The organism is Brevibacterium metallidurans (assembly GCF_037101285.1).
GTDB lineage: Bacteria > Actinomycetota > Actinomycetes > Actinomycetales > Brevibacteriaceae > Brevibacterium > Brevibacterium metallidurans.
Map to the genome: position 1 here is coordinate 1 of NZ_BAAAAF010000008.1, position 57,020 is coordinate 57,020.

The following is a 57,020-nucleotide window of genomic DNA, read 5'->3' on the forward strand; positions in this document are numbered from 1 at the left end:
TCTGCGGTCACGGCCTGGTAGCCGCGGGTCTTCGTCGAGTTCCGGTGAAGCTCCCGCGAGATCACCGACGGGCAACGCCCCAGGTGACGGGCGATCCTCCGCACCGACCAGCCCGCTTTCGAGGCCGACGAGATCTCCGACCTGTCGCTGAACGACAACCCCACCCGCGCCATCTGCACACTCCACCGATCAGACCCCCGCCGACCGGGAGTGTTGCTTCGACGCTATGACACCACCCACTGCCTTCAACACAAGAGCAGCACCGATGCCGAGCATAACGCCCATGAGTTTCCCTTCGATGATTCGGTCGGCGACTCACTGAACCTTACTGTGCGCACTGGCGTAGTTGAATACGTCACCGTGCAATCACTCGACATCAGTACGAACAACTACGACGACGCAACTGAGGATCCGAATTCGGTACCTTGAGTGTTTTGGTTGCAGGAAACTCTGAAATGCTTCTCTACTCCCCGCTCGCAGGACGTCTCCATAGTTGCTCATCTGTACGCAGAGTGTGGACTTCTTGACCGCGACGGGGCCGTGGGCCCGCTGGTGAGGCAATGGGAACCGCCGCGATGCTGCCGCTCGGTTTTCATCCGCTTGGTATGGATGTGTCCAGAGCGTGTGCACGAAAACCGCGCGGTGGCGAGCCGCAACTGCGAGTGCTGCGCCGCACTCCGCCCCGCGTACGCCGAAGCCCCTCGCTCGAACTGATCGAGCGAGGGGCTTCGTGTGGCGGAGGATAGGGGATTCGAACCCCTGAGGGCGTTAACCCAACCCGCGTTCCAGGCGAGCGCCATAGGCCACTAGGCGAATCCTCCGCGGATCAGCTTATCCGAGTCGTGACCGCAATGCGAAATCGCTGCGGCGAAGTGTGAACCATCACACGACCCGCAGGTGAACGGCGCGTTCCGCCCCCGCCTCGGCGCGCTCAGCCGCCCGCGCGACGGCCCGCTCGGCGACCACGGCCTCCCGCCGCTTCTCGATGCTGCCGTCCTCGATCCACCCGTGCAGGGTCTCCAGCCGGGAGCGGGTGACCTTGTCGACGGGCTGGTAGACGGACAGGGTCAGCCGCTGGTTCTCCTGCGCGATGAGCGTGGTCATCTTGAGGTTGAGGGTGCCGACGTAGGGGTTCTCGATCGTCTTCGTCCGCCCGGGCGTCCGGCCCACATTGCCCGAATCCCACAGTGTGCGGAACTCCTCGAACCGCCCGAGCCGCTCGAGCAGCGGCCCCCACTCGGGATCCTCGAGGGTCTCGGCATACGCGGCCCGCAGCTTCGCGACGAGGATCCGCTTGTGCTCGGACAGCGGGTGGAAGATCGACGCCCACTCGGGGTTCTCGAACGCCTGGATCACGCAGTTGCGGTCAGCGGGGACCACCTCGGCGAGGTCGGTGACGAGGTAGCGTTCGACGGGATTGAAGGCACGGATCGTGTACCGGGGATCGGTGACCATCGCCGGCAGCGGCAGCACCTCGTCGAGCAGAGTCCGCAGCTGCTCCCCCACCGCCGAGTTCCCCGGATTCGTCACCCGATCCGGATACCCGCCGAGGAGGAAGAGGTGCGCCCGTTCCTCGGGGTCGAGCAGGAGCGCCTCGGCGATGGATTCGAGCACGGACTCCGAAGGGTGGACCTCACGCCCCTGCTCGAGCCACGTGTACCAGCTCGTGCCGATGTTCGCGAGCACCGCGACCTCCTCCCGTCGCAGCCCCGGAACCCGGCGGCGGGCGCCCTTGGCGAGCCCGACGTCACACGGGCGGACCCGATCCCGACGTGACTTGAGGAAGCGACCGAGTTCGGAGGTTCTCACGTGTGCCATATTCCCATTGTCCGCCCGGGCCGACGGCGCGATCCAGGTGGCCCGACCACCACCATGTCCACGCCCTCCCACCGGCAGGCATTCCGTCCGAGACTGGTCCCATGAGACGCAACCCTGCCGCCGACACCGCCGAGGTGACCGCCCGCACCATGCCCCCGACCGAGACAGCGGCGACCGAGCCCCACCCCGCGCCGGGTGGCGCGGTCCTCTGGCCGCTCTACGTCGGGGCGTTCCTCGCCACCTATATGTTCTCCGTGTCGAACATCGCGATCCCCGCAGTGAAGACGGCGCTCGGGGCCGGGGACTCCGCCTCGGCGCTCGTCGTCGGCCTCTTCTCCGCGGCCTTCGCCTCGGGACTCATCCTCTGCGGGCGCATCGGCGACCGGTTCGGACGCCGCCGCCTCTTCACGCTCGGCACCGCGGCCCTCGTCGTCGTCTCCGTCGCCGTCGGCCTCGCCCCGGGACCGGCCGAACTCCTCATCGCCCGCACCGTGCAGGGATTCGCGGCGGCCGTGATGATGCCGCAGATCCTCGCGAGCATCCAGCACGCACTCACCGGCGCCGAGCGGCTCAAGGCGATCAGCCTCTTCGGGGCGTTCTCCGGGGTCGGCACCGTCGGCGGGCAGGTCATCGGCGGCGGTCTCATCTCTGCCTTCGGAGACGAGTGGGGGTGGCGGGCGGCGTTCCTCAGCTGCGGGGTCGTGGCGCTCGCCGCATTCCTCGGCTCGCTCCGGCTCACCGAATCCCGCACCCCCGACCCGGCCCCGCTCGACCTCATCGGCGCAGCACTGCTCGGCATCGGCATGGTCGGCCTCGTCATCGGCCTCGCCCTCGGACCCGTCACCGGCTGGGTGCCCCTGCCGGCCGGTCTCCTCGTCCTCTCCGCGCTCGCGCTCGGTGCGTTCGCCGTCTGGCAGTCCGTCGCCGAGGCGCGCGGCCGCGACCCGCTCATCCCACCTCAGGTCGTCCGGGCCCCCGCTGCGTGGGTGGGGATGATCATGTCCTTCGTCTTCTTCGGCGGGTTCGGCACGTTCCTGTTCAACTTCGCCCTGACCAGCCAGACCGGGCACAGCGATCCCGCGTACGTCTCGGGGCTGACCCTCGGCCTCTTCGCCGCCTCGTTCCTCATCGTCTCCCTCCTCGTCCCCCGCGTCGTCAGACGTCTGAGCGGACCGGGCACGATGTTGCTCGGCACGGGCATGCAGACCCTCGGCCTCCTCGGCGTCGCCTGGGTCGCCGATGCCGCAGGCCGGGACTTCAACCTGTGGATCCAGCTGCCCGGGTTCGTCCTCGGGGCCGGTCAGGCCCTCCAGTTCGGTCCCCTCGTCGGCACCGTCGTCAGTGCTGTGCCCGACCGGGTGGCGGGACTCAGCGGTGGACTCATCGCGACGATGCAGCAGGCGGGCATCGCCGTCGGCGTCGCCCTCCTCGGCGCCCTGTTCCACGTCTTCACCGCCCGGTTCGGCTACGACGACGCGTTCGCGCTCGCCAGCCTCACCCAGATCGCGCTCAGCCTGATCTTCGGAGCCGGCGCCCTCGTCCTGCTGCGCGTGCACCGGGCGGGTGCCGCCTGACCTCGCCGAGGCGGCGGTGCCCACCCTTGCCGAGGCGGATCGGCGGGACCGTGCCCTCCTTCGCCGAGGCGGGACGGCGGGACCGTGCCCACCGGGGTCCGCCTCGGCGAGGGTCGGACGACTACGCCCGGATCGCGTCGATGATGCGCACCCGCATCGCCACGAGCGCGGGGACGAGGCCGGCGAGCGCGCCGATGCCGATCGAGACGAGCATGCCGACGATGACCGCGGTCACCGGCACCTGCGGGGTCGCCGAGCCCTCGAAGAGGACTTCGCCGATGACCGGGGCCTTGAGGACGAGGACGGCGATGAGCACGCCGACGGCACCGGCCAGGGTCGTCGCGACGACGCTCTCCATCATCACGGAGAAGAAGATCCGCCGGCTCGTCGCCCCGAAGGACCTGCGGATGCCGATCTCGCGGATCCGCTGCTGGATCGTCACCATCGAGATGTTGACGAGGCCGAGCATGCCCATGAAGAGGATGAGCACGCTGATGACGAGGAGGACGTTCTGGACCGGTCCGAGCGGATCCTCGCCCATCGCCCCCATATCGGTGCGCATGGCATCGACGCTGAAGCCGGGAAGCTGACGCTTGAGTTCGGTCGTCACCTGCTTGCTCAGTTCCGTCGCGGTCTCCGGCGGCAGCCACATCTCGAACTCCGTCGGAGCCGTCGCATCCGCTATGAACTTCTGCTCCTGGCCGTTGAGGACGTAGACGCTGCCGGACTCCGCGGCGAGGTCACCGCCGGGGACCATACCGATGACGGTCGCCGTCCCGGCCTGATGGCCGGGCAGTTCGACCGTGGCCGGCAGGGACCCGGGGTCGATCCCGTAGAGGTCGAGGAAGACCTCGTCGGCGACGATCGGCGGCGACATGTTCTCAGCGTCGGCGTCGGAGAACCAGCGCCCGCGATCGACCGTGACGCGGTGCATGACGTTGTAGTCGGGGTCGACGACGCTCACCGAGGTCGCCACCGCACCGGACGGTCCCTGCAGCTTCGTCTCATACGTCGCCAGCGCCGAGACGTAGTCGATGCCGAAGCGCTTCTGCGTCTCAGTCAACGCAAGCTCGACCCGTTCGGCGTCCTTCGCACTCGGCTCACCGGAGGCCGGGACGAGGTAGTAGGTGTACGTCGAGTCCCGGCCCCCGGACTTCTCGAAGCTGTCGGCGATGCCCTTCTGCATCATGTCGCCGAAGCCGACGACGAGGGTGAGGCCGCACACGGCGACGCCGACGCCGATGAGGGACATGAGCACACGGACCTTGTGGACGCGCAGCTCCTGCCAGGCCTCGACGATCGAGGCGAGGAAACCTGAGATCATCGCACACCTCCGACCAGCGACTCCGCGGTCGCGCCGTCGGCGATGGGGTGGAGCGCCCCACGGAAGAGCGAGTACCGCCGCGTGGCCATGTTCGCGATGCTGAGATCGTGGGTGATCGTCACGAGCGCGGCCCCCGATTCGCGGGTGATCCCGTCGAGCAGGGACATCACGTGCTGACCGGTCTCGACGTCGAGGGCGCCGGTGGGTTCGTCGGCGAGGACGATCTTCGGCTGGCGCACGAGCGCCCGGGCGATCGCGACCCGCTGCTGCTCACCGCCGGAGAGTCGGTTGGGCTTCGACTCGAGCCGGTCGCCGAGGCCGAGGCGATCGAGCATCTCCGAGGCGATGCGCCGCCGATTCCGGAACTCCTTCCCGGTGCCGTACATGAGCGGGGCTTCGACGTTCTCGACCGCGGAGCGCCCGGGCAGGAGGTTGAACTGCTGGAAGACGAAGCCGACGTCGCGACCCCGGATCTTCGCCGCCCGGTTCCGGGAGATCGCATGGACGGGTTCGCCGGCGAACTCCATCTCTCCCCCGGTCGGGGCGTCGAGGAGGCCCAGGATGTTGAGCAGCGTCGACTTGCCGGTGCCGGAGCGGCCGACGATGCCCATGTGCTCCCCGGCGCTTGCGGTGAAGTTGATGTCGGCGAGGATCGTCAGCAGCTTCCCCTCCCCGATGGGCACGGTTCTGGCGACGTGTCGCAGACTGAGCAGCGGCACCGACGCCTCGGGTGCCGGCGGGAGTGGTGCGTCCGCCATCAGAAGTCGAACTCCCCACCGGACATGTCATCGGACATGTCGCCCTCGTCCTGGGGTTCGGTGCCGGGGACGAACTCGGAGACCTCCTCGCCCTCCTCGAGTCCGGACTTCACCTCGACCATCGCCCCGTCGTTGAGGCCGAGCGTGACCGCCCGCTCCGTCGCCTCACCGTTGTCGTCGAGCACCCACACGGTGCCCTTGTCGGTGAGTCCGCGCACCGCGGTGACGGGGACGACGATGACGTCGTCGGCCGCTCCCGCGTCGACGGTCATCGTCGCCTCGAGGCCGTTGAAGACGGTCTGCTTCTCCGGGATCGTGCAGATGAGCTTGGGTCCGTCCCCCGTCGCCGAGGTGTCCGCACCGGTGTCCGCCGGCGCGTCGCCGTCCTCGGTGCTGGGATCGGTGTTCGGCGGGTTCTTCACGGATCCGCCCTGGTCGAGGCGCAGGGCCGTGCAGTCGAACGGGGCGGGACCGTCGGTGATGGCGATCGTTGCGGTCTTCGGCAGCTTCGGCACCCGGTAGAGGTCGACGGCGGGGATCGGGGCCTGCGCGGTGAAGGAGTCCTTGAGCAGCTGGGTCACCTCGGTCTCAGCGGTCACCGTGGCGTCCTTGTCGACGGAGAAGTCCCCGACCGTGCCGTCGGCGGGGGCGACGACGGTGTAGTACTTCGGCTTCGCAGGAGCCGGTGCAGCCTCGGCGGCACCGCCGGCATCGCCTGTGTCAGAGCCGCCCGCGGGAGCGGGGGCCTCACCCGTGGACCTCACCTGGAACAGCTGTGCCCCTTCGAGCACATCGTCGCCGGGTTCGACGAAGAAGTGGTTGACCGTGCCCTCATGGTCGGCCTTGACCGCGGTGGGCGGGTCGACGGCGATCGACCCCTTGAGTTCGAGGGAGTTCGCGATCGACCCGCGTTCGGCGAACACCGACGATCCCTGCGGCTGCCCCGTCGCCGAGGTGGAGTCGAAACCGTCCTCGGGCGCCGGTTTGAACGCGATCCACGCGAGCAGACCTGCGATGAGCAGGAGCACGAAGAGGAAGGCCGAGGGGAGGATGACGCGGCGGAAGATATGCATGATTCCTTGAGGACAGGGAAAGGGCACACTCCACCCTAAGCAGAGGAGCCCCGAAGTCGTGTCGCGGTGGAGTCACGAGGTGGTAACACTGTGGTCTCGACCTGGTTGGGAGAAGTTCAGGGAACAATCTTCGGCACTGTGTCGATCCGCACGTAGGCTTGTTCGACGCAGTGCATGAGAGGGTCCCGTCCGGGGTCCTCGCACCTTCCGACACAGGAGTCATCATGAAGTACATGCTCATCATGCGCACCGTCGACCAGGCGGCCGTGGACACCTTCGAGAACACCGACTTCAACGAGATCATCGCGGCCATGGGCAAGTACAACGAGTCGATGATCGAAGCCGGGGTGATGGTCGACGGCGCGGGTCTCTCCGATGCCTCAGAAGGCGCCGTCGTCGAGTTCGGCGAGGACGATCCCGTCGTCACCGACGGTCCCTACGGGGAGCTGCGGGAGCTGTTCAACGGGTTCTGGATGCTCGAGGTGTCCTCGAAGGAGGAGGCGATCGAATGGGCCAAGCGCGCACCCCTGGGTGCAGGTTCCCAGATGGAGATCCGCCGCGTCACCGGACCCGAGGACTTCCCGCAGGACAACGAATGGATCCAGAAGGAGCAGCAGTGGATCGAGGAGGGTCGGGTCGGCCGCGGCTGATGACCGACGCACCTGCCGGGCGCCCGGGACCGTTCGATGCCGAACCGCCTGCCGTGGAGTCGTCCTTCACCGAGGTGTCCCGGGTGCTCGCGGCGACGTGGCGGATCGAGGCGGCGAAGATCGTCGCCGCCCTGACCCGCCACGTCGGCGACTTCGGGTTCGCCGAGGACCTCGCGCAGGAGGCGCTCACCGAGGCCCTGACCTCGTGGTCCGCCACCGGGATCCCCGCGAACCCCGCCGGCTGGCTGATGACCGTGGCCAAACGCCGAGCCATCGACTCGTGGCGGCGCCGGGAGCGGTTCGAGACCCGGGTGACCGAGATCGGCCACCGACTCGAAGACGAGCAGGCATCGGACGCCGGGGCGCTGCCGTGGGATCCGGACACGATCGACGACGACGTGCTCCGGCTCATCTTCATCTCCTGCCACCCGGTGCTCGGCAGGGAAGCCCAGCTCGCGCTCACCCTGCGGGTCGTCGGCGGCCTGACCACGCAGGAGATCGCGAGGGCGTTCCTCGTCCCGGTCGCCACCGTCCAGCAGCGCATCGTGCGGGCGAAGAAGACCCTGGCTCTGGCCGAGGTTCCCTTCGAGCTGCCGCCGGCGAACGAATGGCCCGGTCGGCTCACCTCGGTGCTCTCCGTCCTCTACCTCATGTTCTCCGAAGGTCATGTCGCGACCGCAGGCGCCGACTGGATGAAACCGGAGCTGTCCATGGACGCCCTCCGGCTCACCCGCATCACCGCGGGACTGGTGCCCGAGGAGCCCGAGGTCCACGGGCTCATCGCCCTCATGGCCTTCACCGCCGCACGCTTCCCGGCACGCCTGCGCCCCGACGAGACGCCGATCCTCCTGGCCGACCAGGATCGCAGCCGCTGGGATCGGTCGCTCATCCGCCTCGGTGAGAGGTCCCTGCACAGGGCGGAGAGGCTGCACGCGGCCAGGGCAGTGCCAACGGCGCAGGCTCTGCACACGGCGCAGACCCCGGGAACGGGAAGCGGACCGTATACGCTGCAGGCGGCGATCGCGGCCGTCCACGCCTCAGCCCGAAGGTTCCCGGACACGGATTGGGAGCGCATCGCGCAGCTCTACGGTGAGCTCGAAACCGTCGCCCCGTCTCCCATGACGACGCTCAACCGGGCGATCGCGATCGCCGAGGCCGAGTCTCCCGAGGCGGGTCTGCGCGTCATCGAGGACAGCGGGATCGCTCGTGCGCTGGCCCGGTTCCATCATGTGCCCAGCGTCCGCGGGGAGCTGCTCGCCCGAGCAGGACGGACCGCCGAGGCGCTCACCGAGTTCGACCGCGCCGCCGAGCTCGCCGTCAATGACCGTGAGGCCGCCGTCCTCCGCGACAAGGCGGATCGCCTGCGGGAAGCGTGAGACGCCGTGCGTGACCGAGTTCGCACACGCTCATTTTGTCCCCCGCGCACCCTCTCCCCTAGACTGGTCCACGGCTCCCCGTGCGGCGTCATCTTGTGAACTCCCCCAGGGCCGGAAGGCAGCAAGGGTAAGCGAGCTCTGGCGGGTGCACGGGGAGTCCTCTCTACCCAAGATCACGATTCGGCAACTCCCCAATTGACTGATTCCCCAGGTCAGAGCCGTTATCAGGAGCCTTTTCCGCCGGTCAGCGATACCATCCGACATCGTTTCGAGATGTGGCTTTCCTAGCATGGATCCGGTTCTCCACTCCGTCTCCGAACGAGGTCCCCAGTTTGTCACGCACGAAATTCTCCGGGGCAGTCGCTGCCGTCACAGCACTGACGCTGCTGGCCGCCTGCACCCCTTCGAGCTCCGACTCCTCCGCCACCCGCGACGGCGACTCCGCCGACGTCACGACCTCCCCCGCCCCGGTCTTCCGCGTCGGGGCCGTCGACGACACCGGGACACCCGAGAAGGACGCCGAGGCGACCGGGAGTCCCAGCGCTTCCGCCGCCCCCACCGCGGCGTTGTCCGGTGAAACCGTCGACTCGGGTTCGTCGATCGACGTCGAGGCGGGCAAGCGGATCAGCCTGAGCGTCGAAGGAGCTGTGCTCAAGGATGTGACGATCACCGACGCCGACCACCCGCGCATCACCACGGACCCCGGTACGTTCTTCGATTCCAAGGGGACGGCACTGACGGCGGAGGACGCGAACGCCGGCGGCCTGACCTCCCCCGACGCGACCGCCACTTCCGACGCGACCGACCCTGCGGCGCCGACCGAAAGCCCGACCGCCTCGGCGACGGATGCCCCGGTCAGCGCCCCGGACGACGCCGCCTCGTGGACCTCGCGATTCGATCTCGTCGCCTCGAGCACCTATGACCTCACGGCCACGGCGACGACCCCGGACGGCAAGGACCACGAGTTCACCACCTCGGCGAAGGTCGACGACGCGGGCGGGGATCCGATGGCGGTGCGCACCGTCCTCGCCGACGACCAGACGGTCGGGGTGGCGGCCCCGATCATCCTCACCTTCGGCTCGAAGGTGGCCAAGAAGTACCGGGACGACGTCGAGCACCGGCTCACGGTCGACGTCACGGACATGGACGGGAAGAAGCGCGAGGTCGAAGGGTCGTGGGCATGGCTGCCGGACGATCCGGAGTCGCGCCTGCACTTCCGCCCGAAGGACTACTGGCCGGCGAATTCGAAGGTCTCCGTCGATGCGCCGCTGAAGAACGTGCCGATGGCCGAGGACCGGACGGGCAAGAACGACCTGTCGATCGACTTCGAGGTCGGCCGGGAGCAGATCGTCGAGGCGAGCGCGAAGACCCACCGCATGGTCGTCACCCGCGACGGCAGAAAGGTCATGGACTTCCCGACCTCGCTCGGATCGGCGAAGGCACCGTCGTACAACGGCGTGCACGTCGTCATGTCGAAGCATTCGGACTACACGATGACCTCAGCCCGGTGGGGGTACACGACCCCGGTGAAGTGGGCGGTGCGCATCCACAACAACGGCGAGTTCGTCCACGCGGCCCCGTGGTCGGTCGGGCAGCAGGGATCGGCGAACGTCTCCCACGGCTGCATCAACCTGAGCACCGCGCGGGCCAAGGAGTACTACGACTCCGCGCTCTACGGTGACCCCGTCATCGTCAAGGACTCCTCGGTGAACCTGTCCACCGACGACAGCGACATCTCCGACTGGGTCTATGACTGGGATGACTGGAAGAAGATGAGCGCGCTGAGCTGATGGTCGCCGATCCTCCCAGCGCCTTCCGCCGCGAGTTCAGCACCCGTTTCGGCACGATGTGGACGATGTCGGGCGGGTCCGAGCTCGAGGGCCGCATCGCCGGCTACCTGCTGCTCGACTCCGCGGGCGGGGTCACCGCGGCCGAGCTCGTCGAGGTGCTCGGCATCAGCGCGGGCACCGTGTCGACGGCGACGAGGCGGCTCATCGAGGCAGGCTTCGTCCGCCGGGTCCGCCCGGTGGGCACGCGTGCCGACCGGTTCATCATGGACGCCGATGTGTGGGCCGGGTTCCTCGACCGGGAGTACGCGTACCTGCGGGCCCAGCGCGAGCTCGCCGCCTCAGCGCTCGACCACGTCGACCCGGGCACGGACGCCCATGCCCGGGTGACGAACATGAACGACTACATGTCGTGGCTCATCGACGACGTCGACCTCGCGAGCGCCTGGGCGAAGCACAAGGCCGCACTGCGCCGCGAACGGGAGGGCCCGCGCGACCGCTGATCGGGTTCCCGCCGCGGCTCACTGCACGGCGATGCCCTCGAGTTCGACGAGCTGACCGGGCACGGCGAGGCGGGCGACCTCGAGCATCGTCGTCGTCGGCGCCACCCCGACCGCCGCGAACCTGGCCGCGAGCTGCCCGTAGTGCGGGACGAGGTCGTCGATCCCCGTCGTATAGACGTTGAGCCGCACGAGGTCGGCCAAGCCCATTCCCGCCTCGGCGAGGACGGCTTCGACATTGTCGAGGCTGAGCCTCAGCTGCGCGGCGACGTCACCGTCGTGCTGCGGGCGCCCGCCCGAATCCATCGCCGTCTGCCCCGAGATAAAGAGGGTGCGCACGGCACCCGTGACGAGCTCTCCCTGGTTGAAGCCGAGCTCCTGTGACCATGTGACCGGGTTGACTGCGCTGCGTTCCATCTGTCCTCCTCTGCCTGGCCGGCGTGATCTGCCGGCTGTGCCGTGGCCGCCGTCGGTCGACGACCTGCGGATGAGACTTCCGGATAATCACGACATCTCCTGTCGTGTATGGGAATACAGTGTCGGTATGCGCGCTGACCGCCTCGTCTCCCTCGTGCTCCTGCTCCGGCAGCGCGGGAGGATGACAGCGGATGCCCTCGCCGCCGAACTCGAGGTCTCGACGCGCACGATCCTCCGCGACATCGACGCGCTCTCGCTCGCCGGCGTCCCCGTCTTCGCCGAACGCGGCCGACACGGCGGCTTCGCTCTGCTGCCCGGCTTCCGCACCGAGCTCACGGGACTCAGCCACGACGAGACGCTCGCGCTCGTCGCCTCCGGCCTCCCCAACGGCCACGACCGCTTCGGACTCGCTCCCGCCCTCGGCTCGGGCATGCTCAAACTCCTCGACGCCCTGCCCGCCAGCCACCGCGGCGGCGCCGCTGCGATCGCCCGGCGCATCCTCGTCGAGCCCGAAGCCGACCTGCTCGCCCGACCCCGGCCGGCCGAGGAGATCGACGCCGAGGTGATGACGCCGATCCGCCTCGGCGTGGTTCAGGGCTGTCGCCTCCGCCTCGACTACGGATCGGCCGACAGCTCGCCGAGGTGGCGCACCGTCGATCCGATCGGTCTCGTCACCTCGCGCGGCCGTGGCTACCTGCTTGCGCTCAGTGCCGGTGAGGATCGGACGTATCGGCTCTCCCGTGTCCGTGCGGCGCAACTCCTCGCCGAGGAGGCGCAGCGCACCGAGGATGTCGACCTCGCCGCCCTGTGGGCCGAGCGCAGTGACCGTTTCCGCAGGTCAGGGGCTGGGCTCACGGTCACCGTGCGCACAGACGAAGCCGGTGCGGCAGCCCTGTACGAGACTGCCGTCGACCGCAGTGCGCTCACTGCGGTCGACGGCGGGGTGGAGGTCGTCGTGCGATTCCAGGATGCCGAGCACGCCGAATGGGCGCTCTGGCTGCTCGGAGACCGCGCCGAGGTCATCGCCCCGGACTCACTGCGCCACCGCCTCGGCGAGAGGGCCCAGGCGATGGCGCAGCGGTATTGCTGAGTCCTACTTGTCGAGCTTCTTCACGGCCTCGTCGATCATCGGCACGTAGCGCTCGAGCGCCCAGGGCAGGGTGAGCGGGTTGATGATCGAGGATCCGGTGACGAAGGGCTGGTCCTCGGGCGCGACGACGGCGCCGGCCTTGATCGCCGGGATGTTCGCGTACACGCTCTGGGACTCGATCTCCTTCCTGTTCTTCGGATCCGAGTAGAAGGTGAAGATGAGGTCGGAGTTGTTCAGTTTGTCGGCGTTCTCGAGCCCGATGAGCGCGGAGTCCGTGCCGGGGGCGTCGTACTCCTTGCGCAGGTCCTCGATGACCGGGTCGGGAGTGAGCCCGAGCGCGGAGACCATCGCCACGCGCTGTTCCTGCGGGTAGAAGACCCCGAGCGTGCCGGGTCCCGAGTTGTAGATGAATGAGAAGGTCAGACCCTTGTACTCGGGACGCTTCGCATCGTTGAGCTGCTTCTTGACGTCCTCGACGAGCTTCTTCGACTCGTCCTCCTGACCGAGCGCCTTGCCGATCGTCGTGATCTGCTCATCCCACTTGATCGTCCACGGTTCCTTCGGATACGCGACGGTCGGCGCGATCTGGTCGAGCTGCTTGTACTGATCGGCCGTGATCCCCGACCACGGCGCGAGGATGACGTCGGGGTTGAGCGAGGCGATCTTCTCGACGTCGAGTTCGGTGGCGCCCTGGAACTGTTCGGGCAGCTTGTCCCCGCGTTCCTTGACCGCGTCGTAGATCCACGGCATGTAGCCGGTGTCGTCGCTGCCCCACGCGTACTCCTCCATGCCCACCGGCGTCTTTCCGAGCGCGATCGCCGTCTCGGTCGACCCCTGGCCGAGGGTGACGACGCGCTGCGGTTCGGACTCGATGACCGCCTCACCGAGGGCGTGCTTGATCGTCACCGGGGTGAAGTCCCCGGAGGCGGACCCGGCGTCGGCCGAGGAGTTCTGCCCGCACGCGCTCGCGGTGAAGGCGAGAACGATGAGGGTGCCTGCGGCGAGAGCCCGGCGCACTAATGGAAGCGACATCTCTGCCCTTTCGACAGTGGGGCCGGCAACCGGCCCAGCGATTTTGACTAGGCCAGCCTAACTTAACTTTCAAGGTTCTTGAAACCTTGTCTCGCGGCCCGACACCGCCTGTCCGCGTGGAGCGGCAACGTCCATCCGCTCACAGCAGAAAGCCTCGCCCTCCTCCTCTGCCCGCCCTAGGCTCAGGACATGGAGACCCAGCGCGATCCCGCAGCCCGCACCGTCCCACCCCGCCTGTGGCGCGAGGCCCTCGGTCGCGTCCTGCGACTGCGGCGCACAGAGCTCGGACTCACCCTCGCCGAGGTCTCGGCCCGTTCGGGGGTCTCGACCCAGTACCTCTCAGAGGTCGAACGCGGCCTCAAGGATCCGTCGTCCGAGGTCATCGAGGCCATCGCCGCGGTCCTCGGACTCGCCCTCCCTCAGGTCCTCGTCCTCGCCGCCGCCGATGCCGAGCACGGCAGCCTCCAGCTCGCGGGGCTCGAACTCGCGGGCCTGCAGCCCGCAGGCCTCCCGCATGCTCGGGCGCGGCTGAGCGACGTGGGCCGGGCGCAGCTTTCCCTCGCCGCGTGAACCGCGGCCCAGCTACCGCGGCCCGGCCACTGCGGCCCGGACCCCTCACACGATCGCGTCGATGATCCCGAACGCCTTCGCCGCCTCGGCGTCGAGGACGAGATCCCGGTCGAGGTCGGCATGGATCTGCTCGAGACTGCGCCCCGTGTCGGCGGCGAGCATCGCCTCGACCTCGCGACGCTGACGCACGATCTCATCGGCGGCGACGATGAGATCCGGGATCGTCCCCCGCGCCCCCTCGGCATGCGGCTGGCGCAGGACGACGCGGGCATGGGCGAGCATCGACCGCCTGCCCGGCTCACCGCCGGCGAGCAGCACCGCGGCATCGGCGACGGCCTGGCCCACGCACGTCGTCGCCACGGGAGCACCGACATGGGACATCGCATCGTAGACGGCGGTCATCGCGGTCAGCGACCCACCCGGGGAGTTGATGTACATGTGGATCGGCAGCTCCTGACTCACGGATTCGAGGTGGAGGAGCTGGGCGATGACGGTGTTCGCGACCCCGTCGTCGATGGGCACGCCCAGGTAGATGATCCGATTGCCCAGCAGATGCGAATAGACGTCGACGATCTTCTCCGAATTCCCCGACCGGTCGACGACGTGCGGGATCGTGTACTGGCTCATGACCGCGCTCCCGCCGTGACGCCGAGTCTCCGCCTCGGCGCGATCGGGGCGTAGAGCTCGGCCGGGGAGGAGACGATTCCGTCGATGAGCCCGTACTCGAGTGCCGCCTCGGCGGTGAACCACCGATCCCGCAGCGAATCGGCGAAGACCTTCTCGAAGGCCTGACCGCTGGCTTCGCTGATGCGGGTGAGCACGGAGTCGCGGACGGCCCGCAGGTCCCCGCCCTGGAGTTCGATGTCGGCGGCCGCTCCCCCGATCCCCGCCGACCCCTGGTGGAGGAGGATGCGGGCATGGGGCAGGGCGAAGCGCCTGCCCGGGGTGCCCATGGTGAGGACGAACTGCCCCGCCGAGGCGGCCCACCCGAACGCGATCGTCACGACATCGCCCGGCAGGGTCGCAATGGTGTCGGCGATCGCGTGCATCATCGGCACCGACCCGCCGGGAGAGTTGATCCAGAGGAAGATGTCGGCCTCGGGATCCTCGGCGGAGAGGAGGACGAGCCGGGAGACGATCTCCATCCCGTTCTCGTCGCGGAGTTCGCCGTTGAAGACGACGGTGCGGTAGGCGGCGAGCATGCGCTGGGTCTCGGGGACAGGGGACACGGTCGGCGATTCGTCATCGGCCCAGACCGGCGGGGCGGTGTGTGCGTTCATGACCTCAGGCTCGCACCCGGCGTCGCGGTCGGGAACGGCTTTCCGCCGGGAGCGGGACGGTTCTGCCCGGAGCGGATTGTGCGCCGGGACACCCGAGTCGGTGCTAGCATCGTGTACCGACAGCAAAGAGGAAAGGCGGGTGCGATGCTGAGTCTGTGGATGGCAGTCCAACTCATCGTCGTCGTACTCAGCGCTGACCTCGACGCGGTCCTCCCCCAATCCCCCGCGCATCTGCTCGTCCTCGTCATCCTCGGTGCGGCGATCCTGTCGCCCGTGGGGGCGAGGGCGGGCAGAGCGCTCGTGAGAGTCCTCTCCCTGGCCCCGCACGGCCCGTGGATGCGTCGCGAACCCTCAGAGGTCCGCGACGTCCCGCTCCCCGAGGCACCGGGCACTCCCGGAACCACGCTCGCCAGAGCACCCTCCTTCGTCGTTCGCGCTCACGCCTGAACGACGACCTCCCCGAGGTCTCGCCTGGGGTCTCCTGCTTCCGCGGTCCCACCTCGGCGAACCCACCTCGGTGATCCCATCTCCGCGATGACCTCTCGTCGATGATCCTTCGTCGCTCTCAGGCGGCTCGAGCGCACCGCTGCGCTCCCACACGAACCTGCGAACCACGCGAAGGACATCACCATGAACATCTACGAATTCCCGCCCATCCGCCTCCTCCTCGACGGCGCCTACTGGCTCGTCACCACCCTGAGCGATCTCCTCGAACCCCTTGCCGGAGCCGACGGTGCGGCCCTGGCGGTCATCGTGCTCACGATCGCCGTGCGCGGCCTGCTCATCCCCGTCGGCCTCTCCCAGGTGCGGGCGGGGATCACGCGCCGACGGCTGGCCCCGAAGATCACCGAACTCCAGGCCAAGCACAAGTCCGATCCGCAGCGGATGCAGGAGAAGCTCATGGAGCTCTACCGGGAGGAGAAGGCCTCCCCGTTCGCCGGCTGCCTGCCGGTGCTCGCGCAGACGCCCGTGCTCATGGCCGTCTACGGGCTCTTCGTCCAGGCGACGATCGGCGGGGCGCCCAATGAGCTGCTCGGCCACACCCTCTTCGGCATCCCGCTGAGTTCGAGCTTCGTCGGCCTCATCGGTTCGGGCGGACTGACCTGGGTCTCAGGCCTGCTCTTCGCCGTCCTCATCGTCCTCATCGGCACGGTCGCCGCCCTCTCCCGCCACCTGCTCACTCCGCCTCTGCCGGAGGCGGCACCGACCGCATCGGCGAAGGGGACCCAGGCCGGCGCGGGAACACATAGCAGCCAGGGGGCGGCGCCGGGTATGCCCGACCTCAGCGGGATGACGAAGGTCCTCAGTTTCATGCCGTTCATCACCGCCGTCATCGCGGCCTTCGTCCCGCTCGCCGCGACCCTCTACCTCATGACGACGACCACGTGGACGCTGTGCGAGAGGCTCGTCATCAACCGTGCCCTCGGCGTCGATCACACGGGGGCGCCGCGGGTGAACGAGAGCTGAACGCGCCGATTCAGCCGCGGTCCATCCGGCGGCCATCTGCCGCGCGTTCGGCTCCCCTAGCCTCGCTCCCATGGTCAACAGACGCGCACTCATCACCACTGCAGGCATCGGAGCGCTCGGCGCCACCCTCGCGGCCGGCCCGGCGGCCGCGAAGCCCGGAAACGGGAAGGCGAAGGGCAAGGACAAAGGGAACGGGTCGGTGACGCGCTTCAACGTCATCTCCGACATCCAGGGCGATCTCAACGACCTCGGCGTCGCCCTCGAGGACATGCGCACGACCAACCGGGCCAGCGCCGGTCTCGCGATCGCCGGCGACATCACCCCGCGCGGCTACGACTTCGAATACGCCGAGGTGACGAAGCGGATGGACAAGCACGCCCACCCCTCGACGGTGGCGTGGGCGATCGGCAACCACGAGTTCTACGTCCCGAAGTACAAGGACCCGAACACCCTGGCCCAGGACACGTGGCCCAACGGGGTCGTCGAGGACTCGCTGTTCAAGTCCTTCTACAACTTCGCCGGCCGGAACACGATCTACGAGGAGTTCAGCTTCGGCGGCGTCCCCGTGCTCACGATCGGCACCGAACGCTATATGCGCTACTACGACGAGAAGCGCTGGGACGAAGTGTGGATGAGCGAGAAGCAGTTCACATGGCTGGCCGACCGGATCGCCTACTGGGACCGGCGGAACAAGCCGATCATGGTCATCACCCACCACCCGCTGCCGAACACGGTCTCCGGGACGAGGAACAAGCTCTACCTCTCCGACTACATGCAGGCCGATCGACTGCTCGAGGTGCTCGCGCCGTACCGAAACGTGTTCCTCTTCTGCGGTCACACGCACTGGGACCTCGAGCTCTCCGACTGGTACACGCGCCGGGTCGTGCCCGCCTCGGGCAACCTCGTCGGCTTCAACGTCTTCAACACCGGCGCCATCGAGACCGGCTACACGGACAATGGTCAGGGCGGCGAGAAGACGGTGCCCGGCGGGTTCAACCAGGGCCTGCAGGTCGATGTCACCTCCGATTCGGTGACCGTGCGCGCCCGCGACTTCGGCCGGAAGGCGTGGATGAAGGAGATCACCGTCCCGCTCGTGTGAGGCGACGGGGTGCCGCGGGGTGCCGCGGTGGGGCGTGCCGCGGGGTGCCGCGGTGGGGTGCCGCGGTGGGCAGCGCCGGCAACAGCACGGTGTTCCGACGCCAGCACGGTCCATGCGCCGTGCTGGTGTCGGTTCGCCGCGCTGGTGTCGGAACACCGTGCTCGTATTTCGCGGGGTGTCGGTTCACCGAGCTGGTGTCGGATCGCCGAGCTGGTCCGCGTCCCTGAGCAGCCGCTCGCGCCCGCAGGCAGCCACACTCGTCCCCGGACAGCACAGTGCCCGGGTCGGAGATGATCTCCCACCCGGGCACTGGCCCGTGCAGTCACACACGTTCAGCAGCCGCGCTCAGGCGGCCGAGTTCGCGTAGGCGGCACCCACACAGGCGCCGCCCACACGGCCGCACTCACGCGGCCAGCGGCGCGCTCTCTCGCGCGGTGACGGCGAGCTGACCGTCGACGACGGTGACGTCGACGACTCCGCCCTCGCCGACCGCCTCGGTGACGAGGATGTCGGCGATCCGGTCGTCGAGCTCGCGCTGGATGACCCGGCGCAGCGGACGGGCACCGAACTCGGGTTCGTAGCCCGCCTCGGCGAGCCAGTCCATGGCCTCCTCGGTGACGTCGAGGGCGATGCCCTGACGGCCCAGGCGCTCGATCGAGAGTTCGAGCTGGAGTCCGACGATCTCCCGCAGCTGGACGCGGTCGAGGCGGGTGAACATCACGGTCTCGTCGATCCGGTTGAGGAACTCGGGACGCATGACCTCCTTGAGCCTGCCCATCACCTTCGCCCGCAGGTCACGGTCGGTGACCGCGGCATCCGCCGAGGTGAAGCCCAGCGGGGTGCTCTGGCCGATGAACTCGGACCCGAGGTTCGAGGTCATGATGATGACCGTGTTGCGGAAGTCGACCGTCCGGCCCTGACCGTCGGTGAGCCGACCGTCGTCGAGGACCTGGAGGAGCAGGTTGAACGCATCCGGGTGCGCCTTCTCGACCTCGTCGAGGAGGATGACCGAATACGGCCGCCTGCGGACCTGCTCGGTGAGCTGGCCGGCCTCGTCGTAGCCGACGTACCCGGGAGGGGCGCCCACGAGACGGGACACGGTGTGCCGTTCCCCGAACTCGCTCATGTCGAACCGGATCATCGCCGACTCGTCGTCGAAGAGGGTCGCAGCGAGCGCCTTCGCCAGCTCCGTCTTGCCCACGCCCGTGGGGCCGAGGAAGAGGAAGCTGCCGATGGGCCTGGCCGGGTCGCCCATTCCGGTCTGCGACCGGCGGATGGCCTTCGACACCGCGGTCACGGCGTCGTCCTGGCCGACGACGCGCCCGTGGAGCATGTCCTCGAGCCCGGCGAGGCGGATCTTCGTCTCCTGCGTCATGCTCGAAGCCGGGATCCCGGTGGCCCGGGAGACGACCTGAGCGATCTGCTCGGCATCGACGACGCCGTCACCGTCCTCCGCCGAGGCGGTCGCTGAGTTCAGTACCTCCTCGAGTCGGTCGGTGAGGCGGGAGATCTCGTCGCGGATCTCGCCTGCCCGTTCGAAGTTCTCCGCGGCGATCGCCGAGTTCTTCTCCGCTTCGAGCTCGCCGAGTTCGGCGCGCATCGCCGCCGTGTCGACGACGGGTCCGCGGCGCAGGGAGAGCCGCGCACCGGCCTGGTCGATGAGGTCGATCGCCTTGTCCGGCAGGAACCGGTCGGTGATGTAGCGGTGCGAGAGTTCGACGGCGGCGCGGATCGCCTCGGCGTCGTAGGTGACGCCGTGGTGGTCGGCATAGCGACCGGAGAGGCCGTCGAGGATCGTCACGGCGTCCTCGATGGTCGGCTCCCCGACCATGACCGGCTGGAAGCGCCTGGCCAGAGCCGAGTCCTTTTCGATCGTGCGGAACTCGCGCAGAGTCGTCGCGCCGAGGAGGTGGAGATCTCCGCGGGCGAGCCTCGGCTTGAGGATGTTGCCGGCATCCATCGAGTTCGATTCGCCGTTGCCGCCGGCACCCACGAGGGTGTGGAGCTCGTCGACGAAGACGATGATGTCCCCGTCCTCGGCGATCTCGTCGAGGGTCGACGTCAGCCTCTCCTCGAAGTCACCGCGGTAGCGGGTGCCGGCGAGCATGCCGGGCATGTCGAGGGAGACGACGCGCTTGCCGCGCAGCTGCGCGGGGATCTCACCGGACTCGATGGCCTGGGCGAGGCCCTCGGCGACGGCGGTCTTGCCGACGCCGGCCTCACCGATGAGCACGGGGTTGTTCTTCGTCCGGCGGGCGAGGATCTCGATGGTCTCCTCGATCTCGTCGCCGCGGCCGATGACCGGGTCGAGTCGGCCTTCCGCGGCGAGTGCGGTGAGGTCGGTGCCGAACTTCTCGAGCATCGTCTCCTCGCCTCCCGTCTCGGTCTCGGCACCCTGGTTCTGCTTGGCCTCGGCCTGTGCGCCGGCCTGCAGGGTCGCCTGCGTGACGCCGGCCTGAGCGAGGATCCGCCCGGCGGGCATCTCCTGGTTGAGGACGAAGGCGAAGAAGACGTGTTCGGGGTCGATGTAGGTCGATCCGAAGGCGCGCGCCACCTGGTAGGCGTCGAGCAGGGCCTTCTGGGCGGCGCCGGTGAGCGTAGGCGCACCGTCGCCGCTGCGCGCAGGGGCGGCCTGCGGCAGCCGTTCGTCGATCGCGTGGACGATCGCCTCGGGGTCGGCGCCCATCTGGCGCAGCGAGGCCGCGCCGTGTTCGGATTCGACCATGACGCGCAGCAGGTGGAGCGCGTCGACCTCTTCCTGGCCGCGTCCGCGCGAATAGTCGGCAGCGCCGTCGACGAGGTCCCGCGTGCGCTTGGTGAGCAGACGGTTGATGTCGACGGAACGGCCCTGCCGTGGAGTGTTCTGACCCTGCAGGTAGCGGGCGAGGAACTCGTCGAACGAGCCCTCGCCGCCGCCGGAAGGTCCGAAGAAGTTAGCCAAAGTGACCTCCTCTTGAAAGTTGAGTCAGGGTGACTCAGTTAAGTCCTTTGACCCAATCAACGAGAATCACTTCAGGGTTATTCCCCGCTCGAGTCCGAGCGTGAGCGAGGTCTCCGCAGGCTCCTCCGCGACGCCGTCTCACCGGTCTCGGCGGGCCTGCCGGTCGCGGGCGCGGGCGCTGCGCGGACCGACCGGGCGGGTGCCGACGGCCTTCGCGAGGCCGAGCGGCGGGGTGCCGACGTACATCGATTCGGCCCCGTCGACAGGGAAGGTCTCGTGCCAGACGCCGACGGCGTCCGGTGCCGAGCGGGCCCGCCTGTTGAACTCCGTCCACCCCTGTCGGTGCTTCGCTGTCGGGTCGGCGGCATAGGCGTAGAGCTTCTCGAGCGAGTCCCAGTACTGGACGAGCCAGGGCCCACGTGGATCGAACACGAGTCGGTAGCCGCGCATTCCCGAGTCCGGGTCCGCGGAGAGCTCGGCGAGCATCCGCGGCATCGCGGTGAAGACCGGCACCCAGAGGTCCGGGCGCCACCACTGGCGGATCCGCATGCCGATGATGAAGACGACGAGTTCGCCGTCGTAGTCGTGGGTGAGCTTCTCCGGCCCGACGCTCGGGCCCTGCTGCGTGTTCGCTTTGGTCGTCATCGCCTTCTCCTGACATACTGGATACCCGAACTCTCCAATAGTGGATACCTTCACTTTCCAATATGGCGGGCGAATCTGTCAAGGGGCGAATCCCACGGACAGTCACAGCCCGTGACCGGTCGACGAAACGAGGTCCGCATGCGCATCTCCGAGCTCTCGCGTCGCAGCGACGTGCCGGTGGCGACGATCAAGTACTATCTGCGCGAAGGACTCCTGCCGCCCGGCGAGCGGACCTCGGCGACGCAGGCGGTCTACTCCGAGGCGCACGTCGACCGGCTCGAGCTCATCCGTGCGCTCCTCGGCCCGGCGCGGCTCTCGGTCGAGGCGGCGGGGCGCGTGCTCGGGGTCATCGACGATCCGCCGGAGACGTTCCTCGACGTGCTCGGTGCTGCACAGACGGCGACGGCCCCGACGGGTGCATCCGGCGCGGCGGCCGACGAGGACCCGGACCTCGACCCTGCTCGAGAGCTCGTCGCCGAACTCGGCTGGACGGTCGATCCGGGCAGCGTCGAACTCACCCAGCTCGCGAGCGCTCTGCGCGCGGTCGAGGCCGGTGGCATCGACGTCGTCGACGGCGGTCTGGCGCGCTACGGGCGCACGGTCCACGATCTCGCCGAAGCGGAGCTCGCGACCGTGCCGACCGACGAGGTCTCCCGAGCCGTCCGCCAGTCGGTGCTAGGCACGGTCCTCCTCGAACCGGTGCTTCTGTCTCTGCGCCGGCTGGCCCAGCAGGACGTCGCGGGCCGCCTCTTCACCGATGAGGAACGTCCGGATCAGGCAGACTGACCTCCCAGCAGCCTGCCCCTGAAACGGGCAGGCCGGCCCATCGACGGACGAGCTACCCCTTCGACGGCCACCCGTTGGGTGTGCAGCCCTGGAGGCCCTTCGTCTGCTGCTGCATGAGCGGGGCGGTCTTGCCCTTGCCCGGGCAGGACTTGTGTCCGTGGCCGAGCGCATGCCCGACCTCGTGGTTGATGAGGTACTGCCGGTACTGCGTGAGGTCGTCGAACTCCTTCGTCGCACTCACCCACCGCTTGGCGTTGAGGATGACGTTGGGGCCGTTGCGGCACGAGAGCTTGCCCAGGGTCTTCAGCGGCAGGCACATCTCGTCGACGGTGTTCGGGCTCGCGATGCTGATCATCGCATCCTGGCCCTTGTCGACGAGTTCGATCGAGACGCCGTCCATGTCCTGCCAGCCACGCTTGTCCTGGAGGGTGTCGATGACGAAGGCGGCCGCCTCGTCGACGTCGATGGGCAGGTTGTCCTCGACGCGCAGGGCGACCTTGAACGACCGGCCTCCGTCGCGATTGGGGCCGACCTCCTCGGCGGGTCGATTCCACGACCCGCTGCCCTTCATGTCGATGTCATCCTCGCTGACATCCTCCCCACCGCCCGACGACTCGGTCGGCTTCTCGGTCGGTTCACGGGGTTCGGTGACGGCGGGGGCCGCGATCGTCTCGACGACCTGCGGGGTCCTGCGGGTCTCGGTCGGCTCCTCGGCGGGCGCGCAGGCGCTCACGGCGGTGAGGAGAACTGCAACGGCCATCGCCGAGGCGGCACGGCCGATCCGACCGTGCTCGGTGACGGGGAGGGGCGGAATCACACCTGCGAGTCTAACCGCGAGGCCCGCACCTCCGCGGGACCTCAGCAGGAATTCCGTTCAGAAGGCGAGTTCTCCGCCCAGACCCCGCAGACGAGCACGCAGACGGAACTCGGGACCGGCCACCACCTCGGCGTCGGAGGCACCGAGCACCTCAAGGACCTCACGCGTCCGATCGGGTTCGGGCGATTCGACAGCGAAGCCGAGCAGCTCGAGACTCGGCAGCTCACCCTCGGCGGGATGCCGCGAGAGCCCCCAGTCGATGAGGAACGGCTGTGTGCCCTCGCCCGGCAATGGCGCTCGGGAGGTCAGCTGCCACTCGAGCAGTTCGCCCTCGGCAGTCTCGCGGGACATGTCGCGGACCTCGCCGACATCGACGCCTTCGGTGTTCGCGGCGGCGACCTTCGCGGCGAATGCCGGCGGGTGGATCGCCCACGTCTGCAAGGTCGGTGTGGTCGCCAGGTGCGCGTCGAGGGGCAGGGTGCCGTCTGCGGGCCGCTCCTGTTCCGGGTCGGGTCCGAGGATCTCGAGATGGGTCCGCGCCCCGGCCTCCCACCCGGCGGGGGTGAGCCCGATGAGGAAGTTCGCGGTCCCCAACCCGGGGTGACGGCCGCCGGCAACGGCGCGGACCCCTGTGGCCGCCTCGATCTCGGCGACGGCGGCCGACAGGTCGGGGACGGTGACGACGAAGTGGTCGAGATGTGCGGGAATCAGAGGATCCACGGTCCGCGGGGTCCTTCCAGTCGTGCGTGCAGGGCGTCGGTCTCGCCCTCTTCGACCTCGATCCTCGCATCGAGGGCCGCGAGGACGGCGCGGGGTTCGGCCGGGTCGGGGCTCGTCGCCCAGAACTGTGCGAGGCTCACGCTCGGCATGTCCCGGCTCGCCGGGTGCGGCGAGTCCAGCCAGTCGATGAGGAACGGCTGGATTCCGCCGAGGGCGAGCGGGATCCGCCGCGTCAGCCGCCATCGCAGCGTCTCACCCTCCGGTGTCCGCCTCGTCATGTCGTGGACCTCGCCGAGGTCGACCGCCGGATCGCTCGAGCCTGCGGCTGCCGCGACGGCTCCGTCGAAGTCGCTCGGGTGGATCGCCCAACGCTGCACGATGGGTGCGCTCACCCCGCCCAAGCGGGGTGCGGAGAGCTGCGGATCCTGGTCGGGGTCGGGCCCGAGGATCTCGAGATAGGCGCGCCCGGCGCGAGTGCCGCCGATGTCGAGACCGAGCAGCGCATTGGCCGTCCCGAGCCCCGGATGCACTCCGCCGGGGACCGGACGAACCCCCAGCGCGGCTTCACATTGCTCAACACTTTCGGCGAGATTCGGGACGGCGATGACGAGATGATCGAAGTCGGCAGGCAGCATCATGTCTCAATATTAAGGCACAGATTGACAGCTTTCGCCCTTATGAGATTGACTCATGGCATGCAGATGACCTCCCGCCGCGCCACATGTCGAACCATGATGTGCGCCGACATGGAATTGATGCCCCGCGTCGATTGTTGAGCTAAACAGCTCCGATCCGCGACGTCGACACCCTGCCATCTGCTCTCCGGACACCCCTGTCCCACCTGCTCGAAGGACACCCACGCATGATCTCCGCTCCTCCCGCCTCGGCGGGGCAGACGACCACCCGCCGCAGCATCCTCGGCGTCGGACTCGGACTCGGCACCTTCCTCACGCTCAGCGCCTGCACACCCACGGACACCGACCCGCTCAGCGGCGGCTCACCCGTCGACGGCGGGGTGCTCACGTACTTCGAACCGCAGACGTGGACGCTGCTCTACCCGCCAGCCGTCGGCTTCTACCCCAACGGCGGGATCATGAACAACATCGCAGCCCGTCTGCTCTGGCAGGATCCGGAGACCCTTGAACTCCACCCGTGGCTGGCGGCAGCCCTGCCCGAGGTCAACGCCGATGCCACGCAGTACACGTTCACCCTGCGTGAGGGCGTGACCTACTCCGACGGGTCGCCGCTCACCCCGGCCAACGTGGCGAAGAACTTCGATCTCTTCGGCCGCGGGGACGAAACCCGCACCCTGCCGGTGTCCGAGCAGATCTCGAACTACGACCGCAGCGAAGTCCTCGACGAGTCCCGCGTCCGCTTCCACTTCACCGCACCCTCCCCCGGCTTCGCCCAGGCGACGTCGACGATGAATGCGGGCCTCCTCGCCGATTCGACCCTCGACCTCGACGCCGAGGGCTTCGGACCGGGAAGCGCGACGAAGATCCACACCGCAGGACCCTTCTTCATCAGCGCCGAGACGATCGGACAGAAGCTCTCCGTCCGTGCCCGCGAGGACTACGACTGGGCGCCCCCGCATCTGAAGCATCAGGGCAGGGCCTACCTCGACGGCATCGACTATCTCGTCAACAACGAGTATTCGGTGCGGATCGGCGCGGTGCTCTCCGGGCAGGCCGACGGGGTCCGCGATGTCCAGGCACCCGACGAGACGCGGGTGAAGGAGCAGGGTCTGCGCCTCTATGCGAAGGCGACGAACGGGATCAACAACAGCATCAACTTCCGCTTCCGCACGGACCTGCTCTCCGACATCCGCGTCCGGCAGGCTCTCATCGCTGCCATCGACCGGCAGGAGATCGTCGACAAGCTCTTCACCCCGAACTATCCGCTCGCCACCGGCCTGCTGGCCAAGGGAGCGATGGGCTACAAGGACCAGTCGGGGTCGTGGACCTATGACCCCGCCGAGGCGAACCGTCTCCTCGACGAGGCCGGCTGGCGGGTCACCTCCGGCGGTTACCGGAGCAAGGACGGGCAGGTGTTGGCGCTGACCGTCAACACGGCGCTGCCTCAACCGCGGTCGAACGAGGTCCAGACCCTCATTCAGCAGCAGCTGCGCCGCGTCGGGGTGCGGCTGACGATCAACCCGGGCGACCAGGCGAAGCAGACGCTCGACGCCTTGGAGCTCGACCGCGTCCAGATCTACCACTCGATGGTCGCCCGCGCCGACTACGACAACCTGCGCTCGAACTACTCCTCGGTCAACCGGGATGTCTTCCTCAACGCCGCCGGCCGTGACGACGCCCCTGACAGCACCGTCGACCCGGAGATCGACCGGCTCCTCGAGACGCTCGCCTCCGAACCGGAGACGGTGAAGCGCCAGGCCGCCGCCGAGGCGGTCCAGGACTACCTCGTCGACCAGGCCTACGTCCTCCCGTTCTTCGAAGAGCCCCAGGTGTTCGCGTTCCGTCGTCGCGTCCGCGGCTTCGCGACCGAACCCGTGGGCCGCCCCGACTTCTACAGCACCTGGATTGCGAGCTGACGATGATCGACCTCAGATACCTCCTGCTGCGGCTGGGCCAGGCCGTGCTCGTCCTGCTGCTCGCGTTCACCGCGGCCTTCATACTCCTCTCCGCCATTCCCGGCGACGGGGTCACCGCGCGCTTCGCCGATCCCGCACTCGGGCTCTCTGCCGAACAGGTCGCGGCCATCCGCGCCGAGACCGGTGCCGACGCCCCGCTGATCACCCGCTACCTCATCACCCTGGGCGGCTTCCTCACCGGGAACTTCGGGTTCTCCGTCCAGACCGGCGCGGCCGTGTCGACGATCATCGCCGCGGCTCTGCCCTCGACGATCGCCCTGGCCGTGTCCGGTTTCCTCACCGCCGTCGTCCTCGGCGTGCTCATCGCGGTGTTCGCGACCTACGGCCCGTCGACCGGCCCGCGGGCGTGGGTGCGGCAGGTGCTCGACTCGGTGCCGAGCCTCTTCATCTCCATTCCCGTGTTCTGGCTGGGCATCCTCCTCACCCAGGTCTTCTCCTTCCAGCTCGGGATCGTCTCCGTCGTCTCCCCCGGCCCCGCCGAGGCGCTCGTCCTGCCCACGCTCACCGTGGCGGTCCCGCTCTCGGCCCCGATCGCCCAGGTCCTCATCCGCTCGATCACCGAGGTCAAGGCAGCCGGCTTCGTCAAGGTCACTGCGGCCAAGGGCGCCTCGGAGCGGTGGATCCTCATCCACACTGTGGCCCGCAACGCCCTGTTGCCGGGGCTGACGATCGTCGGGCTGATCTTCGGCGAACTCGTCGCCGGGGCCGTCGTCACCGAGACGGTCTTCGGCCGCAACGGCATCGGCCAGATCACCGCGCAGGCGGTGACGAACCGCGACAACCCGATTCTGCTCGCCGTCGTCGCCATCGCGACTCTCGGCTATGTCGTCATCAATCTCGTTGTCGACCTCCTCTATCCCGTCATCGATGTCCGCCTGCGTCGGACCCCGGCGGCCGCCTCGGCGAAATCAGCCACCGCGACCGCAACAGGCCCGGCCCGCGCGAGCGCCACCGCCCCGGTCCGCCCCACCGGCTCGGTGCCGAACGCCGCGACTCGAGCCGCGCTGACGGCGAGCGCCGGCAGCGTCGGAGTCAGCCTCGACTGGGACGAGTCACCCGAGACCGGCTCCGTCACCGGCCCTTCCAGTACGGACACAGTCGCATACGGCACTGACACGAACGGAACGAGGACGTCATGAGCTTCATCACCAGCCTCACCCGCACCGGCCCCACCACTCGTCGGCCGGACCGCTCCAGCTCGGGCAGCCCGGGCCGCACCACCCGCCGCGCCTCGGGCACCCTCATCGGTCCGGCCACCGTCGTCGCCGGTCTCATCCTCCTCGTCACCGTGCTCTGGGCACTCGTGCCCGGCCTGTTCACGCAGTACGACCCCAACGACGGCGGAACCACTCCGGCACTCCTCGCGCCGAGCCTCGAGCACTGGTTCGGCACCGACCAGACAGGCCGCGACGTCTTCACCCGTGTCGTCTACGGCGCCTCCCAGTCCCTGCTCGCCGCCCTCGTCGCCGTCGGTGTCGGACTCGTCGTGGGCACGAGCATCGGACTCATCGCCGGCACCCGCCGCGGTTGGGTCGACGACGTCCTCATGCGTGCCGTCGACGTGCTCCTCTCGATCCCGGCGATCCTGCTCAGCCTCTCGATCGTCATCGTCCTCGGCTTCGGCACGATCAACGCGGCCATCGCCGTCGGGGTCACCGCGATCGCGCAGTTCGCTCGGCTCGCCCGCTCCCAGGCGGTGCGGATCAACACGAGCGACTTCGTCACCGCCGCGTACGGGTCCGGCGGCACGTACGCCTCGGTGCTCGTCCGCCACATCCTGCCGAACTCGCTCTCCCCGGTCCTCACGCTCGCCGTCCTCCAGATCGGCTCGGCGATCCTGCAGATCTCCACGCTCGGCTTCCTCGGCTACGGCACGCCCCCGCCGACCCCGGAATGGGGCCTCATCATCGCCGAAGGCCGCAACTTCGTCGCCACCGCATGGTGGCTGACGGTGCTGCCCGGCCTCGTCGTCATGGCGATCGTCCTGTCCACCCACCAGATCGGCAACACCCTGCGAAAGGCGACATCATGACCGACGTCCTCGCCCCCGATGCCCTGCTGTCCGTGCGCGGGCTCACCGTCGACTATGCCCGCCGAGGCAGTGCCGGCGAACCCGCCGTCGACGACCTCGACCTCACCGTCCGTCCCGGACACGTGACCGCCGTCGTCGGCGAATCCGGGTCGGGCAAGTCGACGACGGCCAACGCGGTCCTCGGTCTCCTGCCGGAGACGGCGACGGTGAGCTCCGGGTCGATCCACCTCGGCGAGGTGGCCCTCGACTCCCTGTCCCAGCGGGCCTGGCGGGAGGTCCGGGGTGCGCAGATCGGCTACGTTCCCCAGGATCCCGGCAGCTCGCTCAATCCGCTCCGGACCGTGGGGGCCTCCGTCGCCGAGGCGCTGCGCATCCATCGCCGGGCGGACCGCCGTTCCGCACGCGCCCAGGTCATCGACCTGCTCGAGCGCGTCGGCATCGACCGTCCGCAGCTGCGGGCCGACCAGTACCCGCACGAGCTCTCCGGCGGCATGCGCCAGCGCGTGCTCATCGCCGCCGCCATCGCCCTGCGGCCCCGGCTGCTCATCGCCGACGAACCGACCTCGGCACTCGATGTCACGGTGCAGAAGCGCATCCTCGACCTCCTCGACGAACTGCGCGCCGAGACGGGCATGGGCGTCCTCCTCATCACCCACGACCTCGCGGTCGCCGGTGAGCGCGCCGATGAGGTCGTCGTCATGCGGTCGGGCCGGGTCGTCGAAACGGGCACGGCCGCGCAGATCTTCTCCCACCCGGCCACCGAGTACACCGCACGACTGCTCGCCGACGCCCCCGCCCTGCAGGCCACGGCCCCGCGGGCTCGTGCGGTCGAGACGTCACAGGCGCCGTTCGTCTCCGTGCGCGGGCTCACCCAGATCTACGCCGAGGCTGACGCTTCCGGTGCTGGAGCCGCCGAGGCGGCCGGTCGTGCCCCGGTCATCGGCGTCGAGGACGTCTCGTTCACGGTCGCCCGCGGGACCACCCACGGCATCGTCGGCGAATCCGGGTCCGGGAAGACGACGACGGGCAAGGCCCTGGCCGGGGTCATCACCCCGCAGGCCGGGTCGGTGCGCATCGGCGAGATCGATGCGAGCCGCCTCGGCGAGGGACGGGACCGACGGGAACGGCTGCGGGCGCTGCGACGCACGGTTCAGCTCGTCCACCAGAACCCGTACTCGGCGCTCGACCCGATGCAGTCGATCGGGGCGATCCTCACCGAACCGCTGCGCAACTTCCGCATCGGCACCCGCGCCGACCGGGGGACACGGGTCGCCGACATCCTGGACAGGGTGGCACTGCCGACCGACTTCGTCTCCCGCCGGCCGCGGGAGCTCTCGGGCGGGCAGCTGCAGCGGGTCGCGATCGCCCGGGCGCTCATCGCCGGGCCCGAACTCGTCGTCTTCGACGAAGCGGTCTCCGCGCTCGACGTCACGGTCCAGGCGCAGATCCTCGACCTCCTCGGCGAGCTGCAGGACGAGCTCGGCCTCACCTATGTCTTCATCTCCCACGACCTCTCGGTGGTGCGGCAGATCGCCGATACGGTGTCGGTGATGTCCGGGGGCCACCTCGTCGAATCGGGTCCGACGGAGGACCTCTTCACCCGCCCGCGGACCGCCTACACGCGGGCGCTCCTCGACGCGATCCCCCGACCGCTCGCGATTCTCCCGTCCGCCGATGCCCCGGTCGTCGGCGCCCGCACCGACGGCGCACTCGCCTCCGGCGCCCCAAGCAACGACACCCGTCCGACCGGCACCCTCGCCGCAGCAGAAAGCTGAGAACCACCATGACTGAGACCATCGCTCCCACCCTCACCTCGGGCCCGCGGCTCGGATTCTTCACCCGGCTCCTCGAGGACGCCCCCGCGCACGATCGGTACCGGTTCGCGCTCGAGCAGATCGAGACGGCCGAGCGGTTCGGGTTCGCCACCGCCTGGGTCGCCCAACACCATTTCTCTGCGGCCGAGGGCGGCCTGCCGTCTCCGCTCGTCTTTCTCTCGCATGCCGCGGCGAGGACCTCGCGGATCCGGCTGGGCACGGCCATCATCACCCTGCCGATGGAGAACGGGGTGCGCGTGGCCGAGGACGCCGCGGTCCTCGACGTGCTCGCCGAGGGTCGCCTCGAGATCGGGCTCGGTTCGGGCGGCAACCCGAGGTCGTTCCCTGCGTTCGGCAGGACCTTCGATGAGCGGCGTGAGGTCTTCGCCGACAACCTCGCGGCGCTGAGGACCCTGTTGGCAGGCGAGGCACTGACCGTCGGTGACGTCCAGCCAGAGGGCTACCGTCTCTATCCGCAGGCACCGGGCCTGGGAGACCGCCTGTGGCAGGCGACGTTCTCGGCCGCCGGTGCGGGCGCGGCCGGTGCGGCCGGGGACGGTCTCATGCTCTCCCGCACGCAGCCGCGCCCAGCCGAGAACACCGGTGCCTCACTCGACGAGGTGCAGCTGCCGGTCATCGACACCTACCTGTCCGCACTGCCGGCCGGTGTCGAGCCGCGGATTCTCGCCTCACGCACCGCCGTCGTCGCCGACGCCGAGGACCTGCCGCGCCTGCGCGAGCTCACCGAACCTGCTCTGCGCGCCGAGGCGGATCGGCTCGTCGGCTACGACACCTCGGGCCTCAGCCTCGACGAGCTGCTCGCAGCGACCGACACCTACCTCGGCACGCCCGAGCAGGTCGTCGACCGGTTGGCTGCCGATCGGGTGCTCTCTCGGGTGAGCGATGTCAGCTTCCAGGTCCATTCGGTGCCGGCGACGAACGAACACACGCTGCGCTCGATCGAACTGCTCGCCACCGAGGTCGCTCCGGCGCTCGGGCTGCAGGTCGAGGGAACCGCGGGCGCTGCGGGCTCGGGTGCGGGAGCCCGCCCTGACGGTGCCGGTGCGGCCGGTGCCGGTGCATCCGGTCGCGATGCTGTGGCGGCAGGATCGGCGCGCTGAGATGCCCGACATCATCAACCTCCTCGCCGGTCTCACCGACGGCGAGCCGCTCGACGTCATCCGCGACCATCGCAGTCAGGCGAAGGCGAACGCGCAGCTGAGCTTCGAAGCGCTCCTCGAACCGGAGGATCCCGGGCCGCTGTCCTACCGCGACCGCTACGTCTTCGCCGCGTTCACTGCGGGCCTGCTCGGGTCCGCAGCCGGGGAGGAGTTCTACCGCGATCTCCTCCGGGACGAGGACGAAGCCGCGTCCTGGACGGTCGCCGAACTCCTCGACGAGGTCGTCGTCGACCTCGACTCCCACGGTCCCGTGCGCGGACCCTTCGGCTCGTACGAGTCGGCCGCCCTGACCGGCGAGAACGTCGCGGGGCCGGAGCTGAGCATCGACGTCGGTGCACGGGAGGTCCTTGGGGAGGTCACCTCGGCGGGAATCGAATTCGCCCACCTGCTCACCCTCCATCCCCGCGATGCCCGGCCCGAGCATCTCGCCCGCCTGCTCGCGGCCGGCTGGGACGAGGACGGGATCGTCACGCTCGCCCAGCTCGTGTCGTTCGTGAGCTTCCAGATCCGCTTCAGCGTCGGCCTCACCGCGCTTGCGCACGCCCCGGCCGCGGTCACGGATCCGGTGCCGCTGCGGCCGCTGACCTCGGGTGATCTTCGGGATCCGGGCGACGGTAAGGGTGCGACCGCCTCGGCGGGGTCGGGGTCGCGGTCGCCTATCTCTGCCCTCGCCGAGGTGGGCGACCGGGTGCGCACGTACCCTGACCTGGCCAGGCCCGAGGTCTTCCAGCAGGCCGGGCTCGGCTGGGTGCCGTGGATCGCGCCGGTCGCGGAGGCGGATCTCACGGCGGCTCAGCGTGAGGCGCTCATCGAGGCGGGGCGGGCGAAGAATCCGTACTTCCGGCTGCTCGCCAGGGATCCGGCGGCGCTGCGAGCGCGGACGCTGACGGATCTCGACATCTTCTTCAACGTCTCCGACGGGGTCGGTCGTGCCGAGCGGGAGCTCGCGGCGACGGCGGCGTCGCGTCTCAACGGGTGCCTGTTCTGCGCGTCGATCCATTCGGATCGGGCGAGCGAGGAGTCAGGTCGCAGGGAGGTCGTCCAGCGACTGTTGGACACGGGCACGGCAGGGCGCTCCAGCCTCGGCGATCCGGTGTGGGATGCCGTCGTCGACGCCTCGGTCGCCCTCAGCCTCACGCCCTCGGCGTTCGGGCCGGAGCAGGTCGGCGCGCTGCGGGAGGCGGGGCTCGACGATGCCGACATCGTCGACGTCATCGGCGCTGCGGCATTCTTCAACTGGGCTAACCGCCTCATGCTCTCGCTCGGCGAACCGGAGCTCATCGCCCCGGGGAAGTAGGGTCGGGTGATCGCAAACGGGGCGTGCGGTGCAGCGTGATGCCCCGCCCGACGCTGTCCGATGTCCGGCGCAGTCCAACGATCGGCGCTATGCGACCTCCGGCCCTATCCGATGTCCATGAGCGTCGAGCGGATGATGAAGCGGTTGCCGGTCGGGGATTCGACGCTGAAGCCGGCGCCGCGGCCTGGGACGACGTCGACCGTGAGGTGGGTGTGCTTCCAGTATTCGAACTGCTCGGCCGACATCCAGAAGTCGATCCCCGAGGTGGTCGCGCCGTCGTTCCCGTTCGCGTCGGCCTCGGGCAGGGGCAGTTCGAAGTGGCCGAGCAGGACGTCGGCGTCGGAGGTGAGGAAATCGCCTTCGGGGAAACACATCGGCGAGGAGCCATCGCAGCAGCCGCCCGACTGGTGGAACATCAGCTGACCGTGTTTGGCCACGAGTTCGCCGAGGAGGTCGACCGTCGCCTGCGTCATCGCCACCCGCGACTTCGACTCGCCTTCGATCGTGGGCGCGGATTCGAGAGCAGGTGGGGCGTTTTCTTCGGTGACAACGCTGTTCTCTGTGGCCGTCCGGTCCGTCGAAATGTCGGTTGCGCCGGCCTTCGCGGTGTCGATCTGTTCGCTCAAGACATGACCTCCATCAAGTGGTCGCACGTCGGCGCGGTGGTGCGGCGTCGCGACGGCACGCCTTCCGACTGCTGACTCTGTCGTTCCAGCCTAGGCCTCGCGCAATCCCGGGACAAGGGACCTGGAAGGGTTGGGAATGAACTGCATGGGGTCAGGACAGGAGCGCTTCCAACTCGGCAAGCGACGCGACTGTGATATCGGCGAGTCTCGCGGCGGGGCGGCGCTTGTGGATCGTTCCCCAGGGCCCTCGAGCGAGGAATGCGGTCCGCATTCCTACATCGCGGGCAGGCATGATGTCATTGTCCACGCGGTCCCCGACATAGAGGACGGCATTCGCCGCAACCCCCATGGCATCGACGATCCGCAGGAAGAAATCTGTTGAGGGCTTCTCGACACCCCACCGCTCTGACGAGGCGACGAGATCCGCATCGAAACCGATCGCCTTCAGATGTGCCTCGGCGGATGCGGGCTGGTTGCCGGCGATTCCCACCGTGAACCCCGCCCTGCGCACGGCAGTCAGACAGGGAAGCGCATCCGGATACAGATCATCGGGCCGAACGGGAACTCCCGACTTCGGCTTCTCCACCCCCAACTCGGACCAGATCCGTCGATGGTCCTCTCCACGCTCGATCAGAGAACCGAACACCGCGAAGAAGGTCAGCGGAGGGACTCCCACTGCATCAGCCAGCACCGTCCAATGCCGAGTCTCATCAATGAGCGTCTCTCCGACGTCGAAGACCACCGCTCGAATCTCACTGATGACCACTTCGACTCACCTGTCCTTTACCCGTCCCCTGTGGAACGAACCAGACGACGGTTGCGGATCCGGCCACGCTGGCAGCCTGGTCGAGCTCATTTGGTTTCTCCGACCGAATGACGACGACCCGCCGGCGCCCACTTGCCCGATGAGGCGACTGTCACGGCACACCGGCCACCTGCACAGACACGTCCGCATGATGAATAGTGCATGGCACCTCTCAGACGCCGAATCGATACCGGCTGAGTCCGGTCCGATGATCAGACTCGAGGCTACACGCGATCTGGGCCGACCACCTCGACGATTGCTTCCCGGGGTGCTCGATTCTCTCTGTACCCGCCAGGAAGATCGCCGAAAATCACTCAGCAGAGTGAATTCATATGAATCTTAGTTCGAACCAGTTTCGAAATCTCTATTGACACAATTTGCTCTGAGGTCTAGACTGAGGGCAACGATCCACACCGATGTGGAGAAGGCAGGTGAACGGCAGTGACAGACCTCGCGAATCCCGCAGGACCTGGTTCGAGCGCTGCCGATGAGGAGCCTTCCGATCGACCCAGCGGGCCTCCCCGCCTTGAAGTCGATCCCGACTCCCCGTTCGCTGACGTCCTCGACATCTACACGAGCAGCGATCGCGCTCAGCTCGCCGCTCTCGAGACCACCGCCTCGCTCTTCCTCGCCGAAGTCATCGATCATCTGGGCCTCATCAACCCCTCACCGGAGTCTCCGTACCAGCACGCATCACTGACCGACACCGCGATCCGCTTCGCCACCGCGAGCAAAGAAGACCACGAAGACGACAACGCCGACGGGGACGCCGGCTCGCCCGCCGAGGCGAATGCGGAGAGCGCATCGAAACCGTCCGCCGAGTCCATAGCGGAAGGCGATTCCTCTGCAGACCCGGACCACCGAGGCGACTCCTCCTCAGAGACCCCGGACACGACAGCCCTGCCCGGCTTCCCCAGGTTCCGGGAGACCCAGACCATCGACGGATGGGTCCATATGCATTCCCACACTGAGGAGATCGGCGAGTTCACCGCCATCCTCGGAACCACGACCACTGGCACCTACGCACACATCAACGACGCGATGACCCTGGTCCACGGCCTGCCCAAGTTCCATGCTCGGTGCCTGGCGGGAGAATTCACCATCGCCCACGTCCACGCCGCAACTCGACTGTGCAAGAGCGTCCGATTCTCCGACCTCCCCCACATCGACGATTACCTCAAGACGCGGCGCGCCGACATCACGATCGAGACGTTCAAGAAATCGCTCGCCATGAGGGTCAGCGTCCTCGAACCTGTCGAGGAGCGCACACGGCAGGCGTTCGAACGTCGTCGCGTCGACATCACCACCTACCCCGACGGCTCGTCCTGCCTCACTCTCACCGGGCCGTCGGCCGAGCTGCAGGCCTGCTTCCTCCGGATCGAGGCTTTCGCGAAAGCCATCCGCAACGGCAACACAGCAGCGTTCGGCGACCAGATCCCGGATGGCGCCGTCATCGAAGACGACCGCGCGATCGCGGCCCTCATGTTCGACATCTTCACCCGCACCTGCCCGCAGGTCCGCATCCAGGTCCGCGCCGACGACACCGATACCGGACAGATCGAGACCAGTGACCTGCCGATCGACCTCGAGGGCGTGAATAACGTCGCCGACGTCGCCGACCGGATCACCGCAGCCGCCGAGGAGGTCGGAATCGACCTCGACAGCGCAGACACCGACAACCGATCCTCCGTTGCCGTCGGAACGGCTCAGGCGGATTCCGCTGCCTCGGTCAGTGCCCCTTCCGACCCCGCTGGCACCACTTCCGACCCCGCCGGTGACGCTGACCGTGGGCGCGAGCCGGCCTCCCTCGAGATCATCGATTCGGCGTTCGGGCGCATCGCTCGCACCGAACCTCCCAGCGCACTCGCCGATGAAGACGTGAAACCCGACAGCACCGACGACCACCTAATCGGCGCCGTCCGCAGGAAGGGCAGGCTGATCGACATCCTCCTCACCATGCCCACCGACGCCTACTGGCTGGCAGGGCAGGGCAAGATGATCACCACGGTCCCGTTCCTCACCCTCCTCGGGTACTCCGACCTGCCCGGCACCTTCCCCGACGGCTCGCCGATCCCCGCGGACACAGCACGCAGGATCGCCAAGGAGTGCTCCACGTGGACGCGGATCCTCACTGATCCTGCAACCGGAACCCCTGTCGACGCCAACGCCACCAGCTACTACATTCCAGCGAGGATCCGCCAGACGCTCACCGCGAAATGGCAGGCCTGCACGATGCCCGGATGTCGAAGACGCGCCGAGGCATCAGAAGTCGACCACATCATCCCCTTCAACCACGACGATCCCGCATTGGGAGGGCTGACCGTGTTCGGCAACCTTCACCCCCTGTGCAAGAAGGACCATCAGAGCAAGACCGACGGCAACTACTCCGTCGCCATGAACGACAGAGGGATCATCGAGTACCGATTCCCGCACGGAATCCGTGCGAACGTGGCCGCAGGGGACAACCCTGTCAACGTCGAGCACGCCAGGCTCATGGCGAGCGGCGAACTCATGGAGAGCACCGGACACACAGAGAGCGGGACGTCGTCCGACTATGTCGATCCGCGCTTCCCACCACCTCCACCTGACCCCGAACCTCAGCCAGGTGACGTCCGCATCGGCGAGGAGTGCCCGGAACCCGAAGGCAGAGTCGGGATGCCCGGGTGGGTGCGACGAACTGACTCCCTGCGAACGAGCGGCAGAAAGCGGCCGGCCGAACCTGAATGGGTGTGGGACAGTGGCGACCCACCGCCCTTCTGATCGACCGACCGTGATCGCCTTCTGTTCGGCCGACCCTGATCGGCCGGCTCTGCCGGCCCAGCGACCCGACTCCCTATCGCCGTTGATTCCGTTCCCCGACCAAGGTCTGAACCCGTCCCCCGACCAACGATTTCGCTCCGAACTTCTGTCGGTAGCCGGTCGGGGTGAGCCCGGTCTCACGGAGGATGAGCCTGCGCAGGGTCGTCGGATCGTCATACCCCACCGAACGCGCAATCGACTCGAACGTATCGTCCGTCGTTGCCAACGCATGGATCGCCCGCTCGACCCGCAGACACTGCACGTACTGCGTCACCGTCTTCCCCGTCGCAGCCTTGAACCGGCGCTGAAGCGTCCTCGGATGCGTCGACGTCGCCGCGGCTAGCCCGCTCAGTGTCATCGCCGACCCCAGCTCCCGGTCGATCGTCTCCTCGGCCAGGCGCACGACCTCGTCGTCGTGAGTCGCCGACGGAAGCTGACCCATGTACGGCAGTTGATCCGTCCGCGGCGCATCGGCGAGCATGAACCGCGAAGTGCGGATCATCATGCTCGGCCCGAACATCGATTCGACGAGAGAGAGCCCGAAGTCGAGCCACGCCATGATCCCCGCCGCCGTGATGACATCGCCCTCATCGACGACCATCCGCCGGGCGTCGAGTCGCACAGCAGGGAACCGGCGAGCGAACTCCTCGGCGAACGCCCAATGCGTCGTCACCCGGCGACGGTCGAGCAGTCCCGTCTCCGCCAGCACGAACACCCCTGCACACAGACCGCAGAGCACCGCACCCTCATCACGCCGAAGCAGAGCCCAATCACGGAGCGCGTGAGCGGCATCCATCCCCTGCGGGGGCACCAGGCTCGGTGGGAAGACGACGTGCGTCGGCGCATTCCGCGTGCCCGGATCCGAATCTAACGTGCACACGACCCCATCGTCGGACCACTCCCAATGGCTCACCCGCGCGCCTTCCCCGCCCCGGCCGACGAGCGCCAACTGCTCATCCGCCACGCGGAAGACATCAGTGAGCCCATAGACCGCCGCGAGCTGGCACTCCCGATACCGCACGATCGCGATCTCCGGGCGACACCTGTCTGCGTTCCCCCGCCGACGACCATCGTCGCTCGTGAACTGCCGCCTGCCGTCGTTCGGCAGCCCGCGACTGTCGTCATCCCCCAGGTACATGTCGTTTGCGACCATGGCGCCATCATAGGCGCCCTCCTACTCTTGAGGAACAGGCCGTTTTGAGGAACAGGCCGGTTGTCACTTCGGACCGGCCTCGGCACACCTCGGAATCGCCTCGCACCACCGAAGCCGACACCGAAGGAGCCTGCTCCCATGTCAGAGATCCCCCAGCCCATCACCCCGTTCCTCGAACCCGAAGCCAAGGAGCTCGCCGAGGCGACCGCCCCACATCCCCGTATCTACGAAGTCCCGCCGGAGGACGGCCGGAAGATCCTCGTCGACCTTCAGAGTGGCGAGGGCGTCGAGCGCCCAGATGTCGACGAGGAATGGGTCGACGTCGACGCCGGCGAATGGGGCACCGTGCGCACCCGCATCATCCGACCCAAGGGCGCGACCGGCGACCTGCCGATCCTCTTCTACATCCACGGCGCCGGCTGGGTCTTCGGTGACGACAAGACCCACGACCGGCTCTTCCGCGAGCTCACCGTCGGCGCGAACGCCGTCGGCGTCTTCCCTGTCTATGACCGCGCCCCCGAGAAGAAGTACCCGACTCAGGTCGAGCAGAACTACGCCGTCGGTCAGTGGGTGGCGGCAAACGGCGCCGACCACGGCATGGACACCTCCCGCATCGCCGTGACCGGCGAATCCGTCGGCGGTGACATGTCCGCGGTCTTCGCCCTGATGAACAAGGACCGCGGCGGGCTCGACCTCAAGGCCCAGGCCCTGCTCTACCCGGTCACCAACGCGGACTTCGACACCCCGTCCTACATCCAGTTCGCCGACGACTACTACCTCACCCGCGACGGCATGAAGTGGTTCTGGGACGCCTACACCACCGACGACGCCCAGCGGAAGGAGAAGTACGCCTCACCGCTGCAGGCCACCCTCGACGAGCTCAAGGGACTTCCGGAGACCCTCGTCATTACCGACGAAGCCGACGTCCTCCGCGACGAAGGCGAGCAGTACGCGAACAAGCTGCGCGAAGCCGGCGTCCCTGTCACCTCGCTGCGCGTGGCGGGCATGGTCCACGACTTCCTCCTCCTCGACAGCCTCCGGAGCACGAAGGCCGCGAACCTTGCCCGCACCGTGGCCATCGATTTCCTCCACAACGCCCTCCACGAGGACAGCGTGCCCTTCACCGAGTGAGGCACACTCTTCACCGAGTGAAGCACCGGGGGTTCCCCGCCACGTGAAGCACACCGCTGACCGCCTGGAGAGGCGGCTGACGATCGGGCTCATCCCCACCGGCCCCCGCAGATCGTGACCCGGTCACGATCCGCGGGGGTCGTCTGAGTGTCGGCTGCCGCGAAGCATCTCTTGTCAGTGCTGTTCGAACACGGTCGTCAGTGCTGTTCGAACATGGTCGTCAGTCCTCTGCAAGCTCGGTGTTCATCCGGCTCGGATCAGCCATCGCTCGCGCTACGCTTGAGCGTATGAACAGCGACCTCAGCCCCACTCTCCGGGCCCTCCCCTACCTGCTGGGGATCACGGCCGTGGTCTTCGTCGGGTTCCCCCTCGGTCGCGATGTCGACGTCCTGCTGAGAATCGCCATCGGCGCTCTCACCTACTTTGTGACATTCGTGCTCAGCAGGTTCGTCATCGGACGCCTGGCTGACCGCAGTTCCGCTCGCAACAGCGACACAGACAGCGATCACGACGACACCTGAGCCCGGTCATCGGCCCACGCCTTCAGCTCCGCCGCTCGGCCGACGACTGACGCCGCCGACCAAGCGACACCTGAGCCCCTACTTCTTGTCCTGCGCGGGGATGATCACCTTGCGGATGATGATGAGGAACGACGCGGCCACGGGCACTGCCACGACGGCTCCGAGGACACCGCCGAGCGTGCCGCCGGCGATCGCGGCGATGATGACGAGGGCACCGGGCACCGCGACCGCGGCATTCATGATGCGCGGGCTGAGCAGGTACGCCTCGATCTGCATGTAGATGAGGTAGTAGATACCCGCCGCGATCCCCAGACCCGGGGACACCATGAGGCACGAGGCCGTGATGACGATGGCACCGGAGATCGGACCGATGAGCGGGATGAGCGAGGCGAGGAACGCGACGAACGCAAGCAGCGCCGGCAGCGGCGCCCCGATGATGGTGAGGAAGATCGCCGAGCACACGCCGTTGATGACGCCGAGCGAGAGCTGGCCGAGGACGTAGCGCCCGACCGACCGCGTGATCTCATCGGAGACCGAACCGACGGTCTCACGCGAGCTCGCAGCCACGAGCGAGAGCATCGCCGCCTTGATCGTCGGCAGGGTCACCGCGAAGTAGATCGTGAGGATGACGACGATGATGACGCCGCTGACGAAGCTGAGGATCCCCGCCCCGATCGAGACGACGCCGCCGCCCACCGACAGCACGTTCTTCGGATCCGAGACCCACGCGGTCGCACTCGAGAAGATCGAATCGACGTCGACTGCCCCGGTGAACCGGTTCTCCAGGTCCTGGACCCACTCGGTCGTCTGCAGCTTCGCGATGATCCCCGGCAGGTCGGTGATGAACTGCTGGATCTGCGAGATCACGGCCGGCGCGATGAGCAGGACGACGCCGACGACGACGCCGATGAACGCGACGACGACGAGGATGACGGCCAGGGTCCGCGACAGCTTCCGCGCCACCAGCCACTGGACGATGGGATCGAGCCCGAGGGCGAGGAACAGCGCGAGTCCGATGTAGATGAGCACGGTCCCCACCGACTGCACCGCGGTGATGAGCACAAGGGCGAGCCCGACGCCGAGGGTGCCCATGAACCCGAGTCGGAAGGCATTGGTGATGGGGAAGGATGTGCTGCTCATGCGCCCCAGTCTAGCCAGCAACCATGCGCCCTGCGGCCGCCACGCGTTAGGATCGGAGGCGTTACCTGAGAAGATCGTGAAGAAAGTGGTACGTCGACGATGAGTTCCGAACCAACGGCCGCCGATGTCTGGGACGAACTCCTCGACCCACAAGGCGACTTCTCCCTCCCCGACTTCACCGCCGTCACCCCCGACTCCCTCATCGCCGCCGCCCAGGCCGCGACCGACTTCGCCCTGTCCGAGGTCGACCACATCGTCACCGACGAGACCGATCCGACGTTCGCCACCGCCACCGTCCGCTTCGAATCGGCGACCGTGCCCATGGCACGGCTCGCCGCCCTCGTGCGCACGATCGAATCGAACCACCTCACCCCTGAGCTCACGGATGCCGTCGCCGAGGTGTGGGTCCGGTTGTCCGCGACCCGCACTCAGATGCTGCTGAACGTCGACCTCTTCCACCGCATCGAACAGGTGCCCACCACCGACCTCAACCCCGAGGACAAACGGCACCAGGAGCTGACGATCGAGAACTTCGTCCGCGCCGGAGCCCGCCTCGGCGAGGAGGACCGCGCGCACATGGCGACGATCGAAGCCGAACTCACCGCGCTCTCGACCTCCTTCTCCCGGGCACTCGGCACGGACACACGCGAACTCGCCGTCCACCTCGGCGAGGTGGGTCAGCTGGCGGGACTGAGCGAGGACCAGATCGCGGCCGCAGCCACCCGGGCCGGCGAACGCGAGGAGACCGGCTACCTGCTGCCGCTGAACAACTTCACCCAGCAGCTCGTCCTCGGCCCCCTGACCAGCGCGGAGACGCGCGAAAGGGTGCTCGCGAACTCGATGGCGCGCGGATCCCAGGGCGGGAAGGGCGACACCCGCGCGCAGGTCTCCGACATCACCGCACTGCGGGCCCTGCAGGCGAAGCTGCTCGGCTACCCCTCGTACTCCTCCTATGCGATCGACAACCAGACCGCCGGCGGCCCCGACGCCGCCGCCGACATCGTCTCCTCCCTCATCGCCCCCGCGAACGCCCAGCTGACCGCCGAACTCGACACGGTCCGCGCCCGCTACGGACTCGACGACATCGCCCCTTCCGATGTCATGCACTACCTCGCCAAGTACCGGCAGGACGAGTTCGGCGTCGACCCCGACGAGGTCGCGAAGTACTTCGAATTCTCCACCGTGCTCTCCGGCGGCGTCTTCCGTGCGGCCACCGGACTCTACGGGATCGCCTTCGCCGCCCGCGACGACATCGCCGGCTGGCATGACGACGTCCTCGCCTTCGAGGTCACCGACACCACCGACCGCACCCTCGGCCTCATCCTCATCGACCCCTACGCCCGGGACACGAAGCGCGGCGGAGCGTGGATGGACCAGCTCGTCCCCGCCTCGAGGCTGACCGGCGACCTGCCCGTCACCACCCTCTCCCTCAACCTCGCCAAACCGGGACCGGGCCGGCCCACGCTGCTCTCCCCGACCGAGCTGACGACGCTCTTCCACGAATTCGGCCACGTCCTCCACGGCCTGTTCGCGAACTCGACGTACCCGTCGACGGCCGGCACCTCGGTGCCCCGGGACTACGTCGAGTTCCCCTCCCAGTTCAACGAGATGTGGCGCTTCCACCCTCAGGTCCTCCCCCACTACGCCGTCCACGTCGACACCGGTGAGCCGATGCCGACCGAGATGGTCGACGCGCTGCTGGCCGCCGAGAGCTTCGGGCAGGGCTTCTCGACGATCGAATACCTCGCCGCGGCCATGCTCGACCTCTCGTGGCATTCGCTCGAAGCCGGCGAGCACATCACCGATGTGCTCTCCTTCGAATCCGAGGTCCTCGCCGCCTCCGGGTTCGCCCCGCTCGTGCCCCCGCGCTACCGCACGACGTACTTCGGCCACATCTTCGCCTCCGGGTACGCCGCCGGCTACTACTCGTACCTCTACTCCGAGGTCATCGCCGCGTGGGTGAGCGAATGGTTCGAGGCCCAGGGCGGGCTGAGCCGGGAAGCCGGCGACGGGTTCCGCGAGGCGATCCTCGCCCCCGGCTACTCGGTCGACCCGATGAGCGCGATCGAGAGGTTCTTCGGCGTCCGTCCCGACGTCGGCCCCCTCCTGCGCCGTCGCGGCCTCGCCGAGGCGATCCCTGAGCCGGCCGAGAACGATGCTGAGTCCGACGCCGACACCGACCGCCATCCCAACATCACCCGCATCGCCGAGATCCTCACCACGAACGGGATCGACCCGCAGATCACGGTCTTCACCGAGGCCACCCCGACGGCCGCCTCGGCGGCGGAGCGGCTCGGAGTCGACGTCGGAGCGATCGCCAACAGCCTCATCTTCTCCGCAGGCGGCGACCCTGTGCTCATCATGACCTCGGGCGCCCACCGCGTGGACACGGACGTCGTCGCAGACCTCATCGGCGTCGACTCCCTCGACCGCGCCGACAAGGACCTCGTGCGATCAGCGACCGGTCAGGTCATCGGCGGGGTCGCCCCCATCGGCCACCCCGCACCGATCCCCACCTACATCGACACAGCCCTGCGCGAGTTCCCCGAACTCTGGGTCGCCGCCGGCACCCCGCACTCGATGATGCCGCTCACCTACGACCAGCTCGTCGCCCTGACCGGCGGGAAGGAGATCGCCGTTGTCGCAGGCCAGTGACGACCAGGGCAGCGAGACCGAACCCGCCCACCGCCTCGCGGCCTTCGCATCCTCCCGCGGCCGGTACTACGCGATCTTCCTCGCGATCTTCTGCGCGGTCCTCATCATCTCGAACATCTCGGCGACGAAGGTCATCGGCTTCGGACCCATCGTCACCGACGGCGGGGCGTTCCTCTTCCCCATCGCCTACATCCTCGGCGACGTCATCAGCGAGGTCTACGGTTTCAAGGCCGCCCGCAAGGCCGTGATCACCGGCTTCGCCCTGCAGATCCTCGCGACCTTCGTCTTCTGGCTCGTCCTCATCTCACCCCCGGGACCGGGGTATGAGAATCAGGACGCGTTCGCCGCGGTCCTCGGCTTCTACCCGCGCATCGTCGCGGCCTCCCTGGCCGGGTACTTCGTCGGGCAGCTGCTCAACTCCTACGTCCTCGTCGCCGTGAAGAAGCGCATGGGCGAGTCGAAGCTCTGGGTCCGCCTCCTCACCTCGACCGGGGTCGGCGAGTTCGTCGACACGCTGCTCTTCTGCACGATCGCCTTCGCCGGGGTCATCCCCGGCCTCGACTTCCTCACCTACATCGTCGTCGGCTTCGTCTACAAGGTCGCCGTCGAGGTCATCCTCCTGCCGGTGACCTACCGCGTCATCACGGTCGTCAAACGGCACGAACCCAGTTACGCGCTCTGACTCACCCTGCGTAGTAGCGGCCGAGCACCTCGGCCTCGAGCTCGGCGAAGCGCCCGTCCTCCATCGCCTGCCGGATCTCGGCGACGAGGCTGACGACGAAGTGCTCGTTGTGGATCGTGCACAGGGTCGAGAAGAGCATCTCCTTGGCCTTGTACAGGTGCCGCAGGTACGCCCGCGAATAGTTCTCGCACGTGTAGCAGTCGCATTCGGGGTCGAGGGGACCGAAGTCGCGGCGGTACTTGGCACCCGTGAGGTTGTACCGGCCGTCGCGGGTGTAGATCGCGGCGTTGCGTGCGACCCGCGAGGGTGAGACGCAGTCGAAGGTGTCCGCCCCGGTCTTGATCGCCTCGAAGAGGTCGTCCGGTTCGGAGATCCCCAGCAGATGCCGCGGCTTGTCCTCCGGCAGCTCCTCGCACACCCAGCGGATGATCGTCCCGAGGTTCTCCTTCTCCAGGGCCCCGCCGATGCCGTACCCGTCGAAGTCCATCGCCCCGAGATCACGCGCGGCCTTGCGCCGCAGATCCTCGTACTGCGCGCCCTGGAGGACCCCGAAGAGCGCCTGGTAGGGCCGGTGCGACCGGGATTCGGTCAGCCGCCGGTGCTCCTCGATGCAGCGGATCGCCCACAGTCGGGTCCGCTCGAGCGAGGTCTCCTGGTAGCCGCGGGTGTTGACCAGCGTCGTCAGCTCGTCGAAGGCGAACATGATGTCCGCGCCGAGCTGGTGCTGGACCTGCATCGAGACCTCGGGCGTGAACCGGTGCATCGTCCCGTCGAGGTGGGACTTGAACGTCACCCCGTCGTCGTCGACGTTCGACAGGCGCTCCTTGCCCTCGGCGATGACGTCGTCGTTCTGCTCACCGGTGAGCTCCATCGAGATGACCTTCTTGAACCCCGCGCCGAGGCTCATCACCTGGAATCCGCCCGAGTCGGTGAACGTCGGTCCCGGCCAGTTCATGAACCGGCCCAGCCCGCCGGCTTCGTCGACGATGTCCGAGCCCGGCTGGAGGTAGAGGTGGTAGGCGTTCGCGAGCACCGCCTGCCCGCCGAGTGCCGCGACGTCCTCGGGCTTGACGGCCTTGACCGTGGCCTTCGTCCCCACCGGGATGAAGGCGGGGGTGGCGATCTGCCCGTGCGGGGTGGAGATGACGCCGGTGCGCCCGCCCGTCTCGAGCCGGGTGCCGACTTCGAAGCCGAAGGCCGAACGGTCGTTGATGGGCGCTGCCTCGACGGGCACGGTCTCAGATGCTGCGGGCGATTCGATTCCGGTCACCGGACAAGTTTAACTGGGTCGATGGGCACGACCTTCACCGCGGCGCTCGACACGAGCCTGAACTCCCGCGTCCCCCTCGTCCTCGACGGCGGCTTGGGCACCGCGCTCGAAACCCGGGGTGTCGGGCTCGACCACGACCTGTGGTCGGCCGGTCTCCTCCGGGATGATCCGCAGACCCTCGCCGAGGTGCACGCCGCCTTTGCGGCCGCCGGCGCCGACATCGTCACGACCGCGAGCTACCAGCTGAGCACCCGTGCCGGCCTGAGCGGGGCAGAGGTCCGCCGCCTCGCGGCAGTCAGCGTCGACATCGCCCGACGCGCGGTCGCCGGGGCCTCCCTCGTCGCCGGTTCCGTCGGCCCGTTCGGGGCCGCGCTCGGCGACGGTTCGGAGTACACCGGCGACTACCGGCTCACCGACGCTGAGTTCGCCGCCTTCCACCGTCCCAGGATCGCGGCTCTCGCGGAGGCGGGCGCCGACGTCATCGCTCTGGAGACCCAGCCGAACCTCGCCGAGATCCGCGTCCTCGCCGACCTCGCCGAAGAGGTCGGCGTCCCTGCGTGGCTGTCGGTGACCCTCGCCGACGGGTGCGCGGCCGCCCCGCACCTTCCCGACGGCACCCCGCTCACCGCGATCGCCGAGGTGGCCTGCGCCCATCCGATCATCCGCGCGCTCGGCATCAACTGCGTCCGGCCTGCCCAGGTCTCTCCCGCCCTCGAGACGCTTGCGACCGGCACGGATCTCCCGCTGCTCGCCTACCCGAACTCGGGCGAGACCTACGAAGCGGAGACGATGGAATGGCGGCCGGCAGCGCCGTCGGCCGCAGAGCCGGACGACCGCCTCGGCGCATGGCCGGTCGACCACTGGATCGACCAGGGTGCCCGGATATTGGGCGGCTGCTGCCGGACGACGCCCGAGGACATCGCAGCCCTCAGACAGTCCCTGGCAGCACCTTCCCGGGATTGAGGATCCCCAAGGGGTCAAGGGTGTCCTTGATCCCCGCCTGCAGGCGCTGAGCTCCCTGATCGAGCTCCCGGCCGAGCCATTCGCGTTTGAGATAGCCGACCCCGTGCTCCCCCGTGATCGTCCCGCCGAGCTCGAGGCCGAGCGCCATGATCTCGGCGAACGCCGCCTGCGCCTGGGCGATCTGGTCCTCGTCGCGGGCGTCGAAGAGGACGGAGGGATGCATGTTCCCATCCCCCGCATGCCCTGCCGTGGCGACGGCGATGTCGTAGCGGTCGTCGATCTCCCGCAGCCGGGCGAAGAACTCGCCGAGGCGGGACCGGGGCACGCAGACGTCGTCGACGAGCTCTCCCCCGCCGTGGGCGTTCGCGTACTGCTCCATCGCCGGGGCCACGGCCCGCCGGGCGGCGACGAGCATGTCGCTGTCGTCGGGGTCGTCGGAGACGACGACCTCGGTGGCCCCGTTCGCTTCGGCCACGGACTGGAAGCGCGCCAGCACAGCCTCCGCCTCGGCGGGTGGGGCATCGGATTGGACGAGGAGGAGGGCGCCGGCGTCGTCGGGCAGACCGAAGTCCCCGAAGTCGTTGATCATCGCCATGGTCGCGGCGTCGATGAGCTCGAGCATCGAGGGCTGGAGGCCTGCGGCCATGAAGTCGGCGACGGTGCGCCCGGCGGATTCGGCGTCGGGGAAGATCCCCACCCCGGTCAGCGGCGGCGGCAGGGCCGGGGTGAGGCCGAGGGTGATCTCGACGATCACGCCGAGGATGCCCTCCGAGCCGACGAACAGGGAGGTGAGGTCGAGGCCGGCCACACCCTTCGCCGTCTGATGCCCGAGCCTGGTCACGGTGCCGTCGGCGAGGACGACGGTGAGCCCGCGGACGTAGTCCTTCGTCACCCCGTACTTCACGCAGCACATGCCCCCGGCGTTCGTCGCGACGTTGCCGCCGATCGTCGAGATCGCCACCGAACCGGGATCCGGTGGGTAGGCGAGCCCCTCGGTGTTGAGCGCCGCCTTGAGGTCGGCGTTGATGACTCCGGGTTCGACGCGGCAGGTCCGGTCGACGGGGTCGATCTCGAGGATCGCGTCGAGGCCTGCGACGTTGAGCAGGAGGCCGCCGTCGACGGCGTTCGCCCCGCCGGAGAGCCCGGTGCGCGCACCCTGGGTGACGACGGGGATGCGGTGTTCGGTGGCGAAGCGCATGACCGCGACGACGTCGTCGACGCTGCGGGCCCGGACGAGGCCGAGCGCCTGCCCGGCCGGGCAGAACAGCGCCCGGTCGAAGGCGTAGGCGTCGATGACGTCGCGGTCGGTGACGAGCGCACCGTCGGTGAGCCGGTCGGCGAGGTCGCCGAGGCTCTCCGCCGCCTGGTCGAGGCTCATCGGCCGGCGGCGAAGTCCGCGGCGACCGCGCGCACTCGGTCGAGGGCCTCATCGGCGCCGATGCTCACGCGCACGCCGCCCTTGAGCTTCCGGATCGCCACGGCCTGGGCCGCACACGCGTCCTCGAAGGCCGCGGCCGCCTCGTCGTCGAGGGCGATCCACACATAGTTGCCCTGCGCGTCGGGGACGTCGAAGCCGAGGTCGCGCAGGTCGGCGGCGAACCGGTCACGGGTGGCCGCGACCTCCTTCGCCCGCACGAGCACCTCGTCGGTGCGGGCCAGGGACTTGGCGGCGGCCGCCTGCGCTCCGGCGGTGACGCTGAACGGGGCGACGACCTGCCGCAGGGCGGTCGCGATCTCGGCGTCGGCGACACCGTAGCCGACCCGCAGGCCCGCGAGCCCATGGGCCTTGGAGAAGGTGCGGGCGAGCACGAGGTTCGGGTGCTCACGGAAGGCGGCGAGCCCGTCGACCGCCTCGGCGTCGGTGGCGAACTCCCAGTACGCCTCGTCGAGGGCGACGATGACGTTCTCCGGGACCTCGGCCATGAAGCCCTCGAGCTCCTCGGTGCGCACCGAGGGACCGGTCGGGTTGTTCGGCGAGCACAGCAGGACCAGCCGGGTCGTCTCATCGATCTGCGCGAGCATCCCGGCGAAGTCGTGGCGGCCGTCGGCGAGCAACGGCACCGCGCGCTTCTCGGCCCCGCGGGCGGCGGCGAGGATCGGATACATCTCGAACGACGGCCACGGGTAGACGACCGAAGTGCCGGCTTCGAGGGTGATGTTCGTCAGCGCCGAGAGGATCTCGGAGGCACCGGCACCGGGGACCACCTCGGCGGGGTCGACGTCGAGGTAGGCGGCGAGATCGGCCACGAGCCCCGACGACTTCGGGTCGGGGTAGGCCGCGGGCGTCTGCGTGGCCTGGGCCACGGCCTCGGTGACCCCGGGCAGCGGGGGAAGGTGATTCTCGTTCGAGGACAGCTTGTACGGGGTCAGTCCCGTGTCGCCGGCCGGGGGCTTGCCCGGGACGTAGGGCGGGAACTGGGACAAGGCATCACGAAGGAGGAATCGTTTCGACATGCCCCCATCGTGACACAGGTAACGCGCGCGGGGCACCACCGGTCCGTGCCGAGGACGACTGCCGGGGACGGCTGCCGGGCACAACGTGGCCCTGCAGCGATCTGCAGGGCCACCGGGGATGAGTCGAGGACTCGAGGGGTCGTCCGACACGGCGGGACGCGAAGGGCCATGGGTGGTGGACCCTTCACCTATACAGACCCGGCAGCGGGCGTGTTCGTTCGCGAACCGACAGATTTTCTTCACGCACTCGAGAATTGCCAGGTGAGAGGCCAGGACTCTCAAGGATGCTTGACGGATGACTGATTGTGAGAAGGGGGTGCGTGAAACTACAATGGATGGTTGAGCGTTCCCCTCGTTCCGCCTCCTCGCAGCCGCGATCAGGCGCCCCCTCAAGTCCCCTCCGAGGCGAAGGATCGATGTCCGACCCCTTGAGCACCATCCCCGACGCAGAGCTCGTCACCCGCATCATCGAGGGCACCCCGGATTCCGAGGACGGCCGTGCGGCCTTCGCCGAACTCTACGACCGGCACCGCCTGCCCGCACTCCACTTCGCCCTGCGCCTGACCCAGGACCCCACCCGCGCCGAGGATGCGGTGGCCGAGGCGTTCGCGAAGATCTGGCGGGCCTGGGGCAACGGTTCGGGGCCGCGGGAGTCCTTCAAGTCCTACCTCATGACTGCGGTGCGCTCTGAGGCCCACCGATCCACGGCGACGACGAAGGCGACGACCGCCGTCGACCCGGAGGTCCTCGCCGTCCTCGCCGGCAGCGGACCCAAGGACGTCGCGAGCGAGGTCTCCGAACGCGACCAGCTGGCGCGGGCGTTCCGGACCCTGCCGGCCTCGTGGCAGCAGGCGATCACGATGATCGACATCGACGGCACCTCGACGGCCGCCGCGGCCGCCGCCCTCGGACTGACGGCCAACGCCTTCAACTCGCTCCTCCACCGCGCTCGGGAGGGGCTGCGCACCGCGTACCTGCAGGAGCATGTCGAACCCGCTCAGCCCGCGTGCGCCGAGTACTCCTCCGAACTCGCCCGCTATGTGCGCAACCACCTGGGCCTCAAACGCGGCAAGTCCGTCGAGTCGCACCTGCGCCACTGCATCTACTGCCGCCGCCAGTCGCTTGCGCTCAGCCGCCTCAACACGACCCTCGGTGCGTGGCTGACCCCCGCCGTCCTCGCCGGTGCCCTCATCGAGTCCGGCCAGTTCCCCGCCGTGCCGGCCCTCGCCGAGGCGGTCGCCGGGGTCGCGGGCGGGTCGGCCGGCGGGTCAGCCGGCGAGCCTGTCGCGGGTGGGTCCGCCGGCGAGCCTGTCGCCGGAACGGTTGGCGAGCCTGCCGCCGCGGTCGAGCCGGTCGGCGCTTCGGGCAGCGGCGTCTCCTCGGGCAGCGGCCTCGCGACCGTCGTCAAGATCGCTGCCGCCGTCCTCATCGCCACCGCTGCGGTCGCGGCGGGCACGTTGGCGCTCACACGCGGCGGCGAGGTGCCCGAGGCCGCGAACACTCCATCGCCGGCGCCGACGGTCACCGCTCGATCCGACGACGCCGAGGGCAGCTCGTCGCCGAACCAGGGGGCACCACCTTCGGCGAACCAGCCCGACGCCTTCGCTCCCCAGAGTCCCGCCGAGGTGCCCGCCGAGCCCGCACAGCGGGTGCGACCGCCATCGCCGCAGCGACCGCACCCCGTCCCCCGCGAGAATCCCGAGGCCGCGCGTCCGGCCGATCCCCCCGCCGCACCGGCACCGAGTCCACCGGCACCCGTACCGAGTCCGGACCCCACGGAGGAGCCGAGCCCGGCCCCGACCCCGACCGAGGAGCCCGCCCCGACCCCGACCGACGAGCCGAGCCCCACGCCGACCGAGGAACCCAGTCCGACGCCGACACCCACGGACGAACCGACCCCGACACCCACCGAGGAGCCGACGCCCGACCCGTCGCCGACCGACGGGGGCGAGCGCTGCCACGATGTCGGCTGGGGCTGGCACTGCCACCCTCTGCGCTGAGAGTGATCATCGTCTCCGGTTCCCGGCCCCGACTTCGGGTTGAGGCGCGGCTCGGAGTAGTCTGAAGGTCGTTAAAGCCTCTGATGAAGAATGCGAGTGGAAATGCCCTCAACGCAGGAAAAGGTCGACGTTGTCCTCATCGGCAGCGGCATCATGAGCGCCACCCTCGGCGCGATGCTGACCGAACTCCAGCCCGACTGGGACATCCGGGTCTACGAGAAGCTCGACTATGTCGCCAAGGAGAGCTCCGACCCGTGGAACAACGCCGGCACCGGTCATGCCGCACTGTGCGAGCTCAACTACACCCCCGAGGACGCGAACGGCCACATCGACCTGACGAAGGCCTCGCAGATCAACGAGCAGTTCCATCATTCGCGCCAGTACTGGTCGCACCTCGTCGACACCGGGGTGCTGCCGGAGCCGAAGAACTTCATCAACCAGGTTCCCCACATCAGCTACGGCCGCGGTGAGAAGGGCCGGGACTACATCCGGAACCGCCGCGAGCAGATGGTCCGCAACCCGCTCTTCGCTGAGATGGAGTACACCGACGACCCGGCCACGCAGGCCGAATGGCTGCCGCTCATGTTCGAGGGCCGCGGCCCCGGTCAGGTCAACGGCATCTCGCGCACGCAGATCGGCACCGACGTCGACTTCGGTTCGCTCTCCCGCCAGCTGCTGCGCTACACGGCCGACAAGGGCGCGACGATCCGCACGAGCCACCAGGTCACCGACCTCGATCGCGCCTCCGACGGCTGGACCGTCACGGTGCGCGACCTGCTCTCGCGTGAGACCCACAAGGTGAGCGCGAAGTTCGTCTTCATCGGCGCCGGCGGCGGGGCCCTGCCCCTGCTGCAGAAGTCCGGCATCCCCGAGGGACGCGGCTACGGCGGCTTCCCCGTCTCCGGCATCTTCCTGCGCACCGCGAACCCCGAGCTCGTCTCCCGGCACCAGGCGAAGGTCTACGGACAGGCCTCCTTCGGCGCCCCCGCGATGTCCGTGCCCCACCTCGACACCCGTGTCGTCGACGGCCAGGACTACCTCATGTTCGGCCCCTACGCCGGATTCTCGCCGAAGTTCCTCAAGCAGGGCCGCTTCACCGACCTGCCGTTCTCCGTGCGCGGAAACAACCTGCCGACGATGCTCGGCGTCGCGAAGGACAACACCGACCTCGTCACCTACCTGCTCTCCGAGCTCGCGGCCTCGAAGAAGGCCCGCTTCGCGGCGATGAATGAGTTCATCCCCGAGGTGGACCCCGCCGACTGGGAGTTCATCCAGGCCGGTCAGCGCGTCCAGGTGATGAAGCACGATGCCAAGCGCGGCGGCGTGCTCGGCTTCGGCACCGAACTCGTCTCCTCCGCCGACGGCTCGATCGCCGCCCTCCTCGGCGCCTCCCCGGGCGCGTCGACGGCGGTGGCGATCATGCTCGGTCTGCTCAAGACCTGCTTCCCCCGTCAGTACGACGGCTGGGAGCCCTCGCTCAAGGACATGGTCCCCTCGCTCGGCCGCAGCCTCGCCGACGACGAGACCCTGCTCACCGAGCTCTCGGAGTACACCGCGAGGACCCTCCAGCTCATCTGAGCCAGCTCACCCGAGCCTGCTCATCTGAGCCGAACACCTCAGCCGTCAGGTCGCGCCTCAGAGCTCGACCTGGCGGTTGACGTCTTTGTAGAGCAGGTAGCGGAAGCGGCCGGGACCGCCGGCGTAGCAGGCCTGCGGGCAGAACGCGCGCATCGAGATGAAGTCGCCCTCCTGCACCTCCACCCAATCGCCGTTGAGACGGTAGACGGCCTTGCCTTCGAGGACGTAGAGGCCGTGCTCCATCTCGTGGGTCTCCGCGAACGGGATGACGGCACCGGGTTCGAAGGTGACGATGTTGACGTGCATGTCGTAGGCGAGATTCGCAGGGTCGAGCGGACGCGTCGTCCGCCACCGGTCATCGGTGCCCGGCATCGAAGAGGGTTCGACATCGGCCTCGTTGCCGAACGCCGCCTCCGGAGTCAGCCCTGCCACCTCCTGATAGCGCTTGCGCACCCAGTGGAAGCGGGCCGCCTCGGCGCCGGTCGAGGACGCGCTCCACGTCGAGCCCGCGGGCAGGTACGCGAACCCGCCGGGGGTGAGCACATGGTCGGTGCCCTCGTGGGTGACGGTGAGCTCACCGGCCATGAGGAAGAGGAACCCCTCGACCTCCGGCTGCGGTTCGGGCCGTTCGGAGCCGCCTCCGGGGGCGACCTCGAGGATCGTCTGTGAGAACGTCACCGCTCCCCCGGCCACGGGCTTCGACAGCACCCACGAACGCGTCCCGGTCCATTCGGGCAGCGCCGAGGTGACGATGTCGCGCAGCACGCCGCGGGGGATGACCGTGTAGGCCTCGGTGACGATCGCGCGGTCGGTGAGCAGGTCCGACTGCGGCGGGTGTCCGCCGGTCGGCGCCCAGTAGGTGTACGGGTCGGTCGTGATGCTCATGGGGCTCCTTCGGTCTCTCGGGCGTTCTCTGGGGTCTGCGGGTGCCGCTCAGGCCTGCGGCTGGGTCGTGCCGGTGCGGGCGAGCGCCTCGAGGGTCTCAACCGGCAGGTCGATGCGCTCCTCGACGTCGGCGGGTGCATGCGCCCCGCACGAGAGTCCGCGGCTGAGGTAGCGGGCGAGCGCCTTCGCGGTCGCCGGTTCGTCGAGGACGCCCGAGTCGGTGCGGTGGACGTAGCTGCGCAGGCGTGCCGCGGCGAGTTCGAGGCCCTCGCGGTAGAACCGGAAGGTCGCGAGGAACCGGGTGGGCAGCTGGTTGGGGTGCATGTCCCAGCCCTGGTAGATCCCCCGGCGCAGGTGCCGGCGGACGAGGCGGGCGTGGAGGCTCCAGGCCTGCTGGATCGCCTCGGGCTCGCCCACGGGGAGGATGTTCGTCGACCCGTCGGAGAGGTGGACGCCGGTGCCGGCGACGGCGAGCATCATCTGGTTCTTCGCGAAGTCCGCGACGGGGTGCTCCATCGACTGGTAGGCCGCGGCCACTCCCATCGACGCCGAATAGTCGTACGTGCCGTAGTGGAGCGAGGTGATCCGTCCCGCCCCGGCATCGAGCACGGCCGGCAGGGGCACAGTGCCGTCGGGGCCGAGGATGAGCTGCGGGGTCTCGACCTGGACCTCGAAGGTGATCGACCCGTCGGCCAGGCCGTTCTCGGCCTCGAGCGCCCGGACGGCGAGCACCATCGCCTGCACCTGGGCGGGGGTGCTCACCTTGGGCAGGGTGAGCACGAGGCCCTCCGGCAGGGAACCGCTGCCGGCGATCGCCTCGGTGACGAAGAGCTCGAGGGTGCGCAGACCCCGGGCTCGGGTGGCCGCCTCGAGGCTCTTGAAGCGGATGCCGACGAACCCGGGGGCCGTGGGCTCCCCGCGGGAGGCGACGGCGGCCCGGGCGGCCGCGCGCACGGCGGCGTCCTCGGCCTCGTCGCCCCGGTCGCCGAAGCCGTCCTCGAAGTCGAACCTCAGGTCCTCGATCGGTTCGCTCGTGAGCTTCCTCGTCACCGCCTCGGCGAGCAGCTCCGCCTCCCGGGCGACCTGGTGGAGGCTGGGCGGGGTCTGCCCGAAGGCCTCCCCGCTCTCCTTGCGGGAGGCGACGATGACGCGTTCGGCGAGCTGGACCATGCCGCCGCCGGCCTCCACGGCCGCCAGCGCCTGCTGCCCCCACTCCTGCTGGATCCTCGGACTCGCCTGGTCACCGGGGACGTAGACCGTGTGGATCGGCTGGCGGACGTCCCGGTCACCCGGATAACGCGTGCTCAGCAGCTCATCCGTGTCCGCGAGCAGAGCATCGATGTCATCCAGCGTTGTTCGCTTCACTGCTTCCTCTTCCGTTGCCGTGTGGGTGAGCCGGCCGGTCTCCCCACCATTGTCGCTCACATACATGTCTCCCCTCACCGTGAGACGGCGGCGACGGCCTCGGCAACCTTCTTCGCGACCTCGGGGTCGAAGACCGAGGGCACGACGTAGCCGGGGTGGAGGTCCTCTTCGGGGATGCACGAGGCGATCGCGTCGGCGGCGGCGACCATGATCGACTCGTCGACGTCGGTGGCTTCGGCGTCAAGGAGTCCGCGGAAGATCCCGGGGAAGGCGAGGACGTTGTTGATCTGGTTGGGGTAGTCGCTGCGGCCGGTGGCGACGACGGCGGCGTGCTTGAGCGCCTCGGCGGGGTCGACCTCGGGGTCGGGGTTGGCCATCGCGAAGACGAGTGCGCCGTCGTTCATCGCCGCGATGTCGCTGCCATCGAGGATGTTCGGGGCGGAGACGCCGATGAAGACGTCCGCGCCGACCACGGCCTCCTTGAGCGTGCCGGAGAAGCCCTCGGGGTTGGTGTTCTCCTTCAGCCACACCTTGTGCTCGGTGTCGACGACCGAATCCGGTCCGATCGCCCCGTCGCGTCCGCACGCGATGATGGTCCGGGCTCCGGCGACCTGGAGGAGGCGGATGATCGCATGGCCGGCGGCACCCACGCCGGAGACGACGATGCGGACGTCCCCGATGTCCTTGCCGACGACCTTCAGGGCGTTCTTCAGCGCCGCCAGGGTGACGATGCCCGTGCCGTGCTGGTCGTCGTGGAAGACGGGGATGTCGAGTTCGGCGCGCAGACGGCGTTCGATTTCGAAGCAGCGCGGGGCGGAGATGTCCTCGAGGTTGATCCCGCCGTAGGCCGGGGCGATGGCCTTGCAGATCGCGATGATCTCCTCGGTGTCCTTCGTATCGAGCGCCACCGGCCAGGCGTCGACGCCGGCGAACTGCTTGAACAGCACGGCCTTGCCCTCCATGACCGGCATCGCGGCTTCGGGTCCGATGTCGCCGAGGCCGAGGACCGCGGTGCCGTCGGTGACGACGGCGACGGTGTTGCGTTTGATCGTCAGGCGCCTGGCATCGTCCTTGTTCGCAGCGATCGCTTTGCACACTCGGGCAACACCCGGAGTGTAGGCGCGGGAGAGGTCGTCGCGGTTGCGCAGGGGCACCTTGGGGGTCGATTCGAGCTTCCCGCCGAGGTGGAGGAGGAAGGTCCGGTCGGAGACCTTGCGGACGTCGACCCCGGACAGGGCGCTCAGCTCGGTGGAGACCTCCTCGGCGTGGGCGACGTCGCGGGTGTCGGCGCTGACGTCGATGACGACGGTGTCGGGCGTGGATTCGACGACGTCGAGGGCGGTGATGGCGGCACCGGTCGCCGCGGCGGCCGCGACGAGGTCCGATGTCGATGCCTGCCCGACGGCCGTGGCCACGCGAAGGGTGATGGAGTATCCGGGACTGGGAACAGCCATTGTCATCCTCTCTGATGAAATTTATTCCGTATCATGGATGTTAGCTTCTGCATCATGGAATATCTAGTCGCGGCGGGCGCTGAACGGAAACTCTCTTCCATTCCGCAGTACACTGAGCGGAAGTGTCGCCCACTTCGAGGAAGAGGACAACGGATGACTACGAACGACTCAGCCACCCCTGCGATCCGTCAGACCAAGGGCGGAGTGCAGTCAGTCGAGCGGGCGTTCGGCCTCCTGGAGTGCATCGCGAACTCGCAGGGATCGGCCACGCTCAGCCACATCGCCGCCGACGTCAACCTGCCCCTGCCGACGATCCACCGCCTGCTCGGGACCCTGCTCGGCCTCGGCATCGTCCGGCAGCTGCCGGGCCGCGGCTACGCGCTGGGTCCCGGACTCGTGCGGCTGGGCAATCTCGCCGGCGCCCAGCTCGGTGCGATCGCCCGCCCCTACCTGCGCACGCTCGTCGAGGAGCTCGGCGAGTCCGCGAACGTCGCGACCCTCGACGGGGACATGGTCGTCTACGTCGATCAGGTCGCCTCCGAGCGGCAGATGCGGATGTTCACCGAGGTGGGACGCCGGACCCACATGCACGACACCGGGGTGGGCAAGGCGATCCTCGCCGAACTCGATCCCGAACAGGTCCGCCACATCGTCTCCACCGCCGGCATGCCCACCCCCACCGAGCACAGCATCGCAACGATCGAGGACCTCGAGGCCGAACTCGACCGCATCCGCGAGCGCGGGTACTCGATCGACGAACAGGAGCAGGAGCTCGGAGTGCGCTGCTTCGCGATGTCCGTGCCCGACGCGCCCTCGCCGCTGGCGATCTCCGTCTCCGGGCCGATCAGCCGCGTCGACGAGGACTTCGCGCAGCGCGCGA

The 57,020-nt window shown here is 68.6% G+C and carries 50 protein-coding genes, 1 tRNA gene and 1 other RNA gene (1 of these 52 running past the window's edge); 27 read left to right on the plus strand and 25 right to left on the minus strand.

Annotation, left to right across the window (positions count from 1 at the left end):
- The 3 genes from AACX88_RS10855 to AACX88_RS10865 all read right to left on the minus strand — a co-directional run.
- Positions 1-173, minus strand: a 173-nt coding sequence (locus tag AACX88_RS10855) for a helix-turn-helix domain-containing protein (RefSeq protein ID WP_339393160.1), incomplete at its 3' end; no start/stop codon positions are given.
- A gap of 560 nt (positions 174-733) precedes the next feature.
- Positions 734-821 (minus strand) — tRNA-Ser (locus tag AACX88_RS10860).
- A gap of 61 nt (positions 822-882) precedes the next feature.
- On the minus strand, positions 883-1,818 hold the full coding sequence (locus AACX88_RS10865; protein WP_339393029.1) for a helix-turn-helix transcriptional regulator: 936 nt from the start codon (positions 1,816-1,818) through the stop codon (positions 883-885).
- Between the two features lie 101 nt (positions 1,819-1,919).
- On the opposite strand from AACX88_RS10865, the gene AACX88_RS10870 reads away from it, so the two are divergent.
- Positions 1,920-3,392, plus strand: coding sequence for an MFS transporter (locus AACX88_RS10870; protein ID WP_339393030.1), 1,473 nt, complete (start codon positions 1,920-1,922; stop codon positions 3,390-3,392).
- A gap of 121 nt (positions 3,393-3,513) precedes the next feature.
- Here AACX88_RS10870 and AACX88_RS10875 read toward each other — a convergent pair whose 3' ends face one another.
- Genes AACX88_RS10875 through AACX88_RS10885 form a run of 3 tightly spaced genes read right to left on the minus strand, consistent with a single transcriptional unit; the run spans position 3,514 to position 6,547 of the window.
- Positions 3,514-4,716, minus strand: coding sequence for an ABC transporter permease (locus AACX88_RS10875; RefSeq protein WP_339393031.1), 1,203 nt, complete (start codon positions 4,714-4,716; stop codon positions 3,514-3,516).
- Positions 4,713-5,474, minus strand: a complete 762-nt coding sequence (locus AACX88_RS10880; protein ID WP_339393032.1) for an ABC transporter ATP-binding protein — start codon at positions 5,472-5,474, stop codon at positions 4,713-4,715. Before AACX88_RS10880 ends, AACX88_RS10875 begins: the two co-directional genes overlap by 4 nt.
- Positions 5,474-6,547, minus strand: a complete 1,074-nt coding sequence (locus tag AACX88_RS10885) for an efflux RND transporter periplasmic adaptor subunit (RefSeq protein WP_339393033.1) — start codon at positions 6,545-6,547, stop codon at positions 5,474-5,476. Before AACX88_RS10885 ends, AACX88_RS10880 begins: the two co-directional genes overlap by 1 nt.
- 224 nt (positions 6,548-6,771) lie before the next feature.
- Here AACX88_RS10885 and AACX88_RS10890 point away from each other — a divergent pair, with 224 nt between their 5' ends.
- The 5 genes from AACX88_RS10890 (at position 6,772) to AACX88_RS10910 (ending at position 10,863) form a co-directional block, all read left to right on the plus strand.
- Positions 6,772-7,197 carry a YciI family protein gene (locus AACX88_RS10890; protein ID WP_339393034.1) on the plus strand — a complete coding sequence of 142 codons (426 nt, stop codon included), beginning with the start codon at positions 6,772-6,774 and terminating at the stop codon, positions 7,195-7,197.
- Positions 7,197-8,573 (plus strand): RNA polymerase sigma factor, encoded by a 1,377-nt coding sequence (locus AACX88_RS10895; protein ID WP_339393035.1) that lies wholly within the window; start codon positions 7,197-7,199, stop codon positions 8,571-8,573. Before AACX88_RS10890 ends, AACX88_RS10895 begins: the two co-directional genes overlap by 1 nt.
- Before the next feature lie 69 nt (positions 8,574-8,642).
- Positions 8,643-8,738, plus strand: an RNA gene (gene ffs, locus AACX88_RS10900) — signal recognition particle sRNA small type.
- A gap of 167 nt (positions 8,739-8,905) precedes the next feature.
- The gene (locus tag AACX88_RS10905) at positions 8,906-10,363 is read left to right on the plus strand and encodes a L,D-transpeptidase (protein WP_339393036.1); all 1,458 of its coding nucleotides are present in this window, start codon (positions 8,906-8,908) and stop codon (positions 10,361-10,363) included.
- Complete coding sequence (locus AACX88_RS10910; protein ID WP_339393037.1) at positions 10,363-10,863, plus strand: GbsR/MarR family transcriptional regulator; 501 nt, start codon at positions 10,363-10,365, stop codon at positions 10,861-10,863. Before AACX88_RS10905 ends, AACX88_RS10910 begins: the two co-directional genes overlap by 1 nt.
- Before the next feature lie 18 nt (positions 10,864-10,881).
- Here the strand turns inward: AACX88_RS10910 and AACX88_RS10915 are convergent, their stop codons facing one another.
- Entirely contained in the window at positions 10,882-11,277 is a 396-nt protein-coding gene (locus AACX88_RS10915) for a RidA family protein (RefSeq protein WP_339393038.1), read from the minus strand.
- A 127-nt stretch (positions 11,278-11,404) separates the two neighbouring features.
- On the opposite strand from AACX88_RS10915, the gene AACX88_RS10920 reads away from it, so the two are divergent.
- Complete coding sequence (locus AACX88_RS10920; protein WP_339393039.1) at positions 11,405-12,367, plus strand: helix-turn-helix transcriptional regulator; 963 nt, start codon at positions 11,405-11,407, stop codon at positions 12,365-12,367.
- A 3-nt stretch (positions 12,368-12,370) separates the two neighbouring features.
- On the opposite strand, the gene AACX88_RS10925 is transcribed toward AACX88_RS10920, so the two are convergent.
- Positions 12,371-13,399 carry an iron-siderophore ABC transporter substrate-binding protein gene (locus AACX88_RS10925; protein WP_339393041.1) on the minus strand — a complete coding sequence of 343 codons (1,029 nt, stop codon included), beginning with the start codon at positions 13,397-13,399 and terminating at the stop codon, positions 12,371-12,373.
- Positions 13,400-13,588: 189 nt separating this feature from the next.
- On the opposite strand from AACX88_RS10925, the gene AACX88_RS10930 reads away from it, so the two are divergent.
- Positions 13,589-13,969, plus strand: a complete 381-nt coding sequence (locus AACX88_RS10930) for a helix-turn-helix domain-containing protein (RefSeq protein ID WP_339393042.1) — start codon at positions 13,589-13,591, stop codon at positions 13,967-13,969.
- A 45-nt stretch (positions 13,970-14,014) separates the two neighbouring features.
- Here AACX88_RS10930 and AACX88_RS10935 read toward each other — a convergent pair whose 3' ends face one another.
- A complete protein-coding gene (locus AACX88_RS10935; protein WP_339393043.1) occupies positions 14,015-14,596 on the minus strand; it encodes a ClpP family protease in 582 nt (193 codons plus the stop codon).
- Complete coding sequence (locus AACX88_RS10940; RefSeq protein ID WP_339393044.1) at positions 14,593-15,249, minus strand: ClpP family protease; 657 nt, start codon at positions 15,247-15,249, stop codon at positions 14,593-14,595. Before AACX88_RS10940 ends, AACX88_RS10935 begins: the two co-directional genes overlap by 4 nt.
- A 159-nt stretch (positions 15,250-15,408) precedes the next feature.
- Between AACX88_RS10940 and AACX88_RS10945 the strand changes: the two genes are divergently transcribed.
- From AACX88_RS10945 to AACX88_RS10955, 3 genes are all read left to right on the plus strand, one after another.
- On the plus strand, positions 15,409-15,696 hold the full coding sequence (locus AACX88_RS10945; RefSeq protein ID WP_339393045.1) for a hypothetical protein: 288 nt from the start codon (positions 15,409-15,411) through the stop codon (positions 15,694-15,696).
- A 183-nt stretch (positions 15,697-15,879) separates the two neighbouring features.
- Positions 15,880-16,716, plus strand: coding sequence for a YidC/Oxa1 family membrane protein insertase (locus tag AACX88_RS10950; protein ID WP_339393046.1), 837 nt, complete (start codon positions 15,880-15,882; stop codon positions 16,714-16,716).
- A gap of 70 nt (positions 16,717-16,786) precedes the next feature.
- Complete coding sequence (locus AACX88_RS10955) at positions 16,787-17,815, plus strand: metallophosphoesterase family protein (RefSeq protein ID WP_339393047.1); 1,029 nt, start codon at positions 16,787-16,789, stop codon at positions 17,813-17,815.
- 403 nt (positions 17,816-18,218) lie between these two features.
- Here the strand turns inward: AACX88_RS10955 and AACX88_RS10960 are convergent, their stop codons facing one another.
- Entirely contained in the window at positions 18,219-20,756 is a 2,538-nt protein-coding gene (locus tag AACX88_RS10960) for an ATP-dependent Clp protease ATP-binding subunit (RefSeq protein ID WP_339393048.1), read from the minus strand.
- A gap of 138 nt (positions 20,757-20,894) precedes the next feature.
- Positions 20,895-21,401, minus strand: a complete 507-nt coding sequence (locus AACX88_RS10965; protein WP_339393049.1) for a DUF4188 domain-containing protein — start codon at positions 21,399-21,401, stop codon at positions 20,895-20,897.
- Between the two features lie 138 nt (positions 21,402-21,539).
- Between AACX88_RS10965 and AACX88_RS10970 the strand changes: the two genes are divergently transcribed.
- Positions 21,540-22,187, plus strand: a complete 648-nt coding sequence (locus tag AACX88_RS10970; RefSeq protein WP_339393050.1) for a MerR family transcriptional regulator — start codon at positions 21,540-21,542, stop codon at positions 22,185-22,187.
- 52 nt (positions 22,188-22,239) lie between these two features.
- Here AACX88_RS10970 and AACX88_RS10975 read toward each other — a convergent pair whose 3' ends face one another.
- From AACX88_RS10975 to AACX88_RS10985, 3 genes are read right to left on the minus strand one after another with little or no spacing between them, the layout of a single operon-like run.
- Complete coding sequence (locus AACX88_RS10975) at positions 22,240-23,004, minus strand: DUF3152 domain-containing protein (RefSeq protein WP_339393051.1); 765 nt, start codon at positions 23,002-23,004, stop codon at positions 22,240-22,242.
- A gap of 57 nt (positions 23,005-23,061) precedes the next feature.
- On the minus strand, positions 23,062-23,724 hold the full coding sequence (locus AACX88_RS10980) for a VOC family protein (RefSeq protein WP_339393052.1): 663 nt from the start codon (positions 23,722-23,724) through the stop codon (positions 23,062-23,064).
- Positions 23,712-24,362, minus strand: coding sequence for a VOC family protein (locus AACX88_RS10985; protein ID WP_339393053.1), 651 nt, complete (start codon positions 24,360-24,362; stop codon positions 23,712-23,714). The genes AACX88_RS10980 and AACX88_RS10985 overlap by 13 nt, the downstream gene beginning before the upstream one ends.
- 224 nt (positions 24,363-24,586) lie before the next feature.
- Here AACX88_RS10985 and AACX88_RS10990 point away from each other — a divergent pair, with 224 nt between their 5' ends.
- Genes AACX88_RS10990 through AACX88_RS11015 form a run of 6 tightly spaced genes read left to right on the plus strand, consistent with a single transcriptional unit; the run spans position 24,587 to position 32,659 of the window.
- On the plus strand, positions 24,587-26,275 hold the full coding sequence (locus tag AACX88_RS10990; protein ID WP_339393054.1) for a TIGR04028 family ABC transporter substrate-binding protein: 1,689 nt from the start codon (positions 24,587-24,589) through the stop codon (positions 26,273-26,275).
- A 2-nt stretch (positions 26,276-26,277) separates the two neighbouring features.
- The gene (locus AACX88_RS10995) at positions 26,278-27,474 is read left to right on the plus strand and encodes an ABC transporter permease (protein WP_339393055.1); all 1,197 of its coding nucleotides are present in this window, start codon (positions 26,278-26,280) and stop codon (positions 27,472-27,474) included.
- The gene (locus tag AACX88_RS11000) at positions 27,471-28,367 is read left to right on the plus strand and encodes an ABC transporter permease (RefSeq protein ID WP_339393056.1); all 897 of its coding nucleotides are present in this window, start codon (positions 27,471-27,473) and stop codon (positions 28,365-28,367) included. Before AACX88_RS10995 ends, AACX88_RS11000 begins: the two co-directional genes overlap by 4 nt.
- Positions 28,364-30,142 carry a dipeptide ABC transporter ATP-binding protein gene (locus AACX88_RS11005; RefSeq protein WP_339393057.1) on the plus strand — a complete coding sequence of 593 codons (1,779 nt, stop codon included), beginning with the start codon at positions 28,364-28,366 and terminating at the stop codon, positions 30,140-30,142. Before AACX88_RS11000 ends, AACX88_RS11005 begins: the two co-directional genes overlap by 4 nt.
- A gap of 8 nt (positions 30,143-30,150) precedes the next feature.
- Positions 30,151-31,302 (plus strand): putative FMN-dependent luciferase-like monooxygenase, encoded by a 1,152-nt coding sequence (locus tag AACX88_RS11010; RefSeq protein WP_339393058.1) that lies wholly within the window; start codon positions 30,151-30,153, stop codon positions 31,300-31,302.
- Position 31,303: 1 nt separating this feature from the next.
- Entirely contained in the window at positions 31,304-32,659 is a 1,356-nt protein-coding gene (locus AACX88_RS11015; RefSeq protein WP_339393059.1) for an alkylhydroperoxidase domain protein, read from the plus strand.
- Positions 32,660-32,763: 104 nt separating this feature from the next.
- Here AACX88_RS11015 and AACX88_RS11020 read toward each other — a convergent pair whose 3' ends face one another.
- On the minus strand, positions 32,764-33,285 hold the full coding sequence (locus AACX88_RS11020) for a DUF779 domain-containing protein (protein ID WP_422614435.1): 522 nt from the start codon (positions 33,283-33,285) through the stop codon (positions 32,764-32,766).
- A gap of 151 nt (positions 33,286-33,436) precedes the next feature.
- Entirely contained in the window at positions 33,437-34,027 is a 591-nt protein-coding gene (locus AACX88_RS11025) for an HAD family hydrolase (RefSeq protein WP_339393060.1), read from the minus strand.
- Positions 34,028-34,531: 504 nt separating this feature from the next.
- Here AACX88_RS11025 and AACX88_RS11030 point away from each other — a divergent pair.
- Positions 34,532-36,850, plus strand: coding sequence for an HNH endonuclease signature motif containing protein (locus AACX88_RS11030; protein ID WP_339393061.1), 2,319 nt, complete (start codon positions 34,532-34,534; stop codon positions 36,848-36,850).
- A 73-nt stretch (positions 36,851-36,923) separates the two neighbouring features.
- Here AACX88_RS11030 and AACX88_RS11035 read toward each other — a convergent pair whose 3' ends face one another.
- Entirely contained in the window at positions 36,924-38,042 is a 1,119-nt protein-coding gene (locus AACX88_RS11035; RefSeq protein ID WP_339393062.1) for a GlxA family transcriptional regulator, read from the minus strand.
- 138 nt (positions 38,043-38,180) lie between these two features.
- Between AACX88_RS11035 and AACX88_RS11040 the strand changes: the two genes are divergently transcribed.
- Together AACX88_RS11040 and AACX88_RS11045 are read left to right on the plus strand one after the other, a co-directional pair.
- A complete protein-coding gene (locus AACX88_RS11040; protein ID WP_339393063.1) occupies positions 38,181-39,173 on the plus strand; it encodes an alpha/beta hydrolase in 993 nt (330 codons plus the stop codon).
- Between the two features lie 287 nt (positions 39,174-39,460).
- On the plus strand, positions 39,461-39,694 hold the full coding sequence (locus tag AACX88_RS11045; RefSeq protein ID WP_339393064.1) for a hypothetical protein: 234 nt from the start codon (positions 39,461-39,463) through the stop codon (positions 39,692-39,694).
- A 78-nt stretch (positions 39,695-39,772) separates the two neighbouring features.
- Here AACX88_RS11045 and AACX88_RS11050 read toward each other — a convergent pair whose 3' ends face one another.
- Complete coding sequence (locus tag AACX88_RS11050; RefSeq protein ID WP_339393065.1) at positions 39,773-40,834, minus strand: AI-2E family transporter; 1,062 nt, start codon at positions 40,832-40,834, stop codon at positions 39,773-39,775.
- A gap of 99 nt (positions 40,835-40,933) precedes the next feature.
- On the opposite strand from AACX88_RS11050, the gene AACX88_RS11055 reads away from it, so the two are divergent.
- Positions 40,934-43,489, plus strand: a complete 2,556-nt coding sequence (locus AACX88_RS11055) for a M3 family metallopeptidase (RefSeq protein ID WP_339393066.1) — start codon at positions 40,934-40,936, stop codon at positions 43,487-43,489.
- On the plus strand, positions 43,473-44,171 hold the full coding sequence (locus AACX88_RS11060) for a queuosine precursor transporter (RefSeq protein WP_339393067.1): 699 nt from the start codon (positions 43,473-43,475) through the stop codon (positions 44,169-44,171). Before AACX88_RS11055 ends, AACX88_RS11060 begins: the two co-directional genes overlap by 17 nt.
- Before the next feature lies 1 nt (position 44,172).
- Here AACX88_RS11060 and tgt read toward each other — a convergent pair whose 3' ends face one another.
- Positions 44,173-45,441, minus strand: coding sequence for a tRNA guanosine(34) transglycosylase Tgt (tgt, locus tag AACX88_RS11065; protein ID WP_339393068.1), 1,269 nt, complete (start codon positions 45,439-45,441; stop codon positions 44,173-44,175).
- 21 nt (positions 45,442-45,462) lie between these two features.
- On the opposite strand from tgt, the gene mmuM reads away from it, so the two are divergent.
- On the plus strand, positions 45,463-46,404 hold the full coding sequence (gene mmuM / locus AACX88_RS11070) for a homocysteine S-methyltransferase (RefSeq protein WP_339393069.1): 942 nt from the start codon (positions 45,463-45,465) through the stop codon (positions 46,402-46,404).
- On the opposite strand, the gene AACX88_RS11075 is transcribed toward mmuM, so the two are convergent.
- Positions 46,370-47,782 (minus strand): FAD-binding oxidoreductase, encoded by a 1,413-nt coding sequence (locus AACX88_RS11075; protein WP_339393070.1) that lies wholly within the window; start codon positions 47,780-47,782, stop codon positions 46,370-46,372. The two genes, mmuM and AACX88_RS11075, sit on opposite strands and share 35 nt — an antisense overlap.
- Entirely contained in the window at positions 47,779-48,858 is a 1,080-nt protein-coding gene (gene hisC, locus AACX88_RS11080) for a histidinol-phosphate transaminase (RefSeq protein WP_339393071.1), read from the minus strand. The genes AACX88_RS11075 and hisC overlap by 4 nt, the downstream gene beginning before the upstream one ends.
- 416 nt (positions 48,859-49,274) lie before the next feature.
- Here hisC and AACX88_RS11085 point away from each other — a divergent pair, with 416 nt between their 5' ends.
- Complete coding sequence (locus tag AACX88_RS11085; RefSeq protein ID WP_339393072.1) at positions 49,275-50,858, plus strand: sigma-70 family RNA polymerase sigma factor; 1,584 nt, start codon at positions 49,275-49,277, stop codon at positions 50,856-50,858.
- Between the two features lie 102 nt (positions 50,859-50,960).
- Positions 50,961-52,436, plus strand: coding sequence for a malate dehydrogenase (quinone) (gene mqo, locus AACX88_RS11090; protein ID WP_339393073.1), 1,476 nt, complete (start codon positions 50,961-50,963; stop codon positions 52,434-52,436).
- Between the two features lie 57 nt (positions 52,437-52,493).
- On the opposite strand, the gene AACX88_RS11095 is transcribed toward mqo, so the two are convergent.
- From AACX88_RS11095 to AACX88_RS11105, 3 genes are all read right to left on the minus strand, one after another.
- Entirely contained in the window at positions 52,494-53,321 is an 828-nt protein-coding gene (locus AACX88_RS11095; RefSeq protein WP_339393074.1) for a bifunctional allantoicase/(S)-ureidoglycine aminohydrolase, read from the minus strand.
- A gap of 48 nt (positions 53,322-53,369) precedes the next feature.
- The gene (locus tag AACX88_RS11100) at positions 53,370-54,686 is read right to left on the minus strand and encodes a DUF6986 family protein (RefSeq protein WP_339393075.1); all 1,317 of its coding nucleotides are present in this window, start codon (positions 54,684-54,686) and stop codon (positions 53,370-53,372) included.
- Between the two features lie 74 nt (positions 54,687-54,760).
- Positions 54,761-56,140 carry an NAD-dependent malic enzyme gene (locus AACX88_RS11105; protein ID WP_339393076.1) on the minus strand — a complete coding sequence of 460 codons (1,380 nt, stop codon included), beginning with the start codon at positions 56,138-56,140 and terminating at the stop codon, positions 54,761-54,763.
- 153 nt (positions 56,141-56,293) lie between these two features.
- Here AACX88_RS11105 and AACX88_RS11110 point away from each other — a divergent pair, with 153 nt between their 5' ends.
- Positions 56,294-57,020, plus strand: partial view of an IclR family transcriptional regulator gene (locus AACX88_RS11110; RefSeq protein ID WP_339393077.1) — the 5' portion only. It continues 59 nt past the right edge of the window; the window shows 727 of its 786 coding nt (coding positions 1-727); the start codon lies at positions 56,294-56,296; its stop codon lies off the right edge, out of view.

Bases quoted from the DNA above. Each gene is read 5' to 3' on its own strand.
- AACX88_RS10865 (WP_339393029.1), bottom strand. From the start codon at position 1,818: ATGGCACACGTGAGAACCTCCGAACTCGGTCGCTTCCTCAAGTCACGT.
- AACX88_RS10870 (WP_339393030.1), top strand. From the start codon at position 1,920: ATGAGACGCAACCCTGCCGCCGACACCGCCGAGGTGACCGCCCGCACC.
- AACX88_RS10875 (WP_339393031.1), bottom strand. From the start codon at position 4,716: ATGATCTCAGGTTTCCTCGCCTCGATCGTCGAGGCCTGGCAGGAGCTG.
- AACX88_RS10880 (WP_339393032.1), bottom strand. From the start codon at position 5,474: ATGGCGGACGCACCACTCCCGCCGGCACCCGAGGCGTCGGTGCCGCTG.
- AACX88_RS10885 (WP_339393033.1), bottom strand. From the start codon at position 6,547: ATGCATATCTTCCGCCGCGTCATCCTCCCCTCGGCCTTCCTCTTCGTG.
- AACX88_RS10890 (WP_339393034.1), top strand. From the start codon at position 6,772: ATGAAGTACATGCTCATCATGCGCACCGTCGACCAGGCGGCCGTGGAC.
- AACX88_RS10895 (WP_339393035.1), top strand. From the start codon at position 7,197: ATGACCGACGCACCTGCCGGGCGCCCGGGACCGTTCGATGCCGAACCG.
- AACX88_RS10910 (WP_339393037.1), top strand. From the start codon at position 10,363: ATGGTCGCCGATCCTCCCAGCGCCTTCCGCCGCGAGTTCAGCACCCGT.
- AACX88_RS10915 (WP_339393038.1), bottom strand. From the start codon at position 11,277: ATGGAACGCAGCGCAGTCAACCCGGTCACATGGTCACAGGAGCTCGGC.
- AACX88_RS10920 (WP_339393039.1), top strand. From the start codon at position 11,405: ATGCGCGCTGACCGCCTCGTCTCCCTCGTGCTCCTGCTCCGGCAGCGC.
- AACX88_RS10925 (WP_339393041.1), bottom strand. From the start codon at position 13,399: ATGTCGCTTCCATTAGTGCGCCGGGCTCTCGCCGCAGGCACCCTCATC.
- AACX88_RS10930 (WP_339393042.1), top strand. From the start codon at position 13,589: ATGGAGACCCAGCGCGATCCCGCAGCCCGCACCGTCCCACCCCGCCTG.
- AACX88_RS10935 (WP_339393043.1), bottom strand. From the start codon at position 14,596: ATGAGCCAGTACACGATCCCGCACGTCGTCGACCGGTCGGGGAATTCG.
- AACX88_RS10940 (WP_339393044.1), bottom strand. From the start codon at position 15,249: ATGAACGCACACACCGCCCCGCCGGTCTGGGCCGATGACGAATCGCCG.
- AACX88_RS10945 (WP_339393045.1), top strand. From the start codon at position 15,409: ATGGCAGTCCAACTCATCGTCGTCGTACTCAGCGCTGACCTCGACGCG.
- AACX88_RS10950 (WP_339393046.1), top strand. From the start codon at position 15,880: ATGAACATCTACGAATTCCCGCCCATCCGCCTCCTCCTCGACGGCGCC.
- AACX88_RS10955 (WP_339393047.1), top strand. From the start codon at position 16,787: ATGGTCAACAGACGCGCACTCATCACCACTGCAGGCATCGGAGCGCTC.
- AACX88_RS10965 (WP_339393049.1), bottom strand. From the start codon at position 21,401: ATGACGACCAAAGCGAACACGCAGCAGGGCCCGAGCGTCGGGCCGGAG.
- AACX88_RS10970 (WP_339393050.1), top strand. From the start codon at position 21,540: ATGCGCATCTCCGAGCTCTCGCGTCGCAGCGACGTGCCGGTGGCGACG.
- AACX88_RS10985 (WP_339393053.1), bottom strand. From the start codon at position 24,362: ATGATGCTGCCTGCCGACTTCGATCATCTCGTCATCGCCGTCCCGAAT.
- AACX88_RS10990 (WP_339393054.1), top strand. From the start codon at position 24,587: ATGATCTCCGCTCCTCCCGCCTCGGCGGGGCAGACGACCACCCGCCGC.
- AACX88_RS10995 (WP_339393055.1), top strand. From the start codon at position 26,278: ATGATCGACCTCAGATACCTCCTGCTGCGGCTGGGCCAGGCCGTGCTC.
- AACX88_RS11000 (WP_339393056.1), top strand. From the start codon at position 27,471: ATGAGCTTCATCACCAGCCTCACCCGCACCGGCCCCACCACTCGTCGG.
- AACX88_RS11005 (WP_339393057.1), top strand. From the start codon at position 28,364: ATGACCGACGTCCTCGCCCCCGATGCCCTGCTGTCCGTGCGCGGGCTC.
- AACX88_RS11010 (WP_339393058.1), top strand. From the start codon at position 30,151: ATGACTGAGACCATCGCTCCCACCCTCACCTCGGGCCCGCGGCTCGGA.
- AACX88_RS11015 (WP_339393059.1), top strand. From the start codon at position 31,304: ATGCCCGACATCATCAACCTCCTCGCCGGTCTCACCGACGGCGAGCCG.
- AACX88_RS11035 (WP_339393062.1), bottom strand. From the start codon at position 38,042: ATGGTCGCAAACGACATGTACCTGGGGGATGACGACAGTCGCGGGCTG.
- AACX88_RS11040 (WP_339393063.1), top strand. From the start codon at position 38,181: ATGTCAGAGATCCCCCAGCCCATCACCCCGTTCCTCGAACCCGAAGCC.
- AACX88_RS11045 (WP_339393064.1), top strand. From the start codon at position 39,461: ATGAACAGCGACCTCAGCCCCACTCTCCGGGCCCTCCCCTACCTGCTG.
- AACX88_RS11050 (WP_339393065.1), bottom strand. From the start codon at position 40,834: ATGAGCAGCACATCCTTCCCCATCACCAATGCCTTCCGACTCGGGTTC.
- AACX88_RS11055 (WP_339393066.1), top strand. From the start codon at position 40,934: ATGAGTTCCGAACCAACGGCCGCCGATGTCTGGGACGAACTCCTCGAC.
- mmuM (WP_339393069.1), top strand. From the start codon at position 45,463: ATGGGCACGACCTTCACCGCGGCGCTCGACACGAGCCTGAACTCCCGC.
- AACX88_RS11075 (WP_339393070.1), bottom strand. From the start codon at position 47,782: ATGAGCCTCGACCAGGCGGCGGAGAGCCTCGGCGACCTCGCCGACCGG.
- hisC (WP_339393071.1), bottom strand. From the start codon at position 48,858: ATGTCGAAACGATTCCTCCTTCGTGATGCCTTGTCCCAGTTCCCGCCC.
- AACX88_RS11085 (WP_339393072.1), top strand. From the start codon at position 49,275: ATGTCCGACCCCTTGAGCACCATCCCCGACGCAGAGCTCGTCACCCGC.
- mqo (WP_339393073.1), top strand. From the start codon at position 50,961: ATGCCCTCAACGCAGGAAAAGGTCGACGTTGTCCTCATCGGCAGCGGC.
- AACX88_RS11095 (WP_339393074.1), bottom strand. From the start codon at position 53,321: ATGAGCATCACGACCGACCCGTACACCTACTGGGCGCCGACCGGCGGA.
- AACX88_RS11105 (WP_339393076.1), bottom strand. From the start codon at position 56,140: ATGGCTGTTCCCAGTCCCGGATACTCCATCACCCTTCGCGTGGCCACG.